The 57,671-nt window shown below is 60.1% G+C and carries 51 protein-coding genes and 1 tRNA gene (2 of these 52 cut by a window edge); 26 read left to right on the top strand and 26 right to left on the bottom strand.

Annotated features, from left to right (window positions below; genetic code table 11):
• A protein-coding gene (locus P8K07_15820; GenBank protein ID MDG1959993.1) for a DUF3604 domain-containing protein crosses the window boundary here: on the bottom strand, positions 1-230 show its start. Its footprint begins 1,675 nt before the window's first position; 230 of the gene's 1,905 nt are visible here — the first part of the coding sequence; it begins with the start codon at positions 228-230; its stop codon lies beyond the left edge, outside the window.
• Positions 231-347: 117 nt separating this feature from the next.
• Here P8K07_15820 and P8K07_15825 point away from each other — a divergent pair, with 117 nt between their 5' ends.
• Together P8K07_15825 and P8K07_15830 are read left to right on the top strand one after the other, a co-directional pair.
• Positions 348-1,490 (top strand): acyl-CoA dehydrogenase family protein, encoded by a 1,143-nt coding sequence (locus tag P8K07_15825; GenBank protein MDG1959994.1) that lies wholly within the window; start codon positions 348-350, stop codon positions 1,488-1,490.
• Positions 1,491-1,560: 70 nt separating this feature from the next.
• Positions 1,561-1,644, top strand: a tRNA-Leu gene (locus tag P8K07_15830).
• Positions 1,645-1,702: 58 nt separating this feature from the next.
• On the opposite strand, the gene P8K07_15835 is transcribed toward P8K07_15830, so the two are convergent.
• Positions 1,703-4,240, bottom strand: a complete 2,538-nt coding sequence (locus tag P8K07_15835) for a TonB-dependent receptor (protein MDG1959995.1) — start codon at positions 4,238-4,240, stop codon at positions 1,703-1,705.
• A gap of 257 nt (positions 4,241-4,497) precedes the next feature.
• On the opposite strand from P8K07_15835, the gene P8K07_15840 reads away from it, so the two are divergent.
• The 3 genes from P8K07_15840 to P8K07_15850 are packed head-to-tail and all read left to right on the top strand — an operon-like array spanning position 4,498 to position 7,205.
• A complete protein-coding gene (locus P8K07_15840; GenBank protein MDG1959996.1) occupies positions 4,498-5,664 on the top strand; it encodes a thiolase family protein in 1,167 nt (388 codons plus the stop codon).
• A 4-nt stretch (positions 5,665-5,668) separates the two neighbouring features.
• The gene (locus P8K07_15845) at positions 5,669-6,439 is read left to right on the top strand and encodes an SDR family NAD(P)-dependent oxidoreductase (protein ID MDG1959997.1); all 771 of its coding nucleotides are present in this window, start codon (positions 5,669-5,671) and stop codon (positions 6,437-6,439) included.
• 13 nt (positions 6,440-6,452) lie between these two features.
• A complete protein-coding gene (locus P8K07_15850) occupies positions 6,453-7,205 on the top strand; it encodes a crotonase/enoyl-CoA hydratase family protein (GenBank protein MDG1959998.1) in 753 nt (250 codons plus the stop codon).
• A 62-nt stretch (positions 7,206-7,267) separates the two neighbouring features.
• Here the strand turns inward: P8K07_15850 and P8K07_15855 are convergent, their stop codons facing one another.
• From P8K07_15855 to P8K07_15885, 7 genes are all read right to left on the bottom strand, one after another.
• The gene (locus tag P8K07_15855; GenBank protein MDG1959999.1) at positions 7,268-8,143 is read right to left on the bottom strand and encodes a TIGR03620 family F420-dependent LLM class oxidoreductase; all 876 of its coding nucleotides are present in this window, start codon (positions 8,141-8,143) and stop codon (positions 7,268-7,270) included.
• A 146-nt stretch (positions 8,144-8,289) separates the two neighbouring features.
• Positions 8,290-8,760, bottom strand: coding sequence for a DUF934 domain-containing protein (locus tag P8K07_15860; GenBank protein ID MDG1960000.1), 471 nt, complete (start codon positions 8,758-8,760; stop codon positions 8,290-8,292).
• A 6-nt stretch (positions 8,761-8,766) separates the two neighbouring features.
• Positions 8,767-10,425: a nitrite/sulfite reductase gene (locus P8K07_15865; protein MDG1960001.1), complete on the bottom strand. Its 1,659-nt coding sequence runs from the start codon at positions 10,423-10,425 to the stop codon at positions 8,767-8,769.
• A gap of 9 nt (positions 10,426-10,434) precedes the next feature.
• Entirely contained in the window at positions 10,435-10,743 is a 309-nt protein-coding gene (locus P8K07_15870) for a DUF2849 domain-containing protein (GenBank protein ID MDG1960002.1), read from the bottom strand.
• 50 nt (positions 10,744-10,793) lie between these two features.
• Positions 10,794-11,993 (bottom strand): MFS transporter, encoded by a 1,200-nt coding sequence (locus tag P8K07_15875; GenBank protein MDG1960003.1) that lies wholly within the window; start codon positions 11,991-11,993, stop codon positions 10,794-10,796.
• A gap of 37 nt (positions 11,994-12,030) precedes the next feature.
• The gene (locus P8K07_15880) at positions 12,031-12,864 is read right to left on the bottom strand and encodes a DMT family transporter (GenBank protein ID MDG1960004.1); all 834 of its coding nucleotides are present in this window, start codon (positions 12,862-12,864) and stop codon (positions 12,031-12,033) included.
• A 197-nt stretch (positions 12,865-13,061) separates the two neighbouring features.
• Positions 13,062-13,475, bottom strand: a complete 414-nt coding sequence (locus P8K07_15885; GenBank protein MDG1960005.1) for a 1-acyl-sn-glycerol-3-phosphate acyltransferase — start codon at positions 13,473-13,475, stop codon at positions 13,062-13,064.
• A gap of 95 nt (positions 13,476-13,570) precedes the next feature.
• Here P8K07_15885 and P8K07_15890 point away from each other — a divergent pair, with 95 nt between their 5' ends.
• From P8K07_15890 to P8K07_15910, 5 genes are all read left to right on the top strand, one after another.
• A complete protein-coding gene (locus P8K07_15890; protein MDG1960006.1) occupies positions 13,571-15,019 on the top strand; it encodes a thioredoxin family protein in 1,449 nt (482 codons plus the stop codon).
• The gene (locus tag P8K07_15895; GenBank protein MDG1960007.1) at positions 15,016-15,537 is read left to right on the top strand and encodes a UGSC family (seleno)protein; all 522 of its coding nucleotides are present in this window, start codon (positions 15,016-15,018) and stop codon (positions 15,535-15,537) included. Before P8K07_15890 ends, P8K07_15895 begins: the two co-directional genes overlap by 4 nt.
• A 204-nt stretch (positions 15,538-15,741) precedes the next feature.
• Positions 15,742-17,247 carry an acetyl-CoA acetyltransferase gene (locus P8K07_15900; protein MDG1960008.1) on the top strand — a complete coding sequence of 502 codons (1,506 nt, stop codon included), beginning with the start codon at positions 15,742-15,744 and terminating at the stop codon, positions 17,245-17,247.
• Positions 17,248-17,317: 70 nt separating this feature from the next.
• Entirely contained in the window at positions 17,318-17,839 is a 522-nt protein-coding gene (locus P8K07_15905; GenBank protein MDG1960009.1) for a methylated-DNA--[protein]-cysteine S-methyltransferase, read from the top strand.
• A complete protein-coding gene (locus tag P8K07_15910; protein ID MDG1960010.1) occupies positions 17,836-21,204 on the top strand; it encodes a carboxyl transferase domain-containing protein in 3,369 nt (1,122 codons plus the stop codon). The genes P8K07_15905 and P8K07_15910 overlap by 4 nt, the downstream gene beginning before the upstream one ends.
• An 18-nt stretch (positions 21,205-21,222) precedes the next feature.
• Here P8K07_15910 and P8K07_15915 read toward each other — a convergent pair whose 3' ends face one another.
• A complete protein-coding gene (locus P8K07_15915; protein ID MDG1960011.1) occupies positions 21,223-21,999 on the bottom strand; it encodes an inositol oxygenase family protein in 777 nt (258 codons plus the stop codon).
• Positions 22,000-22,129: 130 nt separating this feature from the next.
• On the opposite strand from P8K07_15915, the gene P8K07_15920 reads away from it, so the two are divergent.
• From P8K07_15920 to P8K07_15930, 3 genes are all read left to right on the top strand, one after another.
• On the top strand, positions 22,130-22,606 hold the full coding sequence (locus P8K07_15920) for a hypothetical protein (protein ID MDG1960012.1): 477 nt from the start codon (positions 22,130-22,132) through the stop codon (positions 22,604-22,606).
• A gap of 82 nt (positions 22,607-22,688) precedes the next feature.
• On the top strand, positions 22,689-24,446 hold the full coding sequence (locus P8K07_15925) for a hypothetical protein (protein MDG1960013.1): 1,758 nt from the start codon (positions 22,689-22,691) through the stop codon (positions 24,444-24,446).
• Between the two features lie 26 nt (positions 24,447-24,472).
• The gene (locus P8K07_15930; GenBank protein ID MDG1960014.1) at positions 24,473-25,537 is read left to right on the top strand and encodes an alkaline phosphatase family protein; all 1,065 of its coding nucleotides are present in this window, start codon (positions 24,473-24,475) and stop codon (positions 25,535-25,537) included.
• A 13-nt stretch (positions 25,538-25,550) separates the two neighbouring features.
• Here the strand turns inward: P8K07_15930 and P8K07_15935 are convergent, their stop codons facing one another.
• Entirely contained in the window at positions 25,551-26,810 is a 1,260-nt protein-coding gene (locus P8K07_15935; protein MDG1960015.1) for a sulfotransferase, read from the bottom strand.
• Between the two features lie 6 nt (positions 26,811-26,816).
• Complete coding sequence (locus P8K07_15940; protein ID MDG1960016.1) at positions 26,817-27,233, bottom strand: hypothetical protein; 417 nt, start codon at positions 27,231-27,233, stop codon at positions 26,817-26,819.
• Positions 27,234-27,325: 92 nt separating this feature from the next.
• On the opposite strand from P8K07_15940, the gene P8K07_15945 reads away from it, so the two are divergent.
• The 4 genes from P8K07_15945 (at position 27,326) to P8K07_15960 (ending at position 32,390) form a co-directional block, all read left to right on the top strand.
• Positions 27,326-28,996 carry a SulP family inorganic anion transporter gene (locus P8K07_15945; protein MDG1960017.1) on the top strand — a complete coding sequence of 557 codons (1,671 nt, stop codon included), beginning with the start codon at positions 27,326-27,328 and terminating at the stop codon, positions 28,994-28,996.
• A 61-nt stretch (positions 28,997-29,057) separates the two neighbouring features.
• The gene (locus P8K07_15950) at positions 29,058-30,854 is read left to right on the top strand and encodes a M3 family oligoendopeptidase (GenBank protein ID MDG1960018.1); all 1,797 of its coding nucleotides are present in this window, start codon (positions 29,058-29,060) and stop codon (positions 30,852-30,854) included.
• A 156-nt stretch (positions 30,855-31,010) separates the two neighbouring features.
• On the top strand, positions 31,011-31,226 hold the full coding sequence (locus tag P8K07_15955; GenBank protein MDG1960019.1) for a hypothetical protein: 216 nt from the start codon (positions 31,011-31,013) through the stop codon (positions 31,224-31,226).
• Positions 31,227-31,418: 192 nt separating this feature from the next.
• Positions 31,419-32,390, top strand: a complete 972-nt coding sequence (locus P8K07_15960; GenBank protein MDG1960020.1) for an aldolase catalytic domain-containing protein — start codon at positions 31,419-31,421, stop codon at positions 32,388-32,390.
• Between the two features lie 50 nt (positions 32,391-32,440).
• On the opposite strand, the gene P8K07_15965 is transcribed toward P8K07_15960, so the two are convergent.
• The 3 genes from P8K07_15965 to P8K07_15975 are packed head-to-tail and all read right to left on the bottom strand — an operon-like array spanning position 32,441 to position 35,453.
• The gene (locus P8K07_15965) at positions 32,441-33,415 is read right to left on the bottom strand and encodes an LLM class flavin-dependent oxidoreductase (GenBank protein ID MDG1960021.1); all 975 of its coding nucleotides are present in this window, start codon (positions 33,413-33,415) and stop codon (positions 32,441-32,443) included.
• 27 nt (positions 33,416-33,442) lie between these two features.
• Positions 33,443-33,886, bottom strand: coding sequence for a hypothetical protein (locus tag P8K07_15970; protein ID MDG1960022.1), 444 nt, complete (start codon positions 33,884-33,886; stop codon positions 33,443-33,445).
• Positions 33,887-33,941: 55 nt separating this feature from the next.
• Positions 33,942-35,453 (bottom strand): NAD(P)/FAD-dependent oxidoreductase, encoded by a 1,512-nt coding sequence (locus P8K07_15975; protein ID MDG1960023.1) that lies wholly within the window; start codon positions 35,451-35,453, stop codon positions 33,942-33,944.
• A gap of 136 nt (positions 35,454-35,589) precedes the next feature.
• Between P8K07_15975 and P8K07_15980 the strand changes: the two genes are divergently transcribed.
• A complete protein-coding gene (locus P8K07_15980) occupies positions 35,590-37,779 on the top strand; it encodes a hypothetical protein (GenBank protein MDG1960024.1) in 2,190 nt (729 codons plus the stop codon).
• Between the two features lie 37 nt (positions 37,780-37,816).
• On the opposite strand, the gene P8K07_15985 is transcribed toward P8K07_15980, so the two are convergent.
• Complete coding sequence (locus P8K07_15985; protein MDG1960025.1) at positions 37,817-39,016, bottom strand: oxygenase MpaB family protein; 1,200 nt, start codon at positions 39,014-39,016, stop codon at positions 37,817-37,819.
• A 54-nt stretch (positions 39,017-39,070) separates the two neighbouring features.
• Here P8K07_15985 and P8K07_15990 point away from each other — a divergent pair, with 54 nt between their 5' ends.
• On the top strand, positions 39,071-39,649 hold the full coding sequence (locus P8K07_15990) for a GreA/GreB family elongation factor (protein MDG1960026.1): 579 nt from the start codon (positions 39,071-39,073) through the stop codon (positions 39,647-39,649).
• Between the two features lie 74 nt (positions 39,650-39,723).
• Positions 39,724-41,031, top strand: coding sequence for an MFS transporter (locus tag P8K07_15995; protein ID MDG1960027.1), 1,308 nt, complete (start codon positions 39,724-39,726; stop codon positions 41,029-41,031).
• An 8-nt stretch (positions 41,032-41,039) separates the two neighbouring features.
• On the opposite strand, the gene P8K07_16000 is transcribed toward P8K07_15995, so the two are convergent.
• The gene (locus P8K07_16000; protein ID MDG1960028.1) at positions 41,040-43,394 is read right to left on the bottom strand and encodes an FUSC family protein; all 2,355 of its coding nucleotides are present in this window, start codon (positions 43,392-43,394) and stop codon (positions 41,040-41,042) included.
• A 112-nt stretch (positions 43,395-43,506) separates the two neighbouring features.
• On the opposite strand from P8K07_16000, the gene P8K07_16005 reads away from it, so the two are divergent.
• Positions 43,507-44,526 (top strand): TauD/TfdA family dioxygenase, encoded by a 1,020-nt coding sequence (locus P8K07_16005; protein MDG1960029.1) that lies wholly within the window; start codon positions 43,507-43,509, stop codon positions 44,524-44,526.
• Positions 44,527-44,545: 19 nt separating this feature from the next.
• Here the strand turns inward: P8K07_16005 and P8K07_16010 are convergent, their stop codons facing one another.
• Positions 44,546-44,974 carry a nuclear transport factor 2 family protein gene (locus tag P8K07_16010; GenBank protein MDG1960030.1) on the bottom strand — a complete coding sequence of 143 codons (429 nt, stop codon included), beginning with the start codon at positions 44,972-44,974 and terminating at the stop codon, positions 44,546-44,548.
• A gap of 92 nt (positions 44,975-45,066) precedes the next feature.
• Between P8K07_16010 and P8K07_16015 the strand changes: the two genes are divergently transcribed.
• Positions 45,067-45,954: an NAD(P)-dependent oxidoreductase gene (locus tag P8K07_16015; GenBank protein MDG1960031.1), complete on the top strand. Its 888-nt coding sequence runs from the start codon at positions 45,067-45,069 to the stop codon at positions 45,952-45,954.
• Positions 45,955-45,958: 4 nt separating this feature from the next.
• Here the strand turns inward: P8K07_16015 and P8K07_16020 are convergent, their stop codons facing one another.
• On the bottom strand, positions 45,959-46,762 hold the full coding sequence (locus tag P8K07_16020; protein MDG1960032.1) for a dienelactone hydrolase family protein: 804 nt from the start codon (positions 46,760-46,762) through the stop codon (positions 45,959-45,961).
• A 33-nt stretch (positions 46,763-46,795) separates the two neighbouring features.
• The gene (locus P8K07_16025) at positions 46,796-47,305 is read right to left on the bottom strand and encodes a nuclear transport factor 2 family protein (protein ID MDG1960033.1); all 510 of its coding nucleotides are present in this window, start codon (positions 47,303-47,305) and stop codon (positions 46,796-46,798) included.
• Between the two features lie 64 nt (positions 47,306-47,369).
• On the opposite strand from P8K07_16025, the gene P8K07_16030 reads away from it, so the two are divergent.
• Positions 47,370-48,383, top strand: coding sequence for a class I SAM-dependent methyltransferase (locus tag P8K07_16030; GenBank protein ID MDG1960034.1), 1,014 nt, complete (start codon positions 47,370-47,372; stop codon positions 48,381-48,383).
• 15 nt (positions 48,384-48,398) lie between these two features.
• Here P8K07_16030 and P8K07_16035 read toward each other — a convergent pair whose 3' ends face one another.
• A complete protein-coding gene (locus P8K07_16035) occupies positions 48,399-48,845 on the bottom strand; it encodes an MAPEG family protein (protein ID MDG1960035.1) in 447 nt (148 codons plus the stop codon).
• A 259-nt stretch (positions 48,846-49,104) separates the two neighbouring features.
• Here P8K07_16035 and P8K07_16040 point away from each other — a divergent pair, with 259 nt between their 5' ends.
• Entirely contained in the window at positions 49,105-50,610 is a 1,506-nt protein-coding gene (locus P8K07_16040) for a hypothetical protein (protein MDG1960036.1), read from the top strand.
• Between the two features lie 28 nt (positions 50,611-50,638).
• Here P8K07_16040 and P8K07_16045 read toward each other — a convergent pair whose 3' ends face one another.
• The 3 genes from P8K07_16045 to P8K07_16055 all read right to left on the bottom strand — a co-directional run bounded on the left by P8K07_16045 (position 50,639) and on the right by P8K07_16055 (position 53,873).
• Positions 50,639-52,162, bottom strand: coding sequence for an FAD-dependent monooxygenase (locus P8K07_16045; GenBank protein ID MDG1960037.1), 1,524 nt, complete (start codon positions 52,160-52,162; stop codon positions 50,639-50,641).
• A gap of 65 nt (positions 52,163-52,227) precedes the next feature.
• Complete coding sequence (locus P8K07_16050; GenBank protein ID MDG1960038.1) at positions 52,228-53,403, bottom strand: transporter substrate-binding domain-containing protein; 1,176 nt, start codon at positions 53,401-53,403, stop codon at positions 52,228-52,230.
• Positions 53,400-53,873: a hypothetical protein gene (locus P8K07_16055; protein ID MDG1960039.1), complete on the bottom strand. Its 474-nt coding sequence runs from the start codon at positions 53,871-53,873 to the stop codon at positions 53,400-53,402. The genes P8K07_16050 and P8K07_16055 overlap by 4 nt, the downstream gene beginning before the upstream one ends.
• A gap of 118 nt (positions 53,874-53,991) precedes the next feature.
• Here P8K07_16055 and P8K07_16060 point away from each other — a divergent pair, with 118 nt between their 5' ends.
• Positions 53,992-54,909: an alpha/beta fold hydrolase gene (locus P8K07_16060; GenBank protein ID MDG1960040.1), complete on the top strand. Its 918-nt coding sequence runs from the start codon at positions 53,992-53,994 to the stop codon at positions 54,907-54,909.
• Between the two features lie 54 nt (positions 54,910-54,963).
• Here the strand turns inward: P8K07_16060 and P8K07_16065 are convergent, their stop codons facing one another.
• Together P8K07_16065 and P8K07_16070 are read right to left on the bottom strand one after the other, a co-directional pair.
• Positions 54,964-56,484 carry a right-handed parallel beta-helix repeat-containing protein gene (locus P8K07_16065; protein ID MDG1960041.1) on the bottom strand — a complete coding sequence of 507 codons (1,521 nt, stop codon included), beginning with the start codon at positions 56,482-56,484 and terminating at the stop codon, positions 54,964-54,966.
• 167 nt (positions 56,485-56,651) lie between these two features.
• The gene (locus P8K07_16070) at positions 56,652-57,260 is read right to left on the bottom strand and encodes a DNA-3-methyladenine glycosylase (protein MDG1960042.1); all 609 of its coding nucleotides are present in this window, start codon (positions 57,258-57,260) and stop codon (positions 56,652-56,654) included.
• A gap of 348 nt (positions 57,261-57,608) precedes the next feature.
• On the opposite strand from P8K07_16070, the gene P8K07_16075 reads away from it, so the two are divergent.
• Positions 57,609-57,671: the 5' portion of a 3-oxoacyl-ACP synthase III gene (locus tag P8K07_16075; GenBank protein MDG1960043.1), read on the top strand. The gene runs 954 nt beyond the window's last position; 63 of the gene's 1,017 nt are visible here — the first part of the coding sequence; it begins with the start codon at positions 57,609-57,611; its stop codon lies off the right edge, out of view.

Genomic DNA, 57,671 nt, shown 5'->3' on the forward strand with positions numbered 1-57,671 from the left:
GTGTAGGCATCAAAAGAGTAGCTCGTGTGAATATGGAGGTCGCCCCAGAAAACATGGCGCTCATCGCTTCGCCCGAGATCGCGAAGTGCTGGTGGGGGTTCCGTGACAATCGTTGCATCGACGGGCGCAAGCGACGGGTCCTGGCGGTTGCAGCCCGTCATGGCGGCTCCGAGGATGAACAAGGCCCAGAGGATCAGATGCTTCGCGGCAGCGAGTCGAACGAATTCCATAGCACCGGAATAGCAGGATCGTGCTTGCGGGGTGAAGCCGGGTCGACGGAAATCGGTACCAACTTGAATTTCAGGTACGGCTTGTCTTGGGTCTCCTGGGAGAAGAGGGTTATGAGCATGCGTAGCATTTATGACACCGAGGACCGAGTCGCCTTCCGCGAAACTGTGCGAAAATTTGTCGAGACGGAAATTGTCCCGTTTGCCGACGAATGGGACGAAGCCGGTGAAGTCCCCTGGGATTTGCACCGCAAGGCGGGAAGCCTCGGTCTCTATGGCCTCGGCATTGATGAGCAATACGGAGGCCTGGGTTTCGACGACTGCTTTCTCCGGATCATCATGAGCGAGGAAATTGCCCGCGGCGGATCCGGTGGCGCGGGAGCCGCGCTGGCCGGATGCAATATAATGACAGGTCCATTGCAGGCCCTGGCATCGGAGGAGATTTGTCAAAGAGCCCTGCCGCCGATCATGGCGGGGGAGGCGGGCGGTTCGTTGGGGATCACCGAACCCGGCGGCGGGTCGGATGTTGCGCGGATGCAGACCACGGCGGTTCGCGATGGTGACCATTGGGTGTTGAATGGCTCGAAGACCTTCATCACCGGCGGCATGCGCGCCAATTATTTCGTGATTGGCGCTCGCACGGGAGATGGCGGCCTTGGCGGAATCTCTCTGTTTTTCGTCGAGCGCGGCGCCGAAGGATTCTCGCAGACCAAGATTGATCGCAAGATGGGCTGGTGGTGCTCGGATACGGCCACGCTCTATTTCGAAGATTGCCGGATTCCTGCGGAGAATATGATCGGCGAGAAGGACCGAGGCTTCTACGCGATCATGGATAATTTCAATCTCGAAAGAGTCGGCTTGATCGCGACCGCACTCGGCGCTTCCAAATGCTGCCTCGAGGAGTCAATTCGCTATGCGAGGGAGAGAGAGACCTTTGGCAAGCCGCTGCTCGGGCATCAGGTCATTCGCCACAAGATCGCCGAGATGTCGGCCCGCGTCGATGCTGTCGAGGCTTATGTGAATCAGATCGCGTGGCTGATCAATGAGGGCGAAATGCCGGTCGCCGAAATCGCCAAAGCAAAATTTCATGCAACCCAGGTCTACGAGTTTTGCGCCCGCGAAGCCCTCCAGATCTTCGGGGGGGCCGGTTATCTGCGCGGTACTCCTGTGGAGCGCCTGTACCGGGAAGTACGGGTGATCGCGATCGGCGGCGGTTCCGAGGAGATCATGCGTGACCTGGCCGTGCGCCAGATGGGCCTTTGATTTTTTGCAATCTTGCGGGGGCAACTGGCAAAGCCGCTTTGCGTCCCGTATCCCTAGAGTCCGCGGACAAGCCGGAGTGGCGGAATTGGTAGACGCGCCGGATTCAAAATCCGGTTCGGGCAACTGAGTGTGGGTTCGAGTCCCACCTCCGGTACTGGGACGAGCCGCCCGGGCAGAGGTTCTGCCCGGGCGGGTTTCCTGTCCCGCAGGCGTCAGCTGATGTCGAATCGGTAGCTGATCTCGCCGCCGAAGGTCACTGGCGCTGCATAGTAGCGCTGCGAGTAGCCAAAGAACCCGGTCGTGCCGCCGCCGCCATTGAAATAGCTGCTGCTGGTCAAGTTCTGGCCCCAGAGGGCGATCTGCGCCTGGTCATCCATGAATTCGTAGGAGAGGCGGGCATTGAGCAGGTTGTAGCCCGGGACGCGGCCCGAGGAGTCCTCGGGAAAGGTATTATGGACCTTCGAGCGATACGACCAATCCAGCCTTGGCGTCAGCCATCCGCTGAGCCAGGACTGCTTCAGGTTGACCGGTAGCGAATATTGCACTGCGAAATAGCTGGTGAACTGCGGTACGCCGTTGAATGTCTCCCCCGCGCGATCGTAGGGGGTCGTTGCATCCAGTGCCCAAACGTCCTCGAACTCCTCATAACGAGAATCGAGAACGCCGATATTGGTCATGATCATCAAGCCCTCGATCGGGCGCATGGTAAGCTCGGCTTCGAGGCCGCGCATGGTCGAAGCAGCCGCGTTGCGGATCAGGCGCTCGTTCTGGGGCACGCATTCGGTCTCCGGGGGCGTTGGCGTACACGGGATCGATCGGTTCGCCGTCACCTGCATATCGTCGTACTGCATGTAGAAGAACGAGAGGTTGAGGGTCATGCGTTGGTCCAGAGCGACGGTTTTGAGGCCGACTTCGAAGTTGTCGACCAAGGAGGGGGCATACGGCACCAGGCTGCCCTGCTCGACGCCGGCCCCGATCACGGCATTCAGGCCACCGCTCGAAAAGCCTTTGGCGTAGGTGAAGTAGCCCATCAAATGATCGATCGGGCTGTCGCCGAGAAGATCATCCGGAGCGAGAACTTCGATGCTGCCCATCGGGGTCCATGAGGAATAGGTCACGTCCCCGGATTGCTCGCATGGTTGATCAGGTTCATGGATACATGTCGGGGTTCCGATATTGGCCAAATCGCCGATCGGGTAGATGTTGGAACGGGTAACGCCGCGTGTCTCGTTTGTATAGCGCAGGCCGCCGGTGAGGCTCAGCCACTCCAGAGCGTCCCAGGTCCCTTGACCGTAGAAGGCCCAATCGCTGTCACTCTGCTTGACAGGGCCGTAGGTGAAGGCACCGAGATGAGCCAGGGTTTGCATGGCGGGTGGTGGCGGATCGAGCTGTGTTCTGACGAGGCGGCCGACGCTGGAATCGTTCCAGCTAGCAAAAAAACCGCCGACGCCGCTGAGGCGTCCGTCAAACGCTTCGCCGAAGAGTTGTGCCTCGATCAGCGACGCAGTTGCGCTGAAGGGTTCTCCGGGGAATCCATCGATCGAAACATCCGAAAGCTCGACGACGTTATCTGAAGTCAGGTCCACATCCTCGCGGTTGCGGCTGTCTCGCCCGCGCCAGGAGCCGAGAACTTTGGCATTCAACTCATCGATGAAGCCAATGCTGCCGAGGTTGTAGACCATGCTGCCCCAGACGCCGTAGTCCTGCCCATTATAGAACGTGTTGAGCGGCGTGCCGAAGGTGTAGGGGGTGGTCGCGCGACACTTCTCGTAGAAATCCGGGTTGGAAGCGTCAAGTTGAGCCTTGAGCGAGGCGACCGCATCGTCGACCACAAAGCAGCGGCCGCCCGCGCCACGACTCTTGCTGTGGAAGTAGTTGCCATTCAGATTGATTTCGAGATCTTCGGTGGGAAGGATCTGCATCTTGCCGAGCAGCCAATAGGCATCTCGATTATTGTAGTTCTGGCCGGTGACCAGATTGTCGGTGTACCCCCCGGTATTTTCCGTCGAGACCGAGAAGCGGGTAAAGACCTTTCCGTCCAGGGGGCCGATATTGATGGGTACATTCAGTGTGGATCTTGTTTTTACGGTTTCGTAATTTCCGGCGCGCACCCAGACCGAACCCGCCAGGTCGGGGCCGGGTGCCACGGTGGTGATGTTGATTGCACCGCCGAGAGTATTCTTTCCGAAGAGAGTGCCCTGCGGGCCGCGCAGGACTTCCAGCTGTTGGATGTCAGCCACGTTCATGATCGAGGCGCCGGAGCCTTGCAGGAAGATGCCGTCGATATAAGTGCCCGCGCCGGGGTTTCCGGACTCGGTGGGAACAACGCCGCGAATCACAGGGCTTCCGCCCAGACCGCTGCGGCCGGTGTCGATTCGCAGGTTCGGTACGATATTCTGCAGTTCGGCAAAGCGCGTAATCTGAGCATCTTCAAAAGTGGAGGCATCGATCGCGGTGACCGAAATAGGAGTTTCTTCGAGGAGTTCATCCCGGCGTCGTGCAGAGACGACGATCTCTTCGAGTTGCTGCGCCCGTTTGCGTGAGACGCCGCCCTGAACGGAGCCGTCTGCTTCCAGTTCTGCGACCTGAGCATCGGTGGCATCGACTTCCTGAGCGATGCCACCGGAGGTGGCTTCCGTTTCGATGCTTTCGATGTAGCCGGGCGACCCGGCGTTTTCCTCGGCAGCGGTCGCGACCGCGCTCGAGGTCATCATGGCCAAGCTCAAGGATAGGACGAAAAAGCTTTTCATGGAGATCACCTCTCTGTTGTGGCTTCGCGAACGAATCTCATAATCTCGCCAGCAGTTCAATCAATCGACCTGTGGTCGCCTTGCTGTGGCGCGCCTCAATCGAGGTCCGGATTCACGCGTCGCCGAAAGGGTTTTTCGGGCAAACTTGCGAGGGATGATGCGGGGAATTACCCCGTGATGACGTCCCATGTTTTTCCGAACAGGGTCGCCGACGACTGGCGGTACCTCCGGGGCGCGTAAAAAAAGGAGAAATTATCGTGCAGGAAGCCGTCATTATTGATGCCGTCCGGACTCCGGGTGGCCGCCGCAATGGAAGATTGAAAGACCAGCACCCCGCCTCTCTGGCCGGTCATGTGCTCAAGGCCATCGCCGAGAGAAACCATCTCGACCCCGCAATTGTGGACGATGTCGTGATGGGCTGTGTGATGCAGGTCGGACCGCAGTCGATCAACGTGGCCCGCAATGCGGTGCTTTCGGCCGGATGGCCGGAGTCGGTTCCGGGTACCACCGTGGATCGTCAATGCGGCAGTTCGCAGCAGGCGATGCATTTTGCGGCGCAGGGCGTCATCGCGGGGGCTTATGATGTCGTGATTGCTGCCGGCGTTGAAGTGATGAGCCAGGTTCCCATGGGCGCCTCGATCGTGAAGGGAATGGAATTTCCTTTCTCCAAGGAGCATCAGGAGCGCTACAAGGATACCGGTCTGCCTCCGCAAGGGATTGGTGCCGACATGATCGCCGACGAATGGAAGATCTCCCGCGAAGACCTCGACGCTTTCGGAGCACTTTCACAGCAGCGGGCCGAGGCGGCTCGAGATAGCGGGCGCTTTGCCAACGAGATCGTTCCGGTCACCGTCGTGGATCCTGATGGCAATGAAATTGTCGTCAAGGATGACGAGGGGATCCGTCCCGGCACGACTGCGGAAATTCTCTCCGGCTTGAAGCCGGCTTTCCAGGAAAACGGACGAATCACCGCCGGCAACAGCTCGCAGATCAGTGATGGTGCCTCGGCTGTGCTGATCATGAGCGCCGAGAAGGCCAAGGAGCTCGGGCTCAAGCCGCGAGCGCGTTTCCACTCCTTTGCTGTGGCTGGCTCGGACCCAGTCAAAATGCTCGACGGCCCGATTCCGGCGACCGAGAAGCTTCTCAAAAAGACCGGGCTCTCGATTGCCGATATTGATCGCTTCGAAGTCAACGAAGCTTTCGCCTCGGTGGTACTCGCCTGGCAGAAAAAATTCGATGTCGATATCGAGAAGGTCAATGCCAACGGTGGTGCGATCGCTCTCGGACATCCTCTGGGCGCCTCGGGCACCAAGCTGATGGCGACTCTCCTGAATGAATTGGAGCGGTCCGAAGGTAAATACGGCCTGCAAGTGATGTGCGAAGGCGGTGGTATGGCCAACGCAACGCTCATCGAAAGGATCTGACAATATGGAACTCAAAGGTGCATCTGTTCTGATTACCGGCGGTGCGTCGGGAATCGGTGCCGCCAGCGCTCGGCAGCTTGCCGCCAAGGGCGCTCGACCTCTGATTTGTGATTTGAACGAAGAGAAGGGCGAGGCGATTGCCGCTGAGCTCAACGGCGCGTTCGTCAAGACGGACGTTTCCAATGAAGACCAGGTCCGCGCGGCTGTCGCAGCGGCTCTCGAGCTGGCGCCGTTGCGCGGTGTGCTTAATGCGGCCGGGTTGGGAAGCGCTTGTCGGACGGTGAATCGTCAGGGCGTTCCCTTTCCTCTCGACCAGTTCGAGTTTGTGATCAAGGTCAATCTGATCGGTACCTTCAACGTGATGCGACTGGCGGCATCCGCGATGTCGCAGCAGGAGACCGTCGACGCAGACGGTCAGCGCGGCGCGATCGTGAATCTTGCGTCGGTAGCCGCCTTTGACGGACAGATCGGTCAGGCGGCCTACTCGGCCTCCAAGGGTGGTGTCGTCGGTCTGACATTGCCGGTGGCCCGTGATCTGGCCGCGGTCGGCATTCGCGTCAATACGATTGCTCCGGGCCTGATCGATACGCCGATCTATGGCGAGGGCGAAGCATCGGAAGCTTTCAAGGCGAATTTGGGCAAGAATGTGCTCTTCCCGCATCGCCTCGGAAGTGGCGATGAGCTGGCCTCGATGGTCGTCGAGTTGATTACCAACGATTATATGAATGCCGAGGTCATACGGGTCGATGGCGGCATTCGTATGCCCCCCAAGTGATCGGCGGTTTCTGATGGAAGAAGTATTATTACAGGAGACGCATGGCCGAGTGCGGTTGATTACCCTCAACCGTCCGAAGGCCAAAAATTCGATCAATAGCGAACTTGGCGTGGCGCTTGTGACGGCGATTGATGCCGCCGACGCAGATGTCGATATCACGGCGATCGTGCTGACCGGTGCCGGCGGCGGGTTCAGCGCAGGAATGGACCTCAAGGCATTTGCGACCGAAGGACCCCCGAAGGGTTTCGACGGATTTTTGCGCAATGGCAGCAAGAAGCCATTGATTGCCGCGGTTGAAGGGTTTGCTTTGGCCGGCGGCTTGGAGATCGCGCTGACCTGCGATCTGATTGTCGCTGCCGAGGGTGTGAAACTCGGCATTCCCGAAGTGAACAAGGGCTTGTTTGCCGCGGGCGGCGGTCTCTTTCGCCTGCCGACACGGGTGCCTTATGCGGTTGCGATGGAGATGGCACTGACCTCGGATCCGATTACTTCGGAAGAGGGCAAAGCTCTCGGTCTGGTGGCTCGACTGGCCGCACCCGGCGAGGCTGCGGCGGAGGCCTTGCGTCTCGCCGAGAGGATCGCCGAGAATGCACCGTTGGCCGTCGCGGCCAGCAAGCAGGTCATTCGCGACACTCGAGGGATGGTCGAAGAGGACGCCTGGAAAATGCAGGGTCCGCTTCTCGGACAGGTCTTTACCAGTGAAGACGCTCGTGAGGGACCACGAGCCTTTGCGGAAAAGCGCGCTCCGAAGTGGTCTGGGCGCTGACCCGGACTGTTTGACGACGTTTGGAAAAACGCCCGTCTCTTCGGAGGCGGGCGTTTTCTTTTTCAGGAGGATTGCGGCGCGAAGGTCCGCAGGGTGTTTTCGTCGAGCATTCCCATCCCCAGTTCCGGGTGCAGGGGGTGCAGGAGGACCTCGGAAGCACCTGCCTCGAAGTGTTCGTGGATCCGCTCGCGGATGCTGTCAGCCGAGCCCCAGGCGACGATGGCATCGAGGAACTCCGGAGAGCCGCTGTCGATATCGTTCTCGGTGAAACCCAGCCGCTTCCATGCGTTCCGGTAACCAGGCGCGCGTGCGTAAAAGTCCAGAGCGCTTTTGGCAATCGCACGCGCCTTGGTCGGGTCCTCCTGCAAGAGGACCTTCTGCTCGACACAAAGAGATTTATCAGGTCCCAGAATCTCTCGTGCCCAGCGCGTATGAGCGGGAGATACATTATAGGTATGCGCGCCATCACCTTTCGCGGCGGAAAGTGCCATCATCCGCGGTGCAAGCGCCCCGAGAATGATGGGTGCCGGGTTCGCGGGGGGCACCGAGAAATAGCGCGACGAGGCCATTTTTTCCAGATAGTCGACCATGAAGCTGTAGGGGCGGGAGTACTCGAGGCCGCGAATCTTGGAGACAATCACCGGACTGGAGACGCCAAGACCGAGAACGAACCGACCCGGGAGTTGTTCGGCCAGGGTATGAGCCGCCTGCTGCATCACACCCGGGTGACGATTGTAGATATTCGCAATCCCCGGTGCGAGAACCAATCGATCGGTGCAGGTGCCCAGAAATGCCAGATGCGAGAAAGGGTCGCGCCCAAAAGTCTCGCCGATCCAGAGGGAGTGGTAGCCCAACTTCTCCACGAGTTGGGCCATGGCTGCGGACTGAGGTGAGGTGAGGCCCTCGGGGGCGAACCAGATACCAATTTTTCCTGTCATCTTCTCGCACCTCCCAATAGCCGAGTGTGTCTGCGCACTACTTAGGCTCCCACAGGGGTCGGGGCAAGCGTTTGGTGCTGCAATTTATCCCCTTGTCGCGAGGTTGGACGATCGCTCGCGGATCGCTCGCGTTGCCCCGGGCAGGTTCAGCTGCGCGGGCTGGTCCGGGGCGAGATGGCGTCCTGATAGGTCACGCTGAAGTCCTCGAAGCCTTCGAGTGCTTGTTCGAGGCTTTTGCCTGGAGCGACCTGGTAGGCGTCAAAGCCGCAACGCTCCATAAAGGCAATTTGGTCCCGCAGGACATTTCCCGTGGCGCGAAGCTCTCCGGTGAAGCCGCCCCGGCGAAGGAGTCGAGCGGTGCTGAATCCGCGTCCGTCGCGGTAGATCGGGAAATCGATCGCGATCAAATCGACTGTTTCCAATTCTCCGAGAACTTCGTCGGCGAAAATATCGTTGGGAATCTCGACTCCGAGTCGGCCGGCCCGCTTTTCCAGCGCGTCGTGTTCCGCACGGAAACGTTCAAGCGAGATGATGATATCTCCGTCGGTGATCGGATCCTCGGCGCCAAGCGTACGGAAGTCGTCTTCGACAATGGTTCGGTTTCGAATGATCGGCATCTGGAACTAGGCCCCGTAGACGCCTTCCCGAAAAGGCTTGTCGCCCAGTCGACGGAAGGTCTCGATGAAGGTTTCTTCAGGAGACTCTCGAAGCTTTACATAGGTTTTGAGAGCTTTTTCCAGCGCCGGAACGATTTCCTCGCGGGAGAAGGCCTGTCCGAGAACCTTGCCCAGGGAGGCATCGTGGCCGGCGGAACCGCCCAGCATCAGCTGGTAGGCCTCTTCGCCGCGCTTGTCGATCCCGAGAATACCGATGGTTCCGACGTGGTGATGTCCGCAGGCATTGATGCAGCCGGAGATCTTGAGGCTCATTTCGCCCAGATCATCAAGATAATCGATGTCATCGAAGCGTTGTCGGATTTCCTGAGCCACCGGGATGGAACGAGCATTGGCCAGGTTGCAGAAATCGAGTCCGGGGCAGCAGATGAGATCCGTCAGGCGGTTGTGATTCGGCGTCGCAATATCCAGATCGACAAGAGCTGTGAAAAGAGCTTCGAGCGCATCGCTGCGAACGTCGGGCAGAACGAGATCCTGAGTATGGGTGACGATAATTTCGCCAAAGCCATATTGCTCCGAGAGGTCGGCAACGGCTTCCATCTGCTTGTCGCTGAGATCTCCGGAAGGCGACGCGTAGGACTTCAGGGAGAGCACAACTGCGCTGTAGCCGCTCTGCTTATGGGAGACGACGTTGTTCCGCGCCCACTGCCCCAGAGGCGTATCTTCCGCCTGCATGCCCGCCACCGCCGCATCGGAATCGGGCAGAGTTTCGTAGGCCGGCGGCGCGAAAAATGCCTGCATTCGCTCGACCTCGGCATCGGTCACCTGCAGGGAGGACTCTCGAATTTCTTCCCACTCCTTTTCGACCAGGGCGCTGAACTCGGGGACGCCGAGGGCATCGACGAGGATCTTGATGCGCGCTTTATAGATATTATCGCGACGACCCAGTTGGTTGTAGACGCGCAAAATGGCTTCGAGGTACGAGATGAGGTGCTGGCGCGGCAAGAATTCACGCACGAGCTTTCCGACCTTGGGCGTTCGACCCATCCCGCCGCCGACAAACACCCGGAACCCTAATTCGCCGTCTTCGTTCTCGACGAGTTGGATGCCGATATCGTGCAGTCGGATCGCGGCGCGATCGCTGTCTGCCGAGCCGGTGAAGGCGATCTTGAATTTGCGGGGCAGGAACGCGAATTCGGGGTGGAAAGTCGACCATTGGCGAACCATTTCGCAATAAGGTCGTGGGTCGGCGAGTTCGTCGCGGGCCACACCGGCGAGATGGTCTGTGGTGGTGTTGCGAATGCAATTACCCGACGTCTGGATGGCGTGCATTTCGACTTCGGCCAGTTCGTCGAGAATGGTCGGAACCTGTTCCAGTTCGGGCCAGTTGAATTGGATATTCTGGCGTGTCGTGAAGTGCCCGTAGCCGCGGTCATAGGTTCGCGCGATATGGGCGAGCTTGCGCATTTGTTGGGCGGCCAGAAGCCCGTAAGGAATCGCGACCCGCAGCATATAGGCATGCAACTGCAGGTAGAGCCCATTTTGCAGGCGGAGCGGTTTGAATTCGTCTTCGGTCAATTCGCCCGAAAGTCTTCGGGAAACCTGGTCCCGAAACTGCTGGGCTCGCTCGCGCACCAGAGTGCTGTCGTATTCGGAGTATTTGTACATGACGGTGTCTTAAAGGGCTCCGGAACCATCGGGGCGCCGGAGGCGCGTACTTGGCCCCTCGGCGCGCAGTTTCTCACGAGTCGAGAGCGGTGTCAGCCGTGGACCGTTCATTTCGGCGGGGAAAATATAGGGCTCGGTGATGATGGATTCGGCTTTACGGACCTCTGCGAGACGGTCTTCGGCGGTCTCAGAATCCGAGAAAGTCGCCGCTTTATCCAGTGTTTCCGACCACTTACCGTCAGAATCGAGATAGGCGACGCTGCCCTCGAGGGTCAGGCTTCCCGTGATCACAAAGCACGAGTGGTTGGTGGCAGACATAAGGTTAGTGTCGGGGTCCGAGCCATCGGATTCAACCCATGGACTCGGGTTTAGGCGGATTCTCCGTCCACGGTCGTGAAACCACCGCTCAAAAAGATCAGAAAAAGGATCAAAAGTGTCGCGCCGGCGGTCCCGGCCAGCGTCGCATGAATACCCATTTTGTCGAGAAGGGCTCCCGCAAGCGGGGCTCCGATCAGGCCGGAAGCGCCCATGAAACCGAGCGTATAGACAGAAAGAACACGACCTCGGTGCGATGGCGATGCTTTCTCCTGAAACAGGGAGCGCCCGGCATTCATGAAGATCGCGCCGCTGATGCCCCAGAGAAAAACGCAGGCGAGAGTCGCGGCAAACGGAATCCCTGTAGAAATAATCAGGATAAAACTCGAGGAGCCGCAAAGGGCGAGGGCCTGAGCACGCCCCTTGCGTCGCAGGCCCCGGCGCAGAACGATCGTCGAGCCGACAATCGTTCCGAGCGGGAAGGCGGTCCCGAGAAGTCCCAGCTCCCCCACGCTTCCGCCGTAGTAATTGCGCACCAGAACCGGCAGCACTACAATATAGGGCCCGATCGTAAAGATGCCGACGGCCACGGCCAGAAGAAAAGGAATCCGCAGGACCGGCAGTCGCCAAACCTCGAAGAGGCCGCCGAGCAGGGCCCGGTGGAGTGGCTCCTTTACCGCGGCCGCGGCCGCGGTGGACGATGGCAGAAGCAGGAGCAGTGGAATGCTGCCCAGAATGAGGGTTGCCTGAATTCCAATGGCCGCTTCAATGCCGATGAAGCGAGCCGATGCTCCGATCAGAGCGCCGGCTGCCTGAGAGCCCCACTGGGCGATCAGAAGGCCGGCAACTGCCTTGCCGAGATTTTCCCCGGCGACATCCGAAAGCATCGAATCCCGGGCCGGCATGATGAAGGCCTGAATCGTACCCGCCAGCAGTGCGTAGCCAATCAGGGCAAACAGGGATAGTTGCTTGCTGACCACCAGAGCCAGAAGGCTCAGGGCCGCGATGCCCGCGAGCAGGCAGAGTATCGCAAGAAGCTTGCGACGGTCCACGAGGTCGGCCACGTGTCCGCCGATCAGCACGAAGAAAACAGACGGCAGCATCAGGGCACTTTGCGCTGTACCTACCCAGAGGGGGTCGGCCTTGAGTTCGAAGACCACGAGCGCGGAAAAAATGACCCCCTGAAGCCCAACCGAGGCGAAGTAGAGCGATGCGGCGACCATGAAGATCGGAAAAGGTTGTCGCCGAGGCACGCCTACAGAGTGGAGCTCCCCGCGGGAAAACGCAACTTCAGGTATTCAGCAGGGCGGCACCAATGACCACGATGCAGGAGGCGACGATGCGTCGTGTGCCGAGAGGTTCGCCGAACTTCCAGGCGCCAATGATGGCCGCCATGACGACGCTGGTCTCGCGCAGGGCTGCCACCGGAGCCATTTCGGCGCGGTCGTAAGCCCAAAGGATAATCGTATATCCGATGGCGGCGAGAACCCCGCCGCAAAACCAGATCACGCCGTGTTGGCGCAAATTTGTGCGCAGGACGCGGCGGCGGGACCAGCAGGCGTAGACCGAGATGGGCAAGGCTTCTCCGAGGGCCAGCCAGCCGATATAACCGAAGGGGTTTTCGCTCGCTCGCACGCCGATTCCATCGAGCAGAGAGTAGGCGACGATGAGAAGACCGGTCAGCAGGGACCATAGAATGGCCGGCCGGTTCCGTACGACGCCACCTGTGGCGAGCAGGAAAATGCCCCCACTGATCATCAAGATTCCTGCGCAATCCTGCAAGGAGAGGCTTTCCCCTAAAAGGGGAAAAGCGAGAATGGCGATCAGCATTGGCGCGCTGCCCCGGGCAATCGGGTAGACCTGGCTTAGATCGCCGAGCGAATAAGACCTCACCAGCGCGAATAGATAGATCGAGTGCACCAGAGTGCTGCTCAGCAGCCAGGGCCAGGCCTCCCACGGGAAGGAGGTTTGGGAAATCAGCAAGCAACCAAAAGCCCCGGTGCCCACCATGATGATGGCTTGCGCAAGCATCTGATCGCCGCTGGTCTTGACCAGGGCATTCCAGCAAGCGTGCAGGAGCGCCGAGAGGAGGACGGCTGCCGCGACCAGCGGGGGCAGGGTCATGGGGTCGCGCGCGTCTCAGCCGTCAGCCGAGGCGGTTCGCGTCCCTTGTCCGCGAGATTTGTCCAGTTGATTCTGAATGCAATTCTGGATTTGATCGATCAGCTCCTCGATCGATTCTCCTTGCTGTCGGGGGATGGGCGCGGTGCACGAGAAATGAAGCTTAACCCCGCGCGGGATCGGAAGGAAGGAGTTCTTCATCAGCTGCCAGGAATTATCGAGGCAGCATGGGACGACATTGGCCTGTGGGGCCCGAGCTTGAGATTCGTCGAGACGCCGGGGATCCACTGCCCCAGCTGCTTCTTGGTGATGTACTTTCCATTATTGCCGGGGAAGAACCAGGCGAAAAGCGGGATGTCGAACATGCTCTGGTGATTGGAGACGAAGATATAAGATTCGTCGGGCTCGATGGCTGACGAGATCTCGGCGTGCAGAGACACTCCCAGCAGGGAATAACTTCGCACCAGAGCTTGCTGCAGGGATACCGCGACTCGCTCGACGGCGGCGATGCCGAGAAGAGAGGCTGCCCGCAAAGCGATATCGTAGGCGATCAGAATCCCGGCGAAGACCGGCATATAGGCAATGGTGACGACCCAGTCGAGGTAGCCTCTCACAACAGAAACATGCCACTTTTACCGGCTTGATTCCATCGTGGGAAACCATCGCGGTGGCGCTGGGATTTCGGACCATGAAGAGGTAGTTGGATAAGGTGATCTCTGTACCTGAACTTCCCCGTGGCTTGGTCGCTTTTGTCAAAAAAGACTGCCCGACCTGTCTTGTGATCGAGCCTGTCCTGCAGCGCCTCGCCCGAGAGGGTGGCGTGACTATTTATTGTCAGGATGATCCGGAGTTTCCCGCGGGTTTGCCTGTCGAAGCTGATTTGCAACTCGACACCTCCTACCGGGAGCAGATCGAGATCGTGCCCACCTTGCTGCGGGTCGGAGAGGGTGGTGTCGAGCAGCGACTCGAGGGCTGGCATGCCGGCGAGTGGCGCGAGCTGACCGGGATCAAGGATCTTGGCGAGGGGCTTCCCGATTGGCGCCCCGGCTGTGGTTCCCTGAGCGTGGATCCGAATCGTGAACCGGAGTTAAGGGCGCGTCACGGGGCCTCCGGTTTGCAGGCTCGGCGGATTGAATTCGCGGAAGCTGAGGATGAATTCGAGGCGATGATGTCTCGAGGGATCAGCGACGGTTTGCCGGTCGTGCCGCCGACCGAGTCCCGTGTCCTTGCGATGTTGGCGGGGACCAGCAGGAACCCTCAGGAGGTGGTCGCTCAAGTACCTCCGGATCTCGCGCCGTGCACGGTGGAAAAAGTCGCGATCAATGCGGTGATGGCAGGATGCCTGCCGGAGTATCTGCCGGTGGTTCTCGCGGCGGTCGAGGCGGTTTGTACGGATGCCTTCAACATGCACGGCGTACTGGCCACGACCATGCCGGTTGGTCCGGTATTTGTGGTCAACGGCGAAATCGCCCGGCGCATCGGGATGAACGCGGGCAAGAATGTCTTCGGTCAGGGAAACCGGGCCAATCTCACCATCGGTCGGGCCGTGCAGTTGGTCGTCCGGAATGTCGGCGGCGGGCGCCCGGGGGAGATCGACCGGGCGACATTCGGGCAACCCGGAAAACTCTCGTTCTGTTTTGCCGAATTGGAGGAGGATTCCCCCTTTGGCACGTTGGCCGAGAGCTTCGGCGTCCCGGCCGGTCGCGACGCGGTGACCGCTTTTTGCGGGGAGGCTCCCCGCAGTATTGTCGACCAACTTGCGCGCGACCCCGATTCGCTGGTTGCGAGCTATGCCGCCTGTATCCGTGCGATGCACCATCCCAAACTGGTCATGGGGTTCGATGCGATGCTGGCGATCGGGCCGGAGCATGGTCGGGTCTTTCGCGAGGCTGGCTGGGATCGGGCACGGTTGCTCGGCGCTTTGGAGCAAGCTCTGGTGGTCCCGGGCGTGGAGTTGATGCGCGGTGCCGGAGGCATGGCGGAAGGTTTCCCGATTCCTGCAGAGAAAGCGGCGGGGATGGCGCTGCCGAAGCTTCGCCCCGGTGGCCTCCATCTAGTTTATTGTGGTGGCGGCGCCGGTTTGTTTGCGGCGGTGATCGGGGGGTGGTTGTCTGGTCCTGCAGGTAGTGTCCCGGTGGTGAAGGAGATTTGTCCTTGAGCGAACAACGAACGATTCTGGATCCGACCAATGAGAAGGTGCCGACGCAGCGACGTCGCGCGCCGGCTCTGACGACGCTGTCGGGGCAAACGATAGGCCTGCTTGATATCTCCAAGCCGCGCGGAAATATTTTCCTCGACCGATTGCAGGAGCAACTCGAGGCCGAGGGTGCTCAGGTCCGACGCTACAGCAAACCGACCTTCGCGAAGCCGGCACCGGTCGATCTTCGCCATGAAATCGCGGTCCAGTGCGAGGCGGTTGTCGAAGCTCTCGCTGATTGAGGCTCGTGCACAACGTGCAGTGTGCACGATTTCACAGATTTGGAAGAACGCGGGGTTCGCGCCACATTCGTGGCCTCCACGGAGTTCATCGACGCTGCCGAGGTGCAGGCGCGTGCTCTCGGGGTGGAGAGCACGGGTGTCTTCGTGGCGCACCCGATCCAGGATCGCAGCGACGAGGAAATGAAAGCGTTGGCCGAAGAGGCCTTCTCGCGGATCTGTCAGGCACTGGTCGGATAAACTTCCGAGGCCCGACGGAAACCGCGCACCTGGACCATCGGCTTTCACTCGTGGGAAATGCCCGGATCGGGGACGCTGGCAACCTCGAGAGTATCGCTTTCCGGGCGGCAAGGGCTCGGACCGCGTTGCATGCCGGAACGACCCCCGCAATCTCGCAGAGGGCAGGACCTCTGCTAGAGAAACCTCCAGAGGAGATCCTATCTGATGAATGACGAACGCACTCCAATTTTAGTGGGCACCGCCCAATTTGTGGAAAGAAATATCGATCCGGCCGAAGCTACCGAGCCCTTGCTGATGCTGGAGAAGATGGCGCGAGGGTCCGCAGAGGATTCCGGTGCTGGCGATGCTCTGCTCGGGAAGCTCGACACCGTCGCCGTTCTCAATGTCGCTGGTTGGGAAGCTCGCAACCCCGCGCAAGTGGTTGCTGACAAGATCGGCGCTCCGGCGACCAAATTCTACACCTCGGAAATGGGTGGCCAGATCGGCGTCACGGCAGTCAATGTTCTCGCCGAACGGATCGTGAAGGGCGAAAGCCAGGCGGCACTGCTCGCGGGTTGCAATAATATGCGGACCCTCATGAAAGCTGGGCCGGCCGGCGTCGAGTTGAACTGGACCACTGGCGGGACGAGTGATCCGGAAATGATCGGGACGCCCAAGAACGGCAGCTCCGAGCTCGAGGGCAAATACGGCATGATCATGCCGCCGGATGTCTATCCGATTTTCGAAAATGCTCTGCGTGCTTCGCTGGGGCTTTCGTTGGAAGAGCATAACCAGCGCATCGGCAAGCTTTTCCAGAAATTCAGCGCTGTGGCTGCGGGTAACCCGCATGCCTGGTTCCCCGTGGAGAGAAGCGTGGAAGAGCTGATTACGCCGCAGCCGACCAACCGCATGATCGCCTATCCCTACACGAAATTCCTCAACGCGATTCTGAACACCGACCAAGCTGCCGGGATGATCTTGACGACGGTGGCCATGGCCCAGCAACTGGGGATCCCCGAAGATCGTTGGGTCTATTGGTTAGGTGGTGCGGAGTCGGAAGAAGAGGCCTGGTATCCGACGGAACGGCCGGACTTTTCCAATGCCCCGGCCATGGGCGACACCTCCCGCAGCGCCCTGGCCAATGCGGCCGTCGGTGTGGATGAGATTGATCATATCGATTTCTACAGCTGCTTTCCCGTTGCAGTGGAGCAGGCAGCCAAGCAGCTCGACCTCGATGTGGAGGACCCGCGCGGGTTTACCGTCACGGGTGGTTTGCCTTACGCGGGTGGTCCGGCGAGTGCCTACACGCTGCACTCACTGGCAAGTATGGCCGATAAATTACGCGACACGGGCGGTGGGAAAGGTCTCGTCACCGGGAATGGTTGGTACCTCACCAAACACTCCGCGAGCGTCTGGTCGACCGAAGCCGGCCAGAGCGAGTTGCGTCGCGGCTTGATCGAAGATCTGCCATCCCGAGATCTCGATACCAAAGCGCGTCCGTCGACCGACGATGTGAGCGGCCCGGCCACGATCTCGGCCTATACGGTGCAATACGATCGGGACGGTGCCCCGCAGCGTGGTATTCTCGTTGGCGATACCGCCGCGGGCGAGAGGTTCATTGCAAACGCCTTTGATCCGTCGGTCTTGCAGGGGTTGGTGACCAGCGAAGGCGTCGGTGTTCCGGGCACGTTGAGCAAAAAAGACGAGCTGACCATTTTCTCGCCGAGTTGATCCCGAAGACCGGAGCTCGTGGATCGAGCTCCGGTTTTCTCGATCGGGCGCTACAGGGTAGGCACATAGCATGGCCGCGCTCGACCCTTTTGGTCTCGTTACGATGGAGAGCCCGCTCGGGCTGCTTTCGCTGGCGTCCACGCCTCGCGGCCTCTCCCGAGTGGCCTTGTCTCCGTCGAGCCCGGACCAGGTTACGGGTAGGGATCGAGCGCCTCATGGGTCGCTTTTGGCGGAAGCGACAGGGCAGCTGGGCGAGTATTTTGCCGGTCATCGGCGAGAATTTGATCTCCCGCTGGATCTTCAGGGAACTCCCTTCCAGAGAGATGTCTGGCAGGCCTTGGCCGAGATCCCCTTTGGCCAGTGTACGTTTTACGGCGCCATTGCCGCAGCTCTCGGTCGCCCGGGTGCGGTCCGGGCCGTGGGGGGCGCCGCGCATCGGAACCCGCTTCTCTTCATTATCCCCTGCCACCGGTTGATCGGGAAAAACGGAGATCTCACGGGCTTTGCCGTCGGTCTTGAGCGGAAGCGTTGGTTGCTCTCTCACGAGGAGGCATTGCTCTCGGCGTCTTCCCTTGGCATCACCGAAGCGTGAGTCGAAATCGAATCCTGATAGCCAATCGCGGAGAAATCGCCCTGCGGATTCTCCGTGCCTCCGAAGAATTAGGTTGGGAGCCCGTCGTCGTCTACACCGAGGACGAGAGCGAATCGCTGCCCGTGGCGCGAGCCGCTCAAGCCGTTGCTCTGCCGGGGACGGGGCCTGCCCCCTATCTCGACGCGACGATGCTGGCGAAAGTGGCCGCGGATCAGGAGTGTGCCTTCTTTCATCCGGGATACGGGTTCCTGAGCGAAAGTGCCGACCTCGCTCGCGCATGCGCCGATGCGGGGGTCAATTTTGTGGGACCGACGCCGGCGACATTGGAGACTTTCGGGGACAAGGCCGCTGCGCGGGCCTTGGCCCTGAAAACCGGCTTGCCTTGCCTCGAAGGCACATCGGCTGCGACGACGTTGGCCGAAGCCGAGGATTTTCTGGCCGGCCTCGGGTCCGGGGGAGCGGTTCTGATCAAGGCCATGTCCGGTGGCGGAGGGCGCGGCATGCGTGTGGTCCGTTCCCCGGCCGAGTTGCCCAAAGCCTGGAAACGGTGCGCTTCGGAGGCACGACGAGCCTTTGGTGTGGAGGACCTCTACGTCGAGCGCTTTCTCGCGCCGGCCCGTCATATCGAGATTCAGGTAGCCGCCGACCGTCATGGGGAACTGATCGCTCTGGGCGAAAGAGAATGTTCGATCCAGCGAAATCATCAGAAGTTGGTGGAAGTCGCGCCGAGTCCGACCCTGTCGCCCAAGCTGCGGGAGGAGTTGTCTGAGTCGGCGCTGGATTTGGCGCGGGCGGCGGGGCTTTCCAATCTGGCAACGGTCGAATTTCTGGTGGCCGAAGGAGAGAAGGCGTTCTTTTTCATCGAGGCCAATGCCCGGTTGCAGGTCGAGCATACCGTTACCGAAGAGGTCTTTGGTGTCGATCTGGTGCGTGCGCAATTGGCGATCGCCGCCGGGAGTTCCCTGGCGGAGCTCGGGCTCCCAGCTGCTGCGGCCGCAGGATCGCGCGGACATGCGATTCAATTCCGTGTGAACATGGAGCGCTTGTCCGAAACAGGTCAGGCGCTGCCCTCGCCGGCACAGATCATTTCGTATGAACCTCCAAGCGGCCCCGGCATCCGCGTGGATGCAGCCGCCTACGCGGGATGGACGCCGAGTGCATCCTTCGATTCCCTGCTCGCAAAACTCGTCGTGGTCGCGCCAGGGCCCTACGCGAATGTGGTTCGCCGCGCACAGCGGGCTCTGTCGGAATTTCGAGTCGAGGGTCCCGATACCAGTTTGCCGTTTTTGCGAGCGTTGGCCGAGCGGCCCGAGTTTGTGGCGAATCAGATCCATACACGCTTTCTCGAAGAAAAAGCGTCCGAGTTGCTGGCGGCGATTCCGACGAATCGATCTTCCATCGTGTCGGCGGACTCGAATGTCTCGATGGCGGGCGAGGCGGGGACGGCCCTTGCCTCCGAGGACCCACTTGCGGTTCTCGAGCATGGCCGGCAGTCCACGCCGTCGCAGGAATCGAGCGATCAAATCTCGGATCAAGCCGCCGGTGAAGTTCTGGCGGCACCATTGCAGGGCACGATATTGCAGGTGGATGTGGCGCCCGGCGACACGGTGGCAGCGGGTGCGCGGCTTTTTGTGATGGAGGCCATGAAGATGGAGCATGAGATTCTCGCGCCACGCAGTGGTGCTGTGCGCGAGGTTGATGTTTCGGTCGGGGATGCCGTTCTCGAAGGTCGTCGGTTGGCACGTCTGATTCCCGGCGATATCGCGGCGGAGGAAGTCGCGATTGCCGTCGATATCGACCCAGAGAAAATTCGCCCCGATTTGGCCGAGGTGAGGGAAAGGCACTCTCGGGGGTTGGATAGCGCGCGACCGGAGAAGGTGGCGAAGCGTCACCAGCGGGGGCAACGAACCGCTCGCGAGAATCTCGCGGATCTATGCGATCCGAACAGCTTTCTCGAATACGGAGCTTTGGCGATCGCCGCCCAGCGCGCGCGTCGATCCGTCGAGGACCTGATGACGAATACGCCGGCGGACGGATTGGTTTGCGGCGTGGGCTCGGTCAACGGCGAGGTGTTCGCCGAGGAGCGAGCACGGTGTGCGGTTCTTTCCTACGATTATATGGTGTTGGCGGGGACGCAGGGCCTCTACAACCACCGCAAGAAGGACCGCATCTTTGAAGTCGCGGCCGAAGCGAATCTTCCGGTCGTATTCTTTACCGAAGGGGGCGGGGGTCGCCCGGGCGATACGGATGGAACGGGTATTACCGGACTCGATTGTCTCGCCTTTCAGGCCTTTGCCGCTCTGAGCGGTCAAGTCCCTCTGGTCGGTCTGACCACCGGGCGATGCTTTGCCGGGAATGCTGCGCTCCTCGGTTGCTGTGATGTGACCATCGCCACCAAGGCCTCGAATATCGGTATGGGCGGCCCGGCCATGATCGAAGGGGGTGGGCTGGGCGTCTTCCGCCCCGAAGAAGTTGGCCCGGCCTCGGTCCAGAGTCGCAATGGAGTGATCGATATTCTGGTCGAGGATGAAGCCGAAGCCGTCGCGGCCGCAAAGAAATACCTCGGCTATTTCCAGGGAAGTCTCGACGAATGGAGCAGCCCCGACCAACGACGGCTGCGTCATCTGATCCCGGAAAATCGCTTGCGGATCTATGATGTGCGCGAGGTGATCGACGGGATTGCCGACACCGATTCCGTGCTGGAATTGCGCCGGGAGTTTGGCCCCGGCATGGTGACGGCTTTTGCGCGGGTCGAAGGCCGACCGCTGGGGATCGTGGCAAACAATCCAGTCCACTTGGCAGGCGCGATTGATGCGGACGGCGCCGACAAGGCGGCCCGATTCCTGCAGTTATGCGACGCATTTGATCTGCCGGTTTTGATGCTTTGTGACACCCCGGGAATCATGGTCGGGCCGGCGGCCGAGGAAAAGGCTTTGGTACGACACGCCTCCCGGCTTTTCGTGACGGGTGCGAGTTTGCAGGTCCCCCTTTTTACCGTGGTTTTGCGTAAAGGGTACGGCTTGGGCGCACAGGCGATGGCGGGAGGCAGTTTCCGGGCCTCGCTGTTCACGGTGGCCTGGCCTACCGGCGAATTCGGTGGCATGGGCCTCGAGGGTGCCGTCAAACTGGGCTTTCGGAAGGAGCTCGAAGCGATCGAGGACCCTGCCGAGCGCAAGCGGGTCTTCGAGGAGCGCGTCGCGAGGATGTATGAGTTCGGCAAGGCGACAAGCGTTGCCACAGCGCTTGAGATTGATGGTGTGATCGATCCGGCCGAGACGCGCCACTGGCTGTGTCGGGGTTTGGCTACCTGGCAGCCCCCGCGCCGGCGTGAAGGGAAAAAGAGACCCTTTGTCGACACCTGGTAGGTCTCTCCTGTCGGGGTTTTACCAATCCAGAGGATCGGGCAGGAAGGTTTCTGCGAGGTCCCGGAAGTGCGAGGCCAGCGCCTGGAAGTCGGGAGGCTGATGGTTCTTGGAGTATAGATCATGCTTCTGGAAGCGACCGAGCCATGGCAGCAGCGATTCGTCCTCCTGATTGAGCATCCATCGGTAGGCGTTCTCCTGATGGAGCGGATAAAAAGAGTGGAAACGGATGACGAAGGCCGCCTCGGCGGGAAGACGCCCCTTGGTCACTTGATAGAGGTATTCGTCGTGCCCCCAGGCCATGGTGACTGCGTCCAGTCCGCAACCCTTTTCGTAGATTCCGGTTTCGGATGCATAGGCCGGCCGGCTTCTGTCCGGGTTCTCGGCAAAGAGTTCCGGGAAAACGATCGTGTCGGAGAACGCACAGCCGAGCGGAAAGGTATCGCCGACCACGGCCCATTGTTCTTCTCCGAAAATGCACAGCATCTTGCCCGCGTCGTGAATCAGGCCGACGAGTTGTAACCACGGGGGTGCTCCGGCGACGCGGAGAGAATCGGCAGTCTGGAGCGCATGCTGCAGTTGCGAGAGCTCGGTATCGGGGTCGCTTTCATCGATCACCCGATCCAATTCCAGCAGCGCCTCCCAGATCGTCATGCGGGCGCGGTCGAGCTTGCCGAAGGTCGCTGATTTTTCTCGGGCAAGCGCGAGCGTTTGCCGGGTGTGATTTTTCCGGTAGGTCTCGCGCACCTCATCTCGAGTTTCGGGATCGTAGGTGCGCAGGTGGAGGTCCTCGGACATATTCTCAGAATTGGCTGGTGCAACGCCCTGGGTCAAGTCTCTCGCTCAGGTGAGTTCGAGTCACCGGACGCCTTCGGCTGGCGTAAAGTTTTGGATTTCACCGCGATGGCCAATGCGGTAACAAACTCACATGGGTGCAACCGGCAGCGAAGATTCCCTGCGCGTTCTTCTCGCTTTTTACGAAGAGAATGCCCGGCAGGCTCGTTATCATGGAATGCAGCGCCAAGCGGTGACGGCTACTGTCTTCCTCGGAGCCGCGCTGGTGCTGGCGGTGGCGGGGAACGCAGGCGTTTCGAGCCTTTTGGCCGGGGTTTTATTGGGCGCCGCGGGTGTTTACGGGTTCCTCGCCTGCCTTCACCATCACGAGCGAGCCCGGTTGCATGTCGAGCGACTCCACGCCGTCCGGCAGGCGCTTTGGCAGGAATTCCCCGGAGGGGTGGGGGATCTCTATGGCCAGGCGAATGCCAAGCACCGCAGCCGTTTCCCTGTTTTCAGCGAAAAAACGGCACGGATCCATTATAGTTGGCAGCTGGTCTCGGTGGTGGTGTTTTTCCTCGGGCTATTTTTCTTGTCCCGCGGCCTTCTTGATGGCTGGTCCCGAATTTGAATTGACTGCGTAATCCGGACGGTTGTATCGTCGGCCCCGGACGCCGGGGAAACTCCCTCGTTATGTCCGGGGGGATTTGGACATGAGGCGCAGACTTTTCGCGAAGGTCGCTGCAATTTTGGTGATGGTGCTTGGGGTGTCCTGCGGGAGCAGCGAGACCGATATCCATTCGGAGGTGCCGGAGGTTCCGGCTGTACCCGAGCCTTTGCCCGCACCCGAGCCTGAGCCCGAGCCCGAAAGCCCGGCTTGTGAAGCGGAGTTCGAGAGCACCTTTGCCGCAATCCAGACGACGATTTTTGAAAATCAGGGTTGCAATCAGGGCGCGTGTCACGGGGCCAGTGCGGCGGGAGATCTGCGGCTCACAGCCGACGTCTCCTACGAGCAACTCCTCGCACCTTCCCTCGGAAGCGCTCTGGCGCGGGTTGAGCCGCTGAAGGTCAACGAGAGCTACCTTTTCCGCAAATTATCGGCCGCGACGGCGCCCGAACTGCTTACCGGTACGATTGCCGGCGCCCCGATGCCGATCGCGTCTCCGCCGATTCCCGGCGACCATCTCGAAGCTTTGCGGCTCTGGATCGAGATCGGTGCGCCCGAGACAGGGATCGTGGGTGATGAGTTTGGTGGCACCCGTATTGCGGATCTGTTGGGTACCTGCCTCCCGCCACCGAGCCCGGTCGTCCTCGAACCCTTGCCGCCGCCGGACCCGACCGAAGGAGTGCAGATGGTGCTGCCGGTCCAGTCGATCGCAGCCGGACAGGAGGTCGAGGTCTGTTTTGCGGAATATTACGACTTTCGTGACCAGATCCCGGCAGAGTATCAGACCGAGGACGGCAACTTCTTTTACGTGAACGGAGAGGAATATCTCTCCGAGGCGAACACGCACCATCTCACGCTCAGTTTCTCCGGATTTCGTGGAGATCGGGTGGATGCTCCGGAGTTTGGCACCTGGCGCTGCGCCGGAGGTGCGCGGCATCAGGAGGTCTGTGATCCTCTGACGCCGAAGGACTGCGGCGAGGGGCAATGTCATAGCGAGATTGGCGATAACGTCGCCTGCATCGGTTACGGTCCTTCCGGCGGCGGGGATGGTGCGACCCCGGGTTCACGGCTGCAGGTCGGGAATGGCCGGGAAGGTTATTTTGCGAAAGTACCCTCGCACGGGATTTTTTTATGGAACTCCCACTTCTTCAATCTTTCCAGCCAACCGTTGGACCATCATAGCTGGCACAATCTAAGCTTTACGGGAGACCTTCGTTTCGAGGAGATCGGCTTCCAGGATACGAGCGCGATTTGGGTCGCTGCGGGTACCGAGCCGTTTACCAAAAAAGAATATTGTCGCGAATACGTTCTGCCGCGTGGAACCCGGCTTCTGTCGCTCTTTTCTCATACGCATAAGCGCGGTGAGAGGTTCACGATGCATTTGAAGGGCACGGGCGAGCAGGTCTATGACAATCCTTTCTGGGATGATCCGGTCATCGAGGAATTTGATCCGGCCAGACTCTTCGATTCGGAGGACCCCGCAGACCGTACGCTGGTCTATTGTGCTCTTTACAACAATGGCGTGCGACGAGATGGTACGCCGGATGTCGACATGGTGAAGCGATATTCGCGACGCCCACCTCGCTCCGATTGCGTGCCGACCCATTGTGCCGAAGGTCAGGTGGGGCTGCCTTGCGACGGTGTCGAGGATCATGCGACCTGTGACTCCAGTCCCGGTAGCGATGACGGTTTCTGCGATGCGTGTCCGATCTCGGCAGGTTTGACCAGCGATGATGAGATGTTCGTCGCTCTGGGAACCATGGTGCTCGAGCGGAGAGAGGACTTGCGCCGGGACTTGCCCTGAGGGGCCGCTTGGCGGAGAAGGTTTCTGTGCGCGTTGTATTTCTGATTGAAGACTCACTGCCCCTTCGCTGGGTCGGTCCCGAATTTACGCCTCATTTGTACGGCTTGCTCGCTGACGGCGGGATGATGCATCCAATGGGGGGGCAGGCGGTTCTGAGCACCGCAACTTACCCCAATCACGCCAGTTTCATTACCGGGACAAAGCCTCAGGCTCACGGTATTTTGACTAACGATGTCTGGCGAGATGGCGCTTTCGTTTCCTCGGCTGAAGTTGGACCGGCCACCGAAACATTATTTGCCGCCGCACGACAAGCCGGCGTTTCGACGGCCGCAGTGCTGGGTGATCAAAAGCTGGTTGGGGTGATGGGGGCCGATGTCGCCGACGTCCATTGGCCGCCGTGCGGGGTTCTGCCGGAGGACGCGGTGCTGGACGAGTTCGGCTATGCCGCGGACGTCGAGGTGGTGCGACAGGTGGAAGCGATATCCGCCCTCGATGCTGAACTTGTAGTGTTGCATTTGAATGAACCGGATTCGGTCTGTCACCTCTTCGGGCCCGATGCCGAGGCCAGCCGGGAGCGTTTTCGCGCGACCGACGCCGCGTTTGGCGCAATCGTGGAGCGCCTTCGCCCCGGTTGGGAAGATACCGTTCTGCTGGTCGTGAGCGATCACGATCAGGAGGCTTTGCGGCCGGGGCCGCCTGTGGATCTCAATGCGATGCTTGCGGCCGAAGGACTCTCCGGTACCGCCTCCTCCGAGGGCACGGCCGCGCAAGTTGTGGACGGACCAGGTCTGCCAACCCTGTTGGGCTTCCCCGGCGTGGAGGACGGTTTGGATCTCGGCGCCGGACATTCGCTCGTTTGGGGAGATGCCGGCGTGAGCTTTGGCTCTGTGGATTGGGGCCTGAAAGGGGGCCACGGAAGCCCGCGGACCGGGACGCAGGTGGCGATGGTCGCCGGCGGATCGCCGCACGTTCCCGCTCTCGCTGCCGGACTGGCCGCGCGTCGACCCGATGCGACAGATTGGGCACCGACAATGGCTGAACTTTTCGGATTTGCACTCGCCTCGGCGGAGGGGAAGTCTCTGCGGCGTTGAGCTTGGGCCGGAATCAGTCGCGACGTTCCCGGGGAATGTCGAAGCGTTCGATATAGGTCGAGAATGCGTCGCCGATTTCATCGACGTTCATGCCGAAATCTTTTGCGTCATAGCGATGGCGCCCAAAGTTGCTCTGGGGTCGTTGCCGCAACCACTGCCGGATCGCCTCGGCGTGATCCTCGAGAAGTTCTTCCCCGAACACGGTATAGACTTTCCGCAAGGCGGCAATCGGATCTTCCATCAGCTCTTCGTAAAGTAGATGAGCGCACCAGTCGGGGTCCGCTTGTTTGTCGAATTCCATCCCCTTGCGCACGCCGATGGAAAGCTCGCGATTCCATTCCTGGCCGACCATCTCCGGGTCGGGGTCTTTGGTGAAGGTGCGGTAGAAGGCCATATTCAGGCTGGCGACCGAAGGCACCACCTTGCGCGGATCGCGATGTGTCCAGATGACCCGAGCGTCGGGATAGGTGCGGAACAGGGCCGCAAAGCTCCAAAGATGCTGTGGTGTTTTCAGGCTCCAGCGACGAGGCTCCCGGCCGCATTGCAGGAGTTGCAATACGCTTCGATGGAATTCGTAACTCGAGTCCACCTCGGCATCTTGCAGCCAGCGCGCATAGCCCGGGATCGGCGTCTGGGTAGAGAATAGCAGGGAGCGAAAATCGCAGGCGAAAAGTGTGACGCACTCGGTGGGTAGTGTCGGTTCCATCGGGTGCATCGCCTGCAGGGGCGGGATGAGTTGATTGAGTTGCTTGTCGTCTTTCTCGGCGCGTGCGATCCGGGCGCGGATCTCCGTGCTTTCGGGTGCGCCGGGGGGAGCCGGATCCAATGCCTCCCAGCCCAGCAGGGAGCGATTGCGCGGGTCGAGCTCGAGAAGGTGGCTGAGCAGGGTGGTCCCGGTTCGTGGGAGTCCGGCGATGACCCAAGGGGCACGGATGGTTTCCTGATTCGTCTCGGGGTGCGCTTTGTTCCAGTCCGTCACATGCAAGCGCGCAGTCAAAAAGCGGGTAAGCATTTTCTTCTGCACCATACGTCCGAAGGTGGTGAGTTGCGCATCTACCTCGAGACTGTCGAGCAGGGCCTTGAGTCCCGCGCGGAAGCGATCATCACCAAAGTCCTCGAGGCCCGCTTGGTGCCGGGCGGCATCGATCAGTTCCTCCGCGTCCAATCGAGGAAGCGTCCAGCCGATTCGAGCGGCAGCCGCTCCGGTTGCGTTCAGGGTGCGCAGAATCGGGGAATGAATCCCGGCATCGTGAAATGTGACATCGCGCGGCATGCGGAATTACCTGTAGCTCGAGATCCAGTCATCCTGCTCGCGACACCAATCCAGATGCTTGCGTGCCAGAGCTGTGGGCGAGTTTGCTCGATTCTCCCAGACAAAAGATGCCTCGTCGTTGGCGAATTGGCTGACGAATTCGCGGAAAGTCGAGGAGCGATTGGCTTCGGTGTAGGTCTGGATGGTTTCCGCAAGCAGGGCGCTGCGGAGACCGATATAGATTTTGCGGCTGCCCGCCTGCTTGGCCAGTTGGTGATATTCCTGCAAGCGACGCGAGCCCTGGTTGCACATCTCGATGGCTGTACGCTGGTAGGGTGTGAGTGCCGATTTCGGGTCGCGGGCCTTTTCGGGATCCCGCTCACAGCCCAGGCAGGCAAGGAGGGCCATCAGGAGTCCGAAGCGATAGAGAGGCCGGAGGATCACGGCACTATCGTCGCCTTTTCCCGCCAGTTCTGCAATCGCTGCAGCCGAGCGGTTCGCCTTCTGGTGCGAGCTTTGGCACCTTTGCCTGGAGCATGGGAAATGCCAGTCGATATAGCGCTCAAAGCGTGCTGCAGGATCTGGGGGCCGGCTTGGCTGTTGCGGCACTGGCGATTCCGCAAGGAGTCGCCTACGCGATGATCGCCGGTCTTCCCCCGGTGATGGGACTCTACGCGGCCAGTGTGCCGGCAATCGTCGCGGGTTGTTTTCGATCCTCTCGTTATGTGATCGCCGGTCCCTCCAATGCGCTCTCCCTGCTGGTGGGTTCGTCGACCGGCGTCCTCGCGGTGTCGGAAGGGGTGGATGCGGCCTCGGTCGCGATCGCTCTCGCTCTCTGGGTCGGCCTGATTCAAATCATGGCGGGTTTCCTCCGACTCGGAGTGGCGGTCGGCTATATCTCGTCATCGGTCGTTCTGGGCTATATCACCGGAGCGGCGACGCTGATCGTCTGGGGGCAGGTGCCGAATTTATCCAGCACGACGGATCTCACGGTAGGAATCGGGACCGCTATCTTGATGATTCTCCTCGGGCGACTGGGCCATTTCTTTCCTGCTGCGCTGGTCGCTATTTTAGCGATGACGACCGGCGTGACGCTGGCCGACCTGCCGCTTCGCACGATCGGGGACCTAGCGGCCATCCCCGCAAGCCTGCCTCCGCTCACGCTTCCGTTCCAGCTGCCCGTAGCGACGCATACGGCTCTCTTGCCAGCGGCTATTGCTGCCTCCGTGCTCTCTCTGGTCGAATCCTCGGCTGTGGGCCGCAGTCTGGCGGCCGCCAGCGGCGAGCGTGTGCAGAGCAATCGAGAGATCGTGGGGCAGGGGCTCGGCAATTTGGCCGCTTCCTTTGTCGGGGGCTACCCGGTCAGCGGAAGTCTGGCCCGTTCGATGCTGAATTACAGCGCTGGGGCACGATCCCGTCTGGCGGGGGTTTCTTCCGGTTTTCTGGTGATCGTGATGGTGCTGATCGCCGCGCCTCTGGTGGACGCGATCCCCATTCCCGCTCTCGCGGGAATGCTTCTGGTTCTGGCGTGGGAGCTGGTAAACTTCCGAGCGATCTGGCGCACGTTGCGTGGCAGTCTGGGGGACTCCGCCGCTCTGTTGATGACGTTCGTCGGAACCTGGACCTTGCGGTTGGATGAAGCGATCTATCTCGGGGTCGGTGTGAGCCTGGTGCTTTTTCTTCGCCGGGCTCGCCTCCTGGTAGTTCGTGAGTTGCACGTCGACCAACAGGGCCATCTCCGTGAGGTGGACGGACGAAGTTGTCGTGTTGTTCGCGTCCTGCATGCCGAAGGCCCGCTCTTTTTCGGTGCGGCGGGGGAGCTGGAGTCGGCTCTGGATGAGGCCTTGGCCGACGATGCGCTTCGCGTCCTTCTCCTCCGTTTGAAAAGGACTCAGGGAATGGATCTTTCGGCGGCGCATGTTCTGGAGGAAGCGGGACGACGCTTACGCCAGCGAGGGGGGCGTTTATTGCTGGTAGGACTCCTCCCGGACCCTTTGGCGTTGCTCGAGCGCACGGGAGTTGCGGCCGAGATCGGGGAGGAGAATATCTTCCCCAGCCGCTCGGGATGGTTTGCGGCCATGGATGAGGCTTTGGGGGAAGCTCTGGCGCACGACCACCATGGAAGCGATTGTCCGCTGATGGAATATATTGCTTCCCGAGATGCGGATCCGGTTGCGGACACGGAGATCCACCGGGAAGATCCTTGAGGGCGGAGCCGAGCAGTGAGCGCTCGATCAAACCGGTGAGTTCGGGAAGAAGAGGAATTGCATGACGAATGCGGCAGCAGATTGGGATATGACCTCGTACTTCCCGGAGTTTGGTGGGGCGGCCTATCGCTCCTTCCGGGAAGACCTCTCGACCGCGGTGGAAGGTCTGTGTGAGTCCTTGCCCGGCCTTGGTCCCGTGGCGCTGCCGCATCTCGAAGGCTGGGAGTCCTGGTTACTGCGCCTCGAAGGGGTCGTGGCGCAGAACCGACATCTGGGTTCCTACCTTGGCTGTCTGTCGGCGGCGGATGCTCATAACGAGGAAATTCAACGGGATGTCGCCTGGTCCGCGCAGCTTCGCGCCGAGATCGAGAAGGCTCTGATCGGGCTCCGGGCCGCTCTTCGCGATGCCGAGGATGCGGATTTCGCCCGATTATTGGCGCGCGAGCCGCTCGTTCCGGTCCGGCACTATCTGAAACAGGCCCGGCGCCGCTCGCTCGAGAGTATGGATGCGACCAGTGAAGGTCTTGCGGCCGATCTCGGTGTGAATGGGATCGGCGCGTGGGGGCGGCTCTACGATCAGATCTCCGGCTCCCTGATGTTTACCTTCGCGATGCCCGGGCAGGAGCCGGAGCGCTTGCCCGTGTCGCGTGCACGCAGCTTGATGGGAGATGTCGACCCGGTGTGTCGGCGCGCCGCCTTTCGTGGCGCCAACGAGGCTTGGGAGGAACAAGCGGAGGTCTGTGCGGCCAGCCTGAACGCCATTGCGGGTACCCGATTGACTCTCTATGAGCGCCGCGGGATTCCTCATTTTCTTGATCCCGCCTGCCTCGATTCCGGAATTTCACGCAAAACGCTCGAGGTGATGATCGGGGTGGCTCGATCGCGGGCCGAGGTCGGACGGAAGATTTTGCGGGAACGCGCGCGGCGGATGGGTTTGCCGACGCTTGCCTTCTCGGATCTCGAGGCGCCTTTGGCGGCCTCGAGCGCGCGGCGAATCTCTTATACGGAGGCCGCCGGTCGAGTGGAGGAGGCCTTCACCCGGTTCTATCCGACGATGGGTGCCTTTGCGGCAGAAGCGGTTGAGAAAAAGTGGATCGATCATACGCCACGAGCCGGGAAGCGTCCGGGCGGCTTTTGTTCTTCGTCCCCTCTTTTGCAGGAAAGCCGGATTTTCATGACCTTCGATGGCGCCTTGGGCGATGTCTCAACGCTGGCTCATGAACTCGGGCATGCCTGGCATTCCCGGGTGATGGGCGATTTGCGCCCGTGGGCGCGAGGCTATCCCATGACTCTGGCCGAGACGGCATCCACTTTTGCCGAGCAGGTGCTGGTGGATCGAATTCTCTCGGATCCTCAATCCTCCGCGGAGGAAAGGACTCAGGTCCTCGATGGACGCCTGTCGGATGCGACCGCCTTTCTGCTCAATACCACCATGCGCTTTACCTTCGAGAAGGCTTTTTACGAGGAGCGAGCGGCTGGCGAAGTGTCGGCGAATCGCCTCTGTGCGTTGATGCGTGAGCATCAGGCCGATTGGTACGGCGATACCATCGACCCGGAAGGTCTCGACCCCTACTTTTGGGCGTCGAAGCTCCATTTCTATATCTCCGGCCTGTCGTTTTATAATTTCCCCTACACTTTCGGATACCTTTTCAGTCAGGGGATCTTTGCCCGGGCACAGCACGAAGGTGCCGAATTTCTGCCTCGATATGAGGCGTTGCTTTGCGATACCGGCTCGGCGACGGCCGAGGAGGTCGCCCAACGCCACCTCGGCGTGGACCTCGAGGCACCGGAATTTTGGAACGAATCCATCGATCGAGTGGCCGAAGATTTTGAAATCTACGCGAGTTCGGCATTTTAAATTCAAGAGGGCATCTTTTCTTCCGATTTTAGGGTATCGGATCCGCGCGGACCCGGATTTCGACAATCGTGGCGAAAGAGTTCGTATTTGAATTGAACAAGTCCTCCCCGGGGCTCGTCTGAGGTGAAAAGACAGAGTTCAGGCAGGAGAGGAGGGATGAAAATGTTGGTTCGTATGCTCGACAGGGAACCGGGAGTTCCCGAAAAGGTGCTCGACAGGGCCCGTAATTTGCTCAATCTTCCCGACGAGAGAGCCCTGCAGTTGGTCGCAGAAGGCATCTGCGTTGTTGTGTCCCACGAGATGAAATCCGCGGCCGAGATTCAGCCCCGGACGGCTTTTGCCGGCCAGGCAAGCGGTCGCCATTCTCGCTGATCTCGCTGAGGCTGTCGGTTCGGCGGTTGCGGGCCTCGCGATCGTCGGCCACCGCGCCGGTCGACTTTCCCGAAATCGTTCCCGAACTCCGGGGGATCGCGCTTCGCGTTTCCTCTTGGTAACACTAGTTTTTGGCTAGCCGGCTCGGTTACGCCGGCAGGTCTCAACCCCCAACGATTGAGGAGAGTTTTCGTGTATCGCGAAGAGATTCAGGTTCTTGACTGCACCGTCCGCGACGGCGGTTTGATCAACCAGTACCAGTTCACCGATAAATTCGTGCAGTCTTGTTACCGAGCGGCGTGCGAGTCGGGCGTCGATTGGTGGGAAATTGGCAAGAAGCTGGAGGTCAGCGAGCAGTATTCGAAGGCCGAGTGGGGTTGTTGGAACTTCTGCGAGGACGACGATATCGAGCGCGTCATTGACTCGCACGACGGCGAACAGCGAGCCAAGGTCGCTGTTATGTACGACGTCGGCCGGGTGGACGTCTCCAAACTACGCCCGCGCGACCAGTCGGCGATCGATATGGTGCGCACCGCTTGTTACGTCGCAGACGTCGACAAGGGAATCGATCTCGTCCGTCGCACCAAGGATCTGGGATACGCAACGACACTGAATATCATGGCGCCGTCCGCGGCGATCGAGAGCGACCTGATCGAGGGACTCGGTCAGGTCAACGAGGTGGCCGAAGTCGATTTTCTCTATCTGGTCGACAGCTTCGGATCGCTCTATTCCGAGCAGATCACAGCCTACGTCAACTTGTACAGGAAGCATGCACCGAGCAAGCAGCTGGGCTTCCATGGCCACAACAACCAACAGCTGGCCTTTGCGAACACGCAGCAAGCCATTATCGACGGCGTAAATCTGCTCGACGCGACCGTCAACGGGATCGGTCGCGGGGCGGGCAATTGCAACCTCGAATTGTTGCTGCAATTTCTCAAGAACCCGAAATTCGATGTCCGTCCCGTCTATCGTTGTATTCAGGAAGAATTCCTCGCCCTGCGGCAGCAGATCGAATGGGGCTATAACGATATCTACGGAATCGGAGGATGCCTCAACCAGCACCCGCGCGCAGCCATGAAGCAGCGTGGCAAGGGTGAGGACAAGGACCTCTGCTACGATTTTCTCCTCGAGTGCACGGAGCTCGATGAGGCCTCTCTGGATTAGGCTTGTCCGCGTGAGGAGTCGCTCGGTGATCCGAGCGACTCCGGCGCTCATCAAACGAAGGGAAGAACTTCTTCCCCGAACTTTTCCAGCGTGGGGGCATCCATGCCGCCGGACAGCACCATATGGCTGAGTCCCCACTCCTTTTCTCGCCGTTTGAGTTCCTCGATCCACTGCGCAGGCGTGCCGACAAGCGAAATAGGCATCCGGCGGGCGATGGTCGGGTCCAGGCCGAATCCTGAGGCCACGGCGGCGGCCATCTGATCCCCTTGTTCCTCGGTTTCGGTCAGGATGGTCATGAAGCCGGTGGTCGAGATCTCGACCTCGCGGCCGTGCCCTGCGGCTGCCTCGCGCACGAAATCGACCTTTTGCCGGAAGGCATCCTCGGCAAGCTTGGTCACTTCACTCAGCAGCACGGTGCCGGCTTTGCCCGTTTCCACAACGATGTTGACCAGATCGGCATGCCGGGCCGCTATGCGCAGCAGGCCTTTGCCGCCGCCGCCAAGGAGAATGGGCGGTGAGGGTTGCCGTTTGGGACGTGCTGGAATGAAGGCATCGCGAAGCTGGTAGAACTCTCCGTCAAAGTTGGTGCGCTCCTCGGTCCAAAGCGAGCGGATGACAGAAAGCGATTCGTCGAGTTGTCGAAGCCGAGGTTTGATATCCGGGAAAGGAACACCGGTCATGTCGAACTCGGCCTTGGTCCAGCCGGAACCGAGTCCGAGAATGGCACGGCCTTGCGAAATTTGGTCGACCGTCGCCATCGCCTGCGCGGTAAGCGCGGGGTGGCGGAAAAGGTTGCACAGGACCAGAGCGCCGATCTCGATGCTGGACGTTCTCTCGGCCATGGCACCCATGACAGCGACTGCTTCCCAGACCGGCTGGTCCGGAGACAGTCCCGTCCCGCCCGGGAGTTCCATGGCGAAGTGGTCCGGAACAAAGGCGTTCCGAATGCCGACTTTTTCGGCAAGCGCCGCCATATCCAAAATATCTTGTGGTGTATTCCCGACCAGCTGAATGCCAAATTCCATGCGTTTTCTTAATCTGCTCGCGTGGATTCAACAATCCCCGGTGGGGTCCGGCGGCGCAGGTCTGCGTCCGGCCTCCAATTCTTCCGGGGAGATCCAGCGACTGCCGGATCGGAAACCCCAATCTTGTTGGCGTTTGCCCACCAGCACCAGCGACCATGCACCGGTGCACTGGGAAATTCGATGTGCGTGCTCCGGGGAAAACCGCCGCAGGTGTGGCGCCTTGAATTGGCGGGTCTCCTTCCGGCCTTCGGGATAGAAAACTTCTTCCTGATAGGACCCACGAAAGAGAAAGCTCAGGAAGATCCGTGGGTGGTTATGTGGCTCTTCCGGGTCGTCGAGACGAAAGTGATGCAAATAGAGCCTTCGATCGCCCACTTTCCCGAGCACCCACCGGTCGAGGTAAGTCACACCGCTGCGACCGATTGCTTCATAAATGAAGATTCGATCCAGCCATCTTGCCGCCCAAGCCATCCCCTCAATTCCCCCGACGGCGATGCAAGCGGTTTTTCCTCTCGTGAGCAAGTCGCTAGGCAGCAGCGCCCTCGGAGCGGAGTTCCTCGTCTGCCGTCTCCTCGGTCGCGTCGGGCGACGAAAAGACCAGAGCATCGTCGGTAAGCTTCCCGTAGCGGACCATGAAAATATCACGCAGGTAGTTCTGGTAGGATTTCCATGGCTCGCGAGATCCCTGTTTCGGGAAATCCTTGATCGATCGCTGAATGTAGCCGGAAGTCAGCGGGAGCATATCTTCGTCCTCGATAACGCTTCCATCCGTGCGGGGGCAGACCTGCTTGTAGTCGTGATCGCGCATATAGTTGAGCATTTTTGCGACGTATTCACAGGTCAGGTCGCACTTCAGGGTCCACGAGGCGTTGGTATAGCCCACTGTCATGGCAAGATTGGGCAACCCGCTGAACATCACGCCTTTGTAGGTCAGGCAATCCGAGAGCTTGATTTCCTCACCGTCCACTTTGACCTGCAGGCCGGCGAGGAAGAGCAAATTCAGGCCGGTGGCTGTGACCACCACGTCGGCGTCGAGGTCCTTGCCGGACTGCAATCGCAATCCGGTCTCGGTGAACCGGTCGATCTTGTCGGTCAGAATCGAGGCCTCACCCGATTTGATGGCATTGAACAGATCGCCATCGGGGACCATGCACATCCGTTGGTCCCAGGGGTTGTAGCTCGGGGTGAAGTCTCGCTTGATGTCGTGACCTTCGCCAAGATTTTCGCGGACCTGTTGCAGAAGCTTTTTCTTGATTGCCGCGGGATAGCGACGGCAGAGGCGAAAGATGACCGAGAACGAGAGGATGTTCTTCCATCGCGTGAGCGCATAGGCGATTTTTTCCGGAAGCTTGCTGCGTAGGTAGTTGGCAGTGGCATCCTCGGACGGCATCGACACGATATAAGTTGGAGAGCGCTGCAGCATGGTCACGTGCGCCGCGGTCTTCGCCATTTCCGGAACCAGAGTGACCGCGGTTGCGCCGCTTCCGATGACGACCACCTTTTTGTTGGCGTAGTCGATATCGTCAGTCCATTTTTGAGGGTGAACAATCCGGCCACCAAAATCCGCGATTCCCTCAAACTCCGGCGTATAGCCCTGATCGTAGTTGTAGTAGCCGCTGCACATAAAGAGGAAGTTGGCCGTGAGCTCGACCTTCTCGCCGCTTTCGGTTCGCTCGGCTTCGACGGTCCAGCGCGCATCGGGCGTGGACCAGGATGCGCTGACAACTTTCAGGCCGTAGCGAATTTTCTTGTCGATGCCATTCTCTCGCGCGGTATCCTGAACGTATTCCCGAATCGAAGTACCATCGGCGATCGCTTTCGGGCTCCGCCACGGGCGGAAGCTGTAACCCAGAGTATGCATATCCGAATCCGATCGAATACCGGGGTATCGAAACAGATCCCAGGTGCCGCCGATCGCTTCCCGACGTTCGAGAATCGCATAGCTGCGATCGGGAGATTCGTTCTGGAGATGATAGCCGGCGGCAATCCCCGAGAGGCCGGCACCGACGATCAGAACATCGAGATGATCATTCTTCATGGATAAACTCTAGCGAATCCGACATGGGAGGAAAGGTCTCTTTTGGTGGCGGACAGCCTACCGGGCTGATCGGTAGAAATCCCGTTTTGCCGGTCGAATTGCCTGCCTTCACCGCTCCGGCTAGGTTGGGCGCGAGATGGTGGAATCTATAAATTCCTCCCGGAAACACGCGGCTGGACGTTTCCACGGAGCGGTCGAGGCTCTGGTTGTCGTCTTCCTTTATGCTGTGGCCGTTCCCTGGGTTTTGCGTCCCTGGTTTTTGGCCCCCGACCTCCTGCCGGCATGGGAAGGCCCCTACGCGACCATGACTCATGCGGATCTTTTCCTGAATATCTGGATTTTGGGCTGGGTGGCGCACGCCGCGCTTGTGGACCCGACAATGATTTTTTCCGGGAATATCTTTCATCCCGCTCCCGGCGCGATTCTCGGTTCCGAAAATATGCTGGCCCATGTCCCCTGGACCGCTCCGGTTCTCGCGTTCGGTGGAAGCGCTTTGCTGATGTTCAAAACTTACCTCCTGGAGTCTTTCGCGCTGAGTGGTCTCGGGATGTTCCTCTACGTGCGCTACCATACGAAAAATCCCGCGGCGGCCTTCTTCGCCGGGGCTGCGTATACCTTCACCGTCTTTCGCACGGACACGCTGGCGCAGCCCCAATATCTGGGGACGGCCTTTCTCCCTCTCGCTCTTCTTTCGATTGATCTCTGGCTGGCCTCCGGTCGTTGGCGCTGGGCGATCGGTCTCGGCCTGAGCCTGGCGGCGCAAGCCTATGCTTGCGTCTATATCGGGTTTTTCACGCTCATTTTGACGCCGATCTATGCTCTGGTTCGCCTCCTTGAGGGGGGGCGTCCACGATGGCAGGAGGTGCTGGGTTTATTAGGTGGTGGAGGGGTCGCCGTGCTTCTTCTTTTGCCTCTGGCGGCACCCTATCTCGAGGCTCGCAGCCTCGGCATGATCCCGATTCGAGATCCGGCAGTTGTGCGGGTCGGGTCGTGGACATTATCCGGGTATGCCACGGCCGCCTTTTTGAATTGGGTCGGATTCCTTCCCGTTGCCCTCGCCGTTTACGGGTGGTTGCTCCGACTCGCCCCGGCGCGCGATATGGATCTGCGGTTCCGCGCCGCTCTGCCGGTGCGCGCCCTGGGCGTCTTTGTCGTGGTCGGGCTCTGGCTGGGACTCGGGCCGGTCATCGAGCTTCCGGGAGGCATGGAAGTTCCCGGGCTCTATGCCGCATTCGAGTGGGTGATTCCGGGATTCTCCTCGATGCGTGTGCCGATTCGATTTGCGGCGGCGGTGGCGGCGGGGTTGTCGGCGCTGGCCGGTTTCACGGTCGCGGAGATTTTCCGAACCTGGCGGCCGAGTCGGCAGTTGGTGGGAGGTATGGCGCTCGCGGTTGTCTGCGTGTTGGGGGCGTCGCGTGAGCCTCGGGCGACGATGGTGGCCGGATTCCAACCCGGGGCGGATGCCGCCTATGATTTCCTCGCGGCGCAGGAGGGTGGTCGGGCGCTGCTGGAGCTCCCCGGACCGACCCGTCTGATCGGCGACCTTGGCGCCAACCTCCGCAACAGTCGCTATATGATGAACAGTACGCGCCATTGGCGACCACTGCTCAACGGCTACACAGCCTACCCGCCGCCAGCCGCCGCGGTCTTCTATCCGGCGATCCTGAATCTACCGAATCCCGAGGCTTTGCAGCGTCTTGTGGATTTGACGGGTGTTGGCTGGATTTTGTTGCATCGCGACGATTTGTCGCCCAAGGAAGCTCCCCGGTGGGAGGGCCCGGTTCCTTCGGAGTTGGCGCTGGTCGGGACCTTTGGCTCTGACGAACTCTATCGGATTGATTTAACCCCACAGCAGGATTGGCAGGAACGGTTGGCTCGGAAGCCCGCCGCGGAAGCTCGAACCTTCACGGGCATCGCGATTGAGCCCATCACTCCCGAATGCCGACCCTTGTCTCTGGAAATCATGGAAGCGCCGGATCGATTCTCCCGTCTGCCTGTGGGCGTGCGGATGGGTGTTCTGGTCCGGAACGGGTCGTCCTGCGATCTGCCGGCATTGGCCGCGCTGCCAGAGGGCCTGGTCGGGATTACGTATCGTTGGCGACGCGCCGACAGCGGCACTTGGGGGGTGGCGGAACCCATGTCCCGCCTCCTCGACGATATTCCGGCAGGGGAAAATGTCCTCGTCCCGATTGCGGTATCACCGCCGGCGGCAGTGACGGGATCCTGGGAATTGGAGATCCAGTTAATCCAGCAAGGGCAGGACCAACCGTTGGCCACAGCCCGTCGGCTCTTTCCGATTGGACCGGTCCCGGGTGCGCGCTTCTGAACGCGAGCAGGTCTCTGGAGACGCAAGGAGCATATTTTCAGAGTGTCGGCGCGGCGACGTCCTTGAAATGAACCTGGATCCCGGTCGCGAGACTCTGGAACAAGGCCTCTCGCTCTGCAGCGTTCTCCTCGAGTTCGAGAGTCACGCCGAACTTATGTTCCTCGGCCATTTGCCGCGCTTTGCCCAGAGCGCCGGCACCATACATCTGCATGGCGTCCGAGACACCGGGAACCCACTGGCGGGCACTGCCCACGGCAAAGCTGCCGGCGCGAAATGCACTCAGGAAGGGATCGGGAAGCAGGCTCTCGGATGTCTGGAACCACTCTCCGCCGGAGAGGTGGAGGAACGTATTTCGGACAACGCTGTCGGGGAGAGCACCCGTCTGCATGAGTTGAGCAACGGTACCCACGACGATATCCAGAAAGGTTTCGCCGAAAAGGTCCGGGAATGCCTGGTGTGCGACCAGCGCACTCCAGAGGTCACGCTCTTCTTCGATCGACTCGGTGAGCAGGACATCCTCGATGCCGAGCAAGTAGCCGACGTAGCGCCATAGGTGATGATGGGCATCGATATCCTCGCGGGATAGCGGCACGCCGAGGCGGCTCATCGAGCGCAGATTCAGGTAATCAAAAAGCCCAAGAGTCATCGCGAGCATCGTCTGGTCCAGAGGTTCGCCGACGTAAGCTTCGGTGAATCCGGGGCTGCGCTTGATCCAGGAGCGGATCGATCCGTGCAACAGGCGCACTCGTACCGCAGTTTCAAAGCCCAGATTTCCTGGCTCCAGCCCACCGGGCGCCAGGATCGCTCCGATGAAAGAGCCGGTCTCCTGAATTCGCCGAGCCGGGTTGCTGCCGAGACGGCCGGTCGAGTTGGTGACCAGCGTCGCTCTTCCAAAGACCGCTCCGGAAAAAAGGCTATGCATCAACGAAATCCCGTAATGATGCGAGAAGCTGAGAGCCACGCTTTGGCCTTTTTCGATCAACTCCGGTCGAAACCAGTCCGGTCGGTGCTCGGCCCGCTCAAAGAACGCCACCGCTCGCGATTCGCCATCCTGCGCGAGTTTGCGGAGGTTCTGCAGCTGTGACCCGTCGGGGTCGTATTTCTCTTCCTGCAGCGCGACCGTCGCTTCGTCGGCTTCGGGATCGCCACGAAACATTAGTTCGTCGAGGAGTTCGCGAGTGAAACGCCCACTGTAGCGAGCGCGGCTGGGGGGAATAATTTTGTACAGGTTTTTCATCGAAAATTTTCCGGAGATCTCAATCTATCAGAGCCCGGAGGAAGGGGAAGTCCGGTGCTGGCATTTGCGTCCGCGGAACTCGATACTGGATTCAGAGAAATTGACGATATGGGCACTCGAACACGAACACGACCGGATACCTCCCGAAAACCGGGTCGAATTACACCGGAAGGGAAGCGCCTGCTCGAGGAGCGGGCGGAGGAGTTGCGCGCCGAGAGCCGGGTGATGGCCGAAAATGTACGGATCGCAGCCGCCGAGGGTGATCGCTCCGAGAACGCAGAGTATATCTACGGGAAAATGAAACTCGGTCAGATTCACCAGAAGATGCGCTTTCTGGGGAACCGCCTCGAAGTCCTGGAGACGGTCCCGCAGCCTGCACCGGATGATGGGCGAGTTCATTTCGGGTGTTGGGTCGAGATCGAGGATGACGACGACGAAAGTCATTCTTTTCGCATTGTCGGCCCCGACGAGACCGACCGCGGCGAAAATTACGTGAGCACGGATTCTCCGATGGCGCAGGCTCTTCTGGGTAAATCCCTGGACGATGAGGTCTTGATCAAGCGCCCGATCGGCGACCTTGATGCGGTCATCGTGGGGATTTTTGTTCGAGACCCCAACCACACCCTCCCCTAGAGTTTGACGAACGCCCCTTGTCGTGAGACGCGCCACTGTAGATGTCGGATTCGCGGCGTCGAAAGGGGCGTGAAATGGAATCGCAAAGAGATCCGAATATCAGTCGTCTATTCTTCCTGAGCTCGTTGGCACTTTTTACCGCCGGGCTTAGTTTCTCTTTGCGGGGGGCAATCGCCGGCGGCATCGATGCCGAAATTCTCAGTCAGGTGGATGCGGCGAATTCAGGTCGACTCACCGCGGAGGTCCTGGGGATCGCTTTCAGCGGGTTTGCCTTCACGCTCTTTTTCGGGAGCGTTTTCCTCGAACGGATCGGGATGGGCCGCTCCCTCTTTCTTGCCGGCTTGAGCCTTTTTTCCGGAACCGCATTGGTGGTTTTCTCCGACCGTTGGGGTACGGCCGACGAGGCGTATCAGCTTCTTCGGATCGGTTATCTCTTCTCCGGGTTTGGTTGGGGCTTTGTCGAGGCGGCCTCCAATCCCTTGGTCGCCGCACTCTATCCCGAAGAAAAAACGCATCGGCTGAATGTCCTGCATGCGTGGTGGCCCGCTGGTGTCATGATCGGCGGCATTATCGGGGCACTCCCCCTGGATCTGGGTTGGCGCACGCAGTTCGGGTTCGTCATGCTGCCGGCGTTGGTGACCATGGCCCTTTGCTGGCGTCCGACGTTTCCCGAGACCGAACGTGCAGCGGGCGGAGTGTCCTGGGGAGAGATGTGGATGGAGATCCCGCGACGGCCGATGTTTCTTGTCTTCTTCTTCTGCATGTTTTTGACGGCGGGTTCGGAACTTGCTCCCGGCCAATGGATCGATTTCACCTTGACGCGGACTGTCGGGATGCGCGGGATCTGGCTTCTCGTTTACGTCAGCGGGATGATGTTTGTCTTTCGCCATTTCGCGGGGACCTTCGTTCATCGCCTCGGCTCCCCCATTGCTCTATTGTGGGGCTCCTCGGTTCTGGCGGGCCTCGGGTTGCTTCTTCTCGCGAGGGCTCGTGATCCCTGGTCGGGGCTTTTGGCGGCGACTGTCTGGGGACTTGGTGTCTGCTTTCTTTGGCCCACGATGCTCGCGACTGTTTCCGAGCGCTTTCCCCGCGGTGGCGAACTCTTTATCGGCCTTTTGGGTGTGGCCGGCGCATTGGCCATTCAGTTTGTTCTGCCCATGCTGGGGAGCATCTTTGACGCGGAGAAGATTCGTTTGGCCGGAAGTGTCGAGGCCCTCGCAGAATTAGGCCCGGTGGCGCAGCAGGGGATCCTCTCTCAGGCAGCCCAAACATCTTTCGAAACGAACGCTTTATTGCCCGCTGTTCTGGTCCTGATTTTTGGCTTGATCTGGCTCCGTGACCGCCGTGAGGGTGGCTACCGCGCCGAGAGGCTGGACGAGTAGCAGGGGCTTCAGGCGGGCCGAATGGACGGAGCCGAGCGTCGTTGCTCGGATCCGCGCAACCAGGCGGCGAGGGAGAAGTTGTCCTGACGAACATGCAAGGCCCACGCGTCCTTTTCCAGCAGCGAAAGAATCGTTTCCAGATGTTCGTAGAATCCCAGCTGGGCTCTCATGCGCTCGTAAGCGAGCCGGTCGTCCGCGGATAAGCCTGATCGAAGCGCCTCTGCCCCGACACGGTCGCGGGCGATTTCCTGATGCCGACGAAATTCATCGAGAGCCTTTTCGGCATCGCTGGAACGTTCGCCGGGTTGCTCGACCTGTCGCGCGAATGATTCCAGTAACGCCGGCAGAGTGCGTCCCAGTGCCTCGACCGCCTCGCGTCCCTCGAGAGCCGGATTCGAGTGTCGTTGGTAGGCGAGTCGATTCCAGAGCAGCGAGAGGAGAATCCGCTGCAGGCCACGCACTCGGTCGATGACGCGTCGCAGGTTCTCGGTCTCGCGGGCTGCGCCGGCTCGGTCCGAGTCGAACCAGTCTTCGTAGCAGGACTCGGAGAGCAGGCGGTAGCTGAAGGCAATTCGTCGATAGATCTCGTAGCGGAATTTTTGAATGACGACTTCTTCCGATCGAGGATCCCGATCGCGCAGGCCGATTCGAGACGCTTGCGCCATGACACGGAGAGTTTCGGCGACATTGTCCAGGGACCAGACCCGTGCTCGGATTTCACCGAAGAAGGCATAGACAGCCGCGATGCAAAAGATTCCCAGAGATACGCCAAGCATTCGATCGAGCCACGGCACGAGGTCGATGGACGGTCCATGCGTCGGCATCAGGCACAAGGCGGCCGCATAGGATAATTGCAGGCCCGCATAGGAGATTCGGGAACTGCCGGCCTGCACCCAGGCACCGATTCCAAAAACAACACTGGTGACGATCAGAAAGGCCGGCAACGACTCAATATTCGGAATGACAGCAAGGATTGCCACAAGAGCCAGCAGTCCCCCGGCTACAACACCGGCAAACCGGAGGGCCGATTTCTGAATGATGGCTCCGTAATTATCGAGCGAGACAAGGATCGCCGTGACGACCGCCGTGATGCCGCCCGGCCAGTCGATCGCGTTGATGTAGATGTAGGCGATCATTGCGGCCAACGTTGCCTTGGTCGCGGCGATCGCATCTTGTGGGTTGAATCTTTTTTCTTCGGGAAATAACGGGTCCGCGGCGGTGGGTCGACTCGATGTGGCTCCGAAGGGCTCCTGCCGAATCTGGTCGGCAGGCTTGCGAAGGAAGTTGGTGGCGCCTGGAATGGCATCCAATCCTTCGGCGGCGCTGGTTGCCGCGGAAAGAATGGAAGCGCGGGCCAGATCATGTGGATTCGTATCCGATGTCAGGCCGCCGCCCTGAGTGGAGGCCATCCATTGCCGGAATCGATCAGCAAGGGGCATCAGGCCGTCGAGTTCGGCGTGCCAGTGGCGCCCCTCAATCGCCGCCGCATATTGCGAACAGCGATCCTGCGCGGCTTCGACCGCATGGCGCCCCATGTCCGGCAATTCGGTGGCGACTCCCTCGACGGCAAGGGCGCTGCTGGCGCGGGAAATCTGTTGCGTTGCTATGGCGACCTGATTGATATCGCCAATCAGCTCGATGATCATGTCATGATGGACACGGAACTGCCGTTGATCGTGCTCGGCATTTTGCATCCATGTGGTCCAGGTAGCCAGCGAGTTCATGACGCGCTCTTCGCTTTCGGCGAGAATTGCAGGATCCGTGAGTACCTCCGATGCCGGTCGCAGGGACTGGTCGAGTCGCTCACGCGAATTTCTGAGACTTTGCGCCAGGTGCTGGCGAAGAAGGTTCTCGGGCTTTTCCGGCCAAAGGAATGCCTGACAAAGAGTACCGATGAGGTTTCCTGTGCCGATATTGAGAAACCGCCAGAGGGCGGTGTCGATTCCCTCGGCCGCGTTGGTATCCACTCCGCCGATGGCGAGGATCATCGTCATACTGCCCAGAATCGGAATATAGGGAGCTGCTGATGTCCGACTCAGGTAGATCCCGTAGCCGAGGCCGAGAGCGAAAAATGGAACCAGGATCCATGGTTGCTGCGGAAATGTGATGGCGAGACCGATGGCGAAACCGCCACCGAGAAGAGTGCCCGCAGACCGTTGCAGGGCCCGGGCGATGGAGGCCCCGGCATCGGGCTGCGAAACGATCAAGATCGTAATAATCAGCCATGATCCCTGAGGTATCTGGAGGGTCATGACCAGTGTCGTGGCGATGGCACAGGCAATCACGACCCGTGAGGTCGCCCGCCAGCGAGCCGGCGAAGGTGCCAGCTCCAGTCGGAGGAATGCTGCGAGCCTTTCAAACACCTGGCGGAGGCTAGCCTGATCGAGATTGCCAGGAAAGAGTGCCACAGTTTTTATGGTCGGCTTGTGATATCCGGGATTATCGACGAATCTTGTGAAGATCCGGAGGAACAGCATGGACTTGAAAATTCTTGAAGAGGAGTGCGAGTGGCAAGCCCGCGATGTGGCCGATGAATCCAGCTGGACCGAAGTTTTCGATCGGGATGAGCTGGAGGAACTTGATGCAGCGCTGCGCCACGCATTGGAGGTTTCCTCGGATGTCCTCGAGGTCGAGAGGGAGGATTTCCCGCTGCCCGGACTTGCGCCTCGTTTGCAGCAAATCGAGGACCAGCTGATCTCGGGTCGTGGCTTTGTGCGACTCCGGGGAATCGATCGAGCCCGCTACGATCAGCAGGAGATGGAATTACTCTACTGGGGTATTGGCATGCACCTTGGCCGACCCTGGCCGCAGAATCACAAGGGGCATCTCCTTGGCGATGTTGTCGATCAGGGCAAGGATGTAAACGATCCGAATGTTCGGGGAAACGAGATCGGGGGCATGGCGCTGCCCTTCCATTGCGATGGCTCGGATTTGGTGGGGCTGATGTGTCTGCAAGCAGGCGCGTCTGGTGGTCTGTCGATGATTGCAAATTCGGTGGCCATTCATAACCGGCTTGTCCGAGAGCGGCCTGAATTGGCCGAGGCGCTCTATCAGCCCCAGCCGAACGATTTCCGCGGGGAGCAACGCGCGGGCGAGAAGGGGTGGTACGAAATCCCTGTCTTTACGGAATGGGAGGGCCGGCTGTTTTGCCGCTGCATCCCGCCGTATATTCTTGCCTCGCAGCGCCACGCAGACGCGCCAAGGCTGTCTCCGGAGGCGCGTGAGGGTCTCGAGTTTCTGGTGGCGATGGCGGACGGGCCCGAGGGCCATGTCGCGATGGAGCTACGCCCCGGCGATATGCAGTTCATCAATAATTATCATGTTCTGCACGGACGGTCGGGCTATACTGACCGAGCTGGAGGCGGGGCGACCCGGCACCTGAAAAGGCTCTGGTTGGAGACCCGAGTATTGAAAAGCCGTCCGGTCTGGTTCCACAACCATGCCGGCGATCACTGGGGGCGGAAACGAACCGCCAGCCGACTTCGCACCGAATAGGCGCTCCTCGAAGTTTCAATTATTCCGGCAGGTAGGTCTGGAACATATCACCGAGTTCGGTCGGCTTGCGTTCGGGCACGTCGTACCAGGTTCGGATCGTCACGGAGCCGTCTTCTTCGAAGCGGAAGGTCTCGATGCTTTTGCCGATGAAGGTCTTGTCATCGGTCGTAATCTGATTCTCGAGCACCCACGCCAACTCGTTGCCGTTCACAAAGATAATATCGTTGTGATGCTTGAAACGAACGCGCGCGTTGAAAAGATTCCACGGTTCCTTGGCGCAGGCGTCGAACCCGTGCTTTTCGGGCGTGCCGACCGGATCGAGCATGCGGAAGTCGCCGGGTGCGACCTGACGCCAGTTTTCAGTCCACGCCTCGAGGTCGTGCTTGTTCCAGAGCTCGACGTACTTCGCGGCGAAATTCATCAGGGCAGCTTTATCCGGTATCGGCATGCGCCCTCTCTATCCAAAATCTGAGCAGTGGTCGATCCGCTTTGGCAATTTCACTGGACCTGCGCCTGTCGCCGGCGTAGGAATGCAAGCGCATGAAAATCGGATTTATTGGTACAGGCGTCATGGGCAAGTCGATGGCGGGACATCTGCTGGCAGCAGGCCACGACCTCACGGTGCATACCCGAACCCGGGAGAAAGCAGCGGATTTGCTGGGGCAGGGCGCAAAATGGGCAGATTCGGCGGCGGAGGCGGCCCTCGACAGTGATGTGGCAATCTCGATGGTGGGCTTCCCGGCGGATGTCGAGGAGATCCATCTGGGCCCCCACGGCACGCTCTCGAGTTCGAATCCCCCGTCGCTTCTGATCGATATGACCACCAGCACGCCGTCGCTCGCGCGAAGCCTGGCGACGGAAGCCGCCGCGAGGGGCATTTCTGCGATCGATGCGCCGGTTTCAGGAGGCGACAAAGGTGCTCGCGAAGCCAGCCTTTCGATTATGGTCGGCGGCTCATGGGAAGCGGTCGATCGAGCGATGCCGCTATTTGAAATCATGGGGCGAACCATCGTTTTCATGGGTGATGCCGGCGCGGGTCAGCATACCAAGATGGCCAATCAGATCCTCGTCTCGTCGTCGATGGTGGGTGCGTGTGAGGCGATTCTTTATGCCGAGGCTGCCGGGTTGGACCCGCGCAAAATGGTCGAGGCCGTCAGTCAGGGCGCTGCCGCCACCTGGACCATTCAGAATCTCGCACCACGGATGCTGGACGGAGATTTCGAGCCGGGGTTTTTCGTCGAACATTTCGTGAAAGATTTGGGGATCGCGCTCGCGGAGTCTGCAAATCTCGGACTCGACCTTCCCGGGCTGGCCGGCGCGGCCCGGCTGTACCGGCTTCTGGAATCCAGAGGCCTTGGGCGCAAGGGAACTCAGGCGCTCTTGCTGCTCTACCGGGAGGGTGGCGTGGCAGCCACGGAGAGCCTCTAGTCCATCAGGTGGGAGTCGCGCCGGGATCGAGAAGCTGTTCCCGAAGAAACGCGAGCACGCGATCGAGGGCGGCTCGGGTTGGTTCCCCTTCTTCGTCAATCAGGTCCGTGGTAAGCACGCTATGCGCGGGCTTGTTGCCCGCGGGATTGCCGCTCTCGGCGGGGAGCTCGATTCCCTCAAAGGCGCTTCCCAATTCCGTGCGTAGCGTTTCGAAACGCTCGGGAGGGCAAAGCGGGTCGCCCTGAAACCGCAGTCCGAGAACCTGGAGTCCGTCTTTGCTGGTGCGCTCCTTCAGTCGTTGCAGTTGGTCGGGGGAGAGATGCAGGCCGCGCCGCCGCGCCTGACCCACCGAGAAGGGCAGCGAGGGCTGTGAAAGGACGGGCGCTCTCAGAATTTCGTCCATGGCCAGAGTCAGCGCGAAGTTCCCGGTAAGGCACATGCCGACCGCACCCACGCCATGCCCTCCGATTTCCTGATGGATATATCGTGCCAGCGCTCGGAGCCACTCCGTGATCGGGCTGGACTCATTGGCGGCGAGCACGCGGAATTCCCGCCTGATGCAGGCGCGAGCGAATTGCTGTCCGAGGTAGGGGAAAGACATCGGGCGGCCCGGGGTGCCGAAGAGGGTTGGCATGAAGACGCTGAATCCCGCGTCGGCAAGGCGACTCCCGAAGGCCGCAACCTGGGGCGTGATTCCGGGAATCTCATGCATCACCAGAACGCCCGGGCCTTCACCGCGCCGGTATACATCCCGTTGGACGCCTGCGTGAGTAAAATTGGTACGCGAAAATTCGGCCAGATCACTCATGAAGTTCTCCGGAGCATGAAGGCCTCGATCCTGTCATGACTCGTCTATCCAGGCGCTCAGGTCGCGCTCGGGTAGGGGGAAGACGACTTGATCCTCCTCCGATTCCGCCGGGGCGGTGCGAGAGAAGGAACCATAATGCCGCTCGATAAAGCGCCATCCCGGGTTTTCGTCACGAACAAACCGGTCATGGTAGACACCGTAGGCATCGGTGCGCTGGCCCGTCGCGCGCTCGACGCGCAGCTCATGGATATACATCCGGGCGACCGCGCGATTCTCCGAACTTCGAATCTCGAAGACGGTGTTCAGAACGACAAACTGAAAGAAACTGAACCGCTCGACGGACTCGCCTATGAAGGTGCCGACGGCCTTTGGGCCAATGAATTGGGCGGATCGATCTCCCAGCGATAGGTCGAGCGTACAATCGGGATGGAAGATTTCGCCGAGCTCGGGCCATGCCCGTCGTGTCACGATATCCGCATAGCGATTCTGCAGCCGCCGCAGAGCGATGTAGTCGATCGTTTCCTCTTCGGGGGTAGATTCCATGGGGTCGGACTATAGCCCGGAACCGACAATGCGCGAAAGCTGTCCCGGATGTTAAGCTGTTTCGATGCTTTCAAACATCGAGAACGCTCTGGAAGCCCGCTCGTCTTTTTTGGCTTCCCTTGAGGACACCGACTGCGTGCGGCTTTTCCATGGAGCGGCCGAGGGCCAGCCCGGTCTGGCGATAGATCGGTATGGTTCCGTGCTCCTCTTGCAGACCTGGCGAGATCCTTTGACGGAGCTGGAAATCGAGAAAATTCACCAATGTGTCGAGGCGGCTCTGGGTGAAGACCTGATCACGGTCTGGAATCATCGAGGCAAGGAAAAAGGCAAGCCGCGCGAGATTTTCCCGGTACCGGACCTGCCGGCTCGGGTAGTCGGCACGGAACATGGTCTCCGTTTTGACGTGCATCCGCGACACAAGGTGGGCGATCCTCTTCTTTTTCTCGATTCGCGAGTCGCGCGCAGGCGAATCCGGGAAGCGGCGTCCGGCAAGACGGTTTTGAATCTTTTTTCCTATACCTGCAGCGCGGGTGTGGCTGCGATCGCGGGCGGCGCGACCGCGGCGTGGAACGTTGATTTTGCGCGGACCGCGCTGGAAGTCGGTGCCGGGAACGCCCGACTCAACGATATTCAGGTGGACGGTGGAGCAGCGAATCCGACGGCCTGGCGAAATATCCACGAGGATGTTTTTCCGGTGATTCGACAATATGCCGGGATGAGAATTCAGGATCATCGCGGCGGGAGAAAATTACGTTACAAGAGCCGCAAGCCACGGCAATTTGATATCGTTGTGCTCGATCCCCCGCGTTGGTCGCGCTCAGCCTTCGGTGCAGTGGATGTGGTGCGAGACTACCCGACCCTCTTCAAACCAGCCCTGTTGGCAACCTCGCCCGGCGGGCATTTGCTGTGCACGAATCATGTCGCACAAGTCGACTTTGATGATTGGACGGACGTGTTGCGTCGTTCTGCGGCCAAGGCCGGTCGACCGATTCAGAGTCTGGAACGCCTGCAGCCCGACGTCGACGTCCCCAGCTTTGACGGCAACCACCCGCTGAAGATTGCGTGGATTGGTATCTGAACCCGAGCTGCAGTTTCAGGCGAGCAGCTGGGTGAGAACCTTGATGCTCATGCCGATGAGGCAGAGCGTCCCGAATCCCCAGAGAAGGGCACGGGCCGGTTGCATGCCGCGAGCATAAGCAATTGTGTGCAAGACTCTCGAGCCCGTGAATCCCCAGAAGTAGAGCGTCGCTCCGAAAGCCGAGGCTCCTAGCAGCACGTACACAAGCCCGATCGCAAAAAAGAGCGGGATGCTCTCCATATCGTTGCGATGGATTCGGAGCGCACGAGCAACCCCCGCATTTTCGACCTCGGATGCCTCGACACCTTCGTCAGCGAACGCCGTGTCTTCGGGGTTGGTGTAGCCACTCGATGTTCGACGTTGGATTGCCGTATAAAAGCTCACGCCCAGCATTTTCAGGACGAGAATCGCGGTGCAGACAGCGAAGGTTCGAAAAGCGGGATCTCCGAGAAAAGGTTCCATGCGCGTCGGCTACCGCGAATGGAACGCGCTTTCAAATTCGAGCCCCAAGGAAGCCTCCAGATCTCGCATGGGGGCATGCTCCAGCTTGCTCCTTGTCGTCTGCGTGCCTCCCGATTTCGGCTTTGAATAGGACGGTCCGCCCATCGTCGTTAGGGGAAATTCAGCAGTCAAATCGTGCCATATACGTCAGGCACCAGTGGGCTATTTTCGGCTTTTTGTCGAGATTCCCGGAGATATTTAGATGAGAAGATCTTTTGCAATGGCAGCAGCATTTTGTCTGGCGTGGGCGCCTTCGGTTCATGCCCTGACGTTGATCAATGAAACGGGTGCCAGTCTCCAGATTACGGATCCTGCGGCCACCTCGACGGTAGAGATCTCTCCCGAAAGTCTGTTCGAGGTCCCTGAGCCCTGGGGTGATGATCGACACAAATGGTTCAGCCTTTCTTCGGCGATGGACCCTCAACCTTGCGAGGCGTTTCGCAGTCGCTGGGGATCCATCAAGATGCCCGCTTTCTTTGTAGGCGTCGCCATTCGATCGGACGGCACCTGCGTTGCGCTCGATGACTTGCCCGAGCCGCCAGTGAATCCCGAGCCACCGGTCAACCCGGAGCCGCCTGTGGATCCCGAGCCACCGGTCAACCCGGAGCCGCCTGTGGATCCTGAAACTCCGGTCGCTCAGGAAATGCCGCCCCGGGGCAACGGCACATGGGTTTACGATGCACTCTTCAGCGAGGGGCCGGCGGGCCCGCCCTTCACGAGAGCGGGGCTCTGGCTTCCCGAGCTACGCGGTTTCAATGCACTCGCCTCGAAGGAGCATCGGCTGAATCAGGTCTTCTCCTACGGCGGCGATCTCGAGATGGAATGTCTTGGCTACGATGATTGCAGCCGTGAGAAAATGCATGTCTATTACTACCCGCCCTCATCCGCGCATCGCTCGAGGTCCTTTGAGGAAGTTGGGACCAGCGGGTTTCAGTCGTCGCAAGTCTACCGGGATCTGGACTCCGAGACGCTGGTGATTCCAGTATTTGACGGTCGATTCGACGGGGATGGATATCTCAAACAATTCCATACCCTAAATGAAGCTCAGGCGCGGACCTACGCCGATACGTTTGCGAATACCGTCTGTGCCGACGGAAGTGTTGCGGGCGTGCAGTTGGATCTGGAGCCTTTCGACCTGAACGTCGCGGCTCAGGCACATTTTTACGATCAGGTAGCGCTGAATCTGGCCGGCCAGAACGAGGCGCGAGAAGCGATCGTCCCCTGTGTTACGGAGCGTTTTCCGGCGGGCCGATTTTTCTCCGTGTTCACCTTCGCGAAGGCAATGACGCCACAGTTGGGTGAGATGTTTACCCGTTACGGGAACGGTTACCTGGTGCTGTCGTTGTACGATCTGGGCTCGAAGCCTGCAGGGGTGGCGAACACGCCTGAAGAGTATCGGCGGTTGGTGGAGGCCGAACTGGCGACCGTGATGCGCAATGCGGATGGCGCCTACGATGTCGGCTTCCAGTTGGCGATCCCGGGAGCGGCATCCACGAAGGAATTTGAGTCCTATAGTGGTGCGGTTTCGGGCTATGCGCAGCGGGAATACGTAGCGGCCGCTCTGGATGCGATTGACGCGAGCGGGATTCGTGAAGACGAGAGATTTCTCGGGATTGCGATCTGGGGATTCAGCCGCTTCATGGCGTATCCGCCGCATAGCAATCAGACCTTTGAGCCGGCTTCTCCAACCCTCGATGTCCAGGCGTTGCTGGCGGAACGGATGTGATCGAGAGGATGGGCACCGAGCTACCAGCTCAGGTGCCCATCGCCTCGATCCACCGACGAAGGTCGTCGCCTTCGTGGGCAAAAGTGCCGATATAGGTGTCCGGTCGCACCAGTACCGCATGTCCGGGTTGGATGCCTAGTGTCCGCGCAAGCTGGCCTTCTGGTTGGATTTCGACCGGGACGATCGGGCAGGCCTGCTCGTTGCCGCCAAGGCGGGAAGACCATTCCTCACGTTTCGGCCCCGCGATGAGAAGCGTGGCGCCTGGGTGTCGGAGCTTCTCGTAGATCGGTTTCCCTGCTTCCGACAAGTCGGGAAGCCGATCGCCGGGCTGCAGTCCGGCGGAACCCTGTATCCCCTGTGCCAGCGAAGTCCCTCGGTAATGGATATCGGTTTCGGAAAGGAAGGGTCGTAGTCGAGGAGCGACCCAGTCCCTTCGCAGAAGGTGACGCAGCAGGAAGGATCGGATTCGTTGCAGAATCGGGCTCCGCAGCATCGCCAGACGAATCATTCTGGAGGAATTCTCGACGACTCTGGCGCCGATGGGGTGACGTTCTTCGTGGTAGGTGTCGAGCAGTCTTGGGTGCGCGCCGCCACGAGCAACCAGAGCGAGTTTCCAAGCCAGATTGACGGCATCCTGAATTCCCGTGTTCATGCCCTGGCCGCCGGCCGGGCTGTGGACATGGGCTGCATCTCCCGCAAGCAGGATTCTGTCGTGACGGTAGTTGTCGACGATGCGTTCGTTGATGAAAAACTCACTCAACCAAAAACTCTCCTGAATGGTCCACCCAGTCGAGGTGCGGGTGTCGAGCAAGTTCTGGAGTTCAGCCTCGGTGGGAGGGCCGGTGGAGGCTTCCGGCCGGGGAGTTCCGCTGTCGACGATGATCCGCCAGCGACGGTGCCCCGCGGGGAAGAGGGCGACGATTCCATCGCGGGAAAGGCAGGCCCGAATAAATTGAGGATCAAAATCCTGATCGATAGAGAAGTCGCCGAGGATCCAGCGGCGATCGACGGAAGCGCCCGGGAAGTCGAGGTGGAGTCCGTGGCGGACTCGCGAATGCGCACCATCGGTTCCGATCATCCAGGGGAAGCGCGCCTCGGAATCCCCTTCCGCCTCTGAGTGAATCTGGCAGGTGATACCGTCCGCATCGGGACGAAATTCACCCAGTGAAGTGTTGCGCTCGACCTCGACGCCCTGTTCGCGGAGCCGTTCGATCAGGGTGGCCTCGGTCGCGGATTGCGGAAGAAGCAAGCCGGTCGGGATCGGCGAACTCGGTTCGTTCAGGACGATTCTGCCGATGGTTTCTTCAGCCGTCTGGAGGATGGCCCCCTGCAGGATCTGGGCATCCTCATGTTGCTGGAACCGTTCATGGGGAAGGCTGCTGTCGAGGGTCTCCAGTGTCCGTTGCCAGACGACGAGAGCCTTCGATAAGGAAGTCGGTCCCGCTTGCGCATCGATGATGCGCACCTCGCATCCATGCCAGAGAAGCCGGTGGGCTGCGGCGAGCCCTACCGGCCCTGCACCCACTACAAGAATTGGTTCCATCGTTGGCATTGCCAGGCTCTGTCCTTTGCAACCGGTTCGCGTTGCGATCACAGCGGCTTTCAAGAGAGACATTTCTAGTCTCGCGGAGGCACCTCGAGGTGTTGCTTTGAAGCATCGACATAGCGAGCGAGGATGCCCAGCCATTCGGATGTTTCCATAATCTGGAGAATCGAGGAGTTGACGTCGCGGCGCAATGGGCTGTGACGCGGGAACCCGAAGGCATAGAATCCGGGATCAAAAGTTTGCGGCAAGATCGAGAGTTCTCCCGTCCCGTCTCTTTTGACGCCATAGGCCAAAACGGGTTCGTCGTTCACGAAAGTGTCGATTTTACCGGCCTTCACGGCGTCGAGGCCTGCCTCGGTATTCGGGAAAGTGGAATAGAGAATGAAGTTCTGACGCAGATATTCCGCCCCGGTAGAACCGGCAAGTGCTCCTACGCGGACCCGCGAAAGGTCGGCCGGACCCTGAATCCGCGGTGTAAGCTGCGTCACGGTCAGGGCGGATGCCATTGCTCCGGTCAACCCGGCAAGGGCAAACAGGGAGATGAACATCCATACCAGTGCGAGACCTCGCCCCAATGGTGTGATGGGTGATTTGTCGCCGTAGCCAACGGTGGTCATGGTGACCGCTGACCACCAGAAGCCGGCACCGATTCCGTCAGCTGCCGAGCCTCCAAATTGCGCCGGGTTTCGTCGATGCTCGGCTGCCCAGATCAGAACTCCGGTGACGAGCAGAATCAGGAAGAGAAGTCCGGCCGAACGCAGAAAGGATTTGGAAAAAAGCCGATTCAGAAACTCCCACCAGCCGCCCGATTCGCCGGACTTTACGGCCATCGCGAGGCCGGTGCCAAAGAAAGGATACGAGAACTCGATGATTTGGTTGCGCTGGGCGGTCATTCCGATAGCGGCTACGGCGATCTGGACTTTATCTTGGCGAGTCGACTCGATCAATTTCTCGAGTTCGAGTTCGTGGATCTCGAATTCGAGATTCAGATCTTCGGCGATCGCACGCCATAGGTCGATGCTGATCCCGGTCCAGGTCCCATCGGGAAGCTGGAAGGAAAAGGGCGGGGCGTTCTTGGTCCCGATGCGCAGCTTTTTCGCTTTGCTGTCGGGCTTGGCACTTGTGGCCGCGTCGGTCGTGCCGGAAGCTGGGGGCTCCGGTGCCGCCACTAGATTGGCTGGCGCGAGCAGCAGTGCGAGGGAGAGCAGGGCCACTCCATGGAGAATTCTTTTTATCGGATGGTTCAATTCAAATCCTGTTCGACCGGTGCGGGGCTGCTTTGGCGCAGAGAGAGGGTCAGCATCAGTGTTGCGAGAGCGACCATGGCGAGGTTGAGCCGGGCGCCCGGAGGCGTCTGGAGGGTCTCCAGGGGTTTCCATAGGCCGATGCCAATCCGTCCAAGATACTCGATGAGCATCCCCAGGTACATCAGCGGGACCAGTGCCCGATAGCGCAGCAACACGACCAGATAGAGCAGCCCGACCAGCAGTTGCGATAGTCCCCAGAGCGCAAAGATGGTGATCACCGCGCCGGCGGCCGCCGGCGTGTAGCTATCGAGCGGGATGGTGGCGATGGACTGGGCGCCCCCATCCGCGCGAAAGATATGAATCAGGCTGCGGGCAATTGTCACCCCGACCAGCGGGATAAAGGCCAGGAGGGCAAGCTTGTGCCCCTCGTACCGATTGCTCACCTCGCGGGGCAGGAGAAGATTCAACATGGCGGAAGTCTAGGAGATTATGATCATGGGGGCCAACGTTGTCGCCTCGCGTACGGTTTCTGCCTCGAGCATGCTCTTCCCTGATGGCACCGAATTGGCGAGGCTGTAGAGCCAGCGCATGTCCCGAAAAGAGATTTCTTTTTCCGCCAGTGGAGGTACGCAGCTTCGCGGAGTCCTCTACCTTCCCGAACAGGACACGCCGTGCGCCGGGGTTGTCATGGCGCACGGGTTTTCCGCGGTAAAGGAAATGTGTCTCCCGGACCTTGCCGAATTTCTCTCGGTCTCGGGCCTGGCTGTTCTGCTTTATGATCATCGGAATCTGGGGGAGAGCGGGGGAGATCCGCGTCAGGAGATCAATCCGTGGGCACAGACCATCGATTATCAGCACGCATTGGCGTGGATGGCGGCTCATCCGCAGGTCGATTCTGGGCGACTGGCGGTTTATGGCAGGAGTTTCAGCGGGGGCGAGGTTTTGGTGCTTGGCTCGGTGGATGCCACGATTCGCGCGGTGGTTGCCAATGCTCCTCTCGCGGGAATGCCCGGCACAGACTATCGCGATACCGCCCATGCCTGGACCAAGATTCGGGATGCCCTGGCCGCTCCGGGTCCGGAGGCGCTGTCCAGAAGCGCTCAGGCACCGCCGATGGAATTGGCTGTGGTTGACGATCCCGAGGGATCGACTCGTCCCGCCTTCCTTCCTCAGGAAGAAGCAGCCGCCTGGTTCCTCCGGCATGGTGGTTCCGTCAAATCGACCTGGCGGAATGAAGTGACGCTAGCCAATGCTTTTGACTGTGACCCTCCGTTTGATCCGGGCCAGTGCATCGCTCATTTGCAGGCTCCTCTGCTGATGGTCGTGGCTACCGAAGACCGGCTTGCCCTGACCTCTGTGGCGCTCGATGCATTTGCGCGAGCCCCCGAGCCCAAACAATTGGAAATGGTCAGCGGCGACCATTTTGTGGCTTACGAGGGCGTAGCGTTCACGCAGGTCGCCACCGTGGTTCGGGATTTCCTGCACCGGCATCTAGCGGCCGAGTAGCGCACCGACCAAGCCCCGAGGGATACCGGCCATGCCTTCGCGGGCGGTCAGCACTTAGCGGACGATGAGTCCGCGCTTCTTGGGCTGCGAGTTGGCTCCGAAGCGATCGAAGGCCGTCGCGTAGAGCATGTATTTCCCCCGGGGGAATTCATACGTCACGGTTGCCTCGGCACCCGGCGGGCGTCGCGCTTGAAAGACCATCTCGTCGCGAATCAGATCGATCGCGTAAAAGTCTATATGGACCAGCGCATCCTCGTTGTCCCCCGAGCGGGTAGCATCGATCATCACGGTGTAGCTTTCAGTGCCCTTGTTGAGAATTTTTTTCTGCAGAGCGACTTTTGGCACCGGGTTTTGCAGGGCGCTGCAGGCGCCGAATTGAGCTTCCAGAACCCCCTGGTCGATCGCGCTGATAATCTGGTCGTGGTCGAAGTCGGCCGCCGATACCCAATTCGAGTCTGTCGGCGTGCTGCCGAGGGCATTCTCGAGGAGGTTACGGTCCAGCTGATCGACGATCGTGTCCCCGTTGAAGTCAGCGGTGCACCCGGGAAGCGTCTGGGTCACAGACTTTTTGCGGAGCGTGCGGTTGGCTGTGGCGGATTGCTCGATGCGGATGGGTTCGGTGGCGAAGACGTCCCTCTTGCAAGCCTCGAAAAAGGGGCGCACCAGAGTGTTATCGGCTGCCTGGTTCCAGACGCAATCGCCGGTCACTTTCAGAAAGCGACAATTCTCGAAAGTATTGTTGCTCGAATGGTCGCTGATGCGAAGGGTGCCCACGAACTGGTCATAGTCGAATGTATTATTATCGTTGTCGTTTTCCAGCCAATGCTTTTCAGCCTCGCCCCAGAAATTATGGCTGAAGGAATTTTCGTCCGAATCGCGCATCTCCAACCCTTGGCGCCCGCCGGTGCTATGGTTGCCCCGGATCTCGTTGCGATCGGCACCGATGATGTAGACCTGTTCAAATCCGTTGTCGATGAAGGTGTTGTTTTCGATGAGGCTGTTGGTGGATGCGGTGAGGTGGAGCCCTTCGTTCCCATTGTTCTGGACCAGGTTGTCCCGCATGGTGACTCGCAGGGAGTTGGCGATATCGACCCCGTAGCCAGTTCCGTTGGCGTCGGGATCGAACCAACCATTATCCTCGGCAATATTGCTTTCGAGGAGAATATCGTTCGAATTCGCCACGTAGATCCCCCACCAGAAACCGCGCACGGTGCAATTGCGAACGGTGGAGTTCTCGCTGGGCCTCGTGGCTGAGCCAACCTTGATGCCGAAAGCTTCCTTGGCCCTGTCCTGAGGTCCGGTGATCGAGTAACCGGCACAATCGAGCGTCACATCCGAATTGATCCGCAGGCCGATCAATTCGGCCGAGGGGTTGGCAGGGTCACGGGTGCAAGGGCCCAGATCCTCGGTCATGGTGTAGTTCTCGACCACACGATCCCCGCAGGCGCATGGGATCTCGCCCCCGCACTCGGCTTGAGCCATCCGCCCGGCAAAGGACGGATTCGCGAGCAGCAGGAGGATCGGAATCAAAAGGACGCTGGTCCATGACAGAGTTTGGTGACATCGAGCAGTCATGGAATTGACTCTAAAGGAGTTCCGAAAGGAGTGGAAGCCGCAGCGGCGAGTTGCGTCCGAGTGCGCTGGTGGGTTTTAATTCCAGTAAAAACAAGCTTTTATAGGGATAGGTGGTTTGGCTTGGCACTTGTCATGCCCCAAGGCAGGGCAACCGCAGGGGCATCGGCTCAGTCCAGAGAGCGCCAGCAATACCAGGAGCCGATCGAGGCATAAGGGTGCCAGAGGGCCGCGATGGCCTCCATCTCGGGTGGTGAGGGCCGCTCGGCGAGTCCATAGAGTTGTTGCATCGCATTCTGGACGCCCAAATCGCCGCAAGGCAGAATATCGGTTCTTCCGAGAACGAAAATCAGAAACATTTGAGCGGTCCAGACTCCGATTCCCTTCACGCAGGTCAAGGTCTCGATGACTCGGGCATCGGAAAGGTGGCCGAGGCGCGAAAGCTGGATGCGTCCGTCGGCGGTCCGATCGCAAAGGTCGCGGATATAGCGAAGTTTCTGGGGACTCACCCCGGCACCCCGGATCTCCTCGTCGGTCAACCCCGCGAGTGCTTCCGGGCAGATTCGCCCGCCGGCGGCTGCCGCCAGGCGTCGGCCAATCGTGGCTGCGGCCTGCGTCGAGACTTGTTGGGATAGAATCGATTGCGCGAGCGAGGCAAAGCGATCCCGGCGCACCCGCAGGGTGCACGGGCCGATCTTTCCGATGACCTCTGCCAAAGTGGGGTCCACGCGCCTTAGATGACGGGCGCCCTCGGCGCATATCTGACGATCGATAGGCATGGCATCGTTTTGACCGATCCGGCGCTCTCTGGCGAGCCGTCATGGTCTTGCTCCGTTGCCCCGGCCGGATCGAGGTCCGCCGAGGATCCCTCTGTGGATAGTTTTCCTCAATGCTGATTTACCGTGTTGATAGATTTCCGTGGTTTTCCCACAGGATTTCCACAGGAGGGAAGATTTCTCGCGCCCCGCAACCATGCCCGGCCGCTGCGGGCCTTTTAGGCTTCGTGGCGGGGCCGCTCCCCTTGGGCTAAAGCCAGCCTGCTGTCTCGGACTCGAGTGTACGGGGGCCGGGCGAGCACCTCGCTGGCCAGATCGGCCAGAGTTTCAGCGGAACCGGCCGGGAGCGGAATGAATTTCGACAACCTATCGATTGTGAGCGTGCGCCATGTGGACGCCCCGCACAGCATCACC

Source organism: Candidatus Binatia bacterium (genome assembly GCA_029248525.1).
In the GTDB taxonomy this organism is placed as follows: domain Bacteria; phylum Desulfobacterota; class Binatia; order UBA12015; family UBA12015; genus UBA12015.

Bases quoted from the DNA above. Each gene is read 5' to 3' on its own strand.
- P8K07_15825 (MDG1959994.1), top strand. From the start codon at position 348: ATGCGTAGCATTTATGACACCGAGGACCGAGTCGCCTTCCGCGAAACT.
- P8K07_15835 (MDG1959995.1), bottom strand. From the start codon at position 4,240: ATGAAAAGCTTTTTCGTCCTATCCTTGAGCTTGGCCATGATGACCTCG.
- P8K07_15845 (MDG1959997.1), top strand. From the start codon at position 5,669: ATGGAACTCAAAGGTGCATCTGTTCTGATTACCGGCGGTGCGTCGGGA.
- P8K07_15850 (MDG1959998.1), top strand. From the start codon at position 6,453: ATGGAAGAAGTATTATTACAGGAGACGCATGGCCGAGTGCGGTTGATT.
- P8K07_15855 (MDG1959999.1), bottom strand. From the start codon at position 8,143: ATGACAGGAAAAATTGGTATCTGGTTCGCCCCCGAGGGCCTCACCTCA.
- P8K07_15860 (MDG1960000.1), bottom strand. From the start codon at position 8,760: ATGCCGATCATTCGAAACCGAACCATTGTCGAAGACGACTTCCGTACG.
- P8K07_15865 (MDG1960001.1), bottom strand. From the start codon at position 10,425: ATGTACAAATACTCCGAATACGACAGCACTCTGGTGCGCGAGCGAGCC.
- P8K07_15870 (MDG1960002.1), bottom strand. From the start codon at position 10,743: ATGTCTGCCACCAACCACTCGTGCTTTGTGATCACGGGAAGCCTGACC.
- P8K07_15880 (MDG1960004.1), bottom strand. From the start codon at position 12,864: ATGACCCTGCCCCCGCTGGTCGCGGCAGCCGTCCTCCTCTCGGCGCTC.
- P8K07_15900 (MDG1960008.1), top strand. From the start codon at position 15,742: ATGAATGACGAACGCACTCCAATTTTAGTGGGCACCGCCCAATTTGTG.
- P8K07_15905 (MDG1960009.1), top strand. From the start codon at position 17,318: ATGGCCGCGCTCGACCCTTTTGGTCTCGTTACGATGGAGAGCCCGCTC.
- P8K07_15915 (MDG1960011.1), bottom strand. From the start codon at position 21,999: ATGTCCGAGGACCTCCACCTGCGCACCTACGATCCCGAAACTCGAGAT.
- P8K07_15920 (MDG1960012.1), top strand. From the start codon at position 22,130: ATGGGTGCAACCGGCAGCGAAGATTCCCTGCGCGTTCTTCTCGCTTTT.
- P8K07_15925 (MDG1960013.1), top strand. From the start codon at position 22,689: ATGAGGCGCAGACTTTTCGCGAAGGTCGCTGCAATTTTGGTGATGGTG.
- P8K07_15935 (MDG1960015.1), bottom strand. From the start codon at position 26,810: ATGCCGCGCGATGTCACATTTCACGATGCCGGGATTCATTCCCCGATT.
- P8K07_15945 (MDG1960017.1), top strand. From the start codon at position 27,326: ATGGGAAATGCCAGTCGATATAGCGCTCAAAGCGTGCTGCAGGATCTG.
- P8K07_15950 (MDG1960018.1), top strand. From the start codon at position 29,058: ATGACGAATGCGGCAGCAGATTGGGATATGACCTCGTACTTCCCGGAG.
- P8K07_15955 (MDG1960019.1), top strand. From the start codon at position 31,011: ATGAAAATGTTGGTTCGTATGCTCGACAGGGAACCGGGAGTTCCCGAA.
- P8K07_15965 (MDG1960021.1), bottom strand. From the start codon at position 33,415: ATGGAATTTGGCATTCAGCTGGTCGGGAATACACCACAAGATATTTTG.
- P8K07_15970 (MDG1960022.1), bottom strand. From the start codon at position 33,886: ATGGCTTGGGCGGCAAGATGGCTGGATCGAATCTTCATTTATGAAGCA.
- P8K07_15975 (MDG1960023.1), bottom strand. From the start codon at position 35,453: ATGAAGAATGATCATCTCGATGTTCTGATCGTCGGTGCCGGCCTCTCG.
- P8K07_15980 (MDG1960024.1), top strand. From the start codon at position 35,590: ATGGTGGAATCTATAAATTCCTCCCGGAAACACGCGGCTGGACGTTTC.
- P8K07_15985 (MDG1960025.1), bottom strand. From the start codon at position 39,016: ATGAAAAACCTGTACAAAATTATTCCCCCCAGCCGCGCTCGCTACAGT.
- P8K07_15995 (MDG1960027.1), top strand. From the start codon at position 39,724: ATGGAATCGCAAAGAGATCCGAATATCAGTCGTCTATTCTTCCTGAGC.
- P8K07_16005 (MDG1960029.1), top strand. From the start codon at position 43,507: ATGGACTTGAAAATTCTTGAAGAGGAGTGCGAGTGGCAAGCCCGCGAT.
- P8K07_16010 (MDG1960030.1), bottom strand. From the start codon at position 44,974: ATGCCGATACCGGATAAAGCTGCCCTGATGAATTTCGCCGCGAAGTAC.
- P8K07_16015 (MDG1960031.1), top strand. From the start codon at position 45,067: ATGAAAATCGGATTTATTGGTACAGGCGTCATGGGCAAGTCGATGGCG.
- P8K07_16020 (MDG1960032.1), bottom strand. From the start codon at position 46,762: ATGAGTGATCTGGCCGAATTTTCGCGTACCAATTTTACTCACGCAGGC.
- P8K07_16025 (MDG1960033.1), bottom strand. From the start codon at position 47,305: ATGGAATCTACCCCCGAAGAGGAAACGATCGACTACATCGCTCTGCGG.
- P8K07_16030 (MDG1960034.1), top strand. From the start codon at position 47,370: ATGCTTTCAAACATCGAGAACGCTCTGGAAGCCCGCTCGTCTTTTTTG.
- P8K07_16035 (MDG1960035.1), bottom strand. From the start codon at position 48,845: ATGGAACCTTTTCTCGGAGATCCCGCTTTTCGAACCTTCGCTGTCTGC.
- P8K07_16040 (MDG1960036.1), top strand. From the start codon at position 49,105: ATGGCAGCAGCATTTTGTCTGGCGTGGGCGCCTTCGGTTCATGCCCTG.
- P8K07_16045 (MDG1960037.1), bottom strand. From the start codon at position 52,162: ATGCCAACGATGGAACCAATTCTTGTAGTGGGTGCAGGGCCGGTAGGG.
- P8K07_16055 (MDG1960039.1), bottom strand. From the start codon at position 53,873: ATGTTGAATCTTCTCCTGCCCCGCGAGGTGAGCAATCGGTACGAGGGG.
- P8K07_16060 (MDG1960040.1), top strand. From the start codon at position 53,992: ATGTCCCGAAAAGAGATTTCTTTTTCCGCCAGTGGAGGTACGCAGCTT.
- P8K07_16065 (MDG1960041.1), bottom strand. From the start codon at position 56,484: ATGACTGCTCGATGTCACCAAACTCTGTCATGGACCAGCGTCCTTTTG.
- P8K07_16070 (MDG1960042.1), bottom strand. From the start codon at position 57,260: ATGCCTATCGATCGTCAGATATGCGCCGAGGGCGCCCGTCATCTAAGG.